Source organism: Fibrobacter sp. UWP2 (genome assembly GCF_900141705.1).
Taxonomy (GTDB): domain Bacteria; phylum Fibrobacterota; class Fibrobacteria; order Fibrobacterales; family Fibrobacteraceae; genus Fibrobacter.
Genome location: NZ_FQYM01000004.1, coordinates 115,344 through 155,983 on the forward strand (window position 1 = coordinate 115,344; position 40,640 = coordinate 155,983).

At 54.8% G+C, this 40,640-nt stretch carries 32 protein-coding genes and 1 other RNA gene (1 of these 33 only partly in view); 17 read left to right on the plus strand and 16 right to left on the minus strand.

Annotated features, from left to right (window positions below):
* The 4 genes from BUB55_RS03895 to BUB55_RS03910 all read left to right on the plus strand — a co-directional run.
* Positions 1-316 carry the end of a TIGR03915 family putative DNA repair protein gene (locus tag BUB55_RS03895; protein ID WP_073188391.1) on the plus strand. 518 nt of this gene lie to the left of the window's left edge, so the window shows 316 of its 834 coding nt (coding positions 519-834); the start codon falls outside the window, past its left edge; its stop codon occupies positions 314-316.
* Between the two features lie 70 nt (positions 317-386).
* Positions 387-2,111 (plus strand): FISUMP domain-containing protein, encoded by a 1,725-nt coding sequence (locus BUB55_RS03900; RefSeq protein ID WP_083596862.1) that lies wholly within the window; start codon positions 387-389, stop codon positions 2,109-2,111.
* A 298-nt stretch (positions 2,112-2,409) separates the two neighbouring features.
* Positions 2,410-2,769, plus strand: a transfer-messenger RNA (tmRNA) gene (ssrA, locus tag BUB55_RS03905).
* Positions 2,770-3,171: 402 nt separating this feature from the next.
* The gene (locus BUB55_RS03910) at positions 3,172-3,585 is read left to right on the plus strand and encodes a hypothetical protein (RefSeq protein ID WP_073188394.1); all 414 of its coding nucleotides are present in this window, start codon (positions 3,172-3,174) and stop codon (positions 3,583-3,585) included.
* Between the two features lie 248 nt (positions 3,586-3,833).
* Here the strand turns inward: BUB55_RS03910 and ilvN are convergent, their stop codons facing one another.
* Both ilvN and ilvB read right to left on the minus strand, forming a co-directional pair.
* The gene (ilvN, locus tag BUB55_RS03915) at positions 3,834-4,328 is read right to left on the minus strand and encodes an acetolactate synthase small subunit (RefSeq protein ID WP_072812598.1); all 495 of its coding nucleotides are present in this window, start codon (positions 4,326-4,328) and stop codon (positions 3,834-3,836) included.
* A 15-nt stretch (positions 4,329-4,343) separates the two neighbouring features.
* A complete protein-coding gene (gene ilvB / locus BUB55_RS03920) occupies positions 4,344-6,062 on the minus strand; it encodes a biosynthetic-type acetolactate synthase large subunit (protein WP_073188396.1) in 1,719 nt (572 codons plus the stop codon).
* Between the two features lie 322 nt (positions 6,063-6,384).
* Between ilvB and radC the strand changes: the two genes are divergently transcribed.
* From radC to BUB55_RS03955, 7 genes are all read left to right on the plus strand, one after another.
* Positions 6,385-7,065, plus strand: a complete 681-nt coding sequence (radC, locus tag BUB55_RS03925) for a RadC family protein (protein ID WP_073188398.1) — start codon at positions 6,385-6,387, stop codon at positions 7,063-7,065.
* Between the two features lie 184 nt (positions 7,066-7,249).
* Positions 7,250-10,051, plus strand: a complete 2,802-nt coding sequence (locus BUB55_RS03930) for an OmpA family protein (protein ID WP_083596863.1) — start codon at positions 7,250-7,252, stop codon at positions 10,049-10,051.
* 80 nt (positions 10,052-10,131) lie between these two features.
* Positions 10,132-10,389, plus strand: a complete 258-nt coding sequence (locus tag BUB55_RS03935; protein ID WP_073188402.1) for a hypothetical protein — start codon at positions 10,132-10,134, stop codon at positions 10,387-10,389.
* A gap of 37 nt (positions 10,390-10,426) precedes the next feature.
* Positions 10,427-11,239: a thymidylate synthase gene (locus BUB55_RS03940; protein ID WP_073188404.1), complete on the plus strand. Its 813-nt coding sequence runs from the start codon at positions 10,427-10,429 to the stop codon at positions 11,237-11,239.
* Between the two features lie 119 nt (positions 11,240-11,358).
* Positions 11,359-11,847 carry a dihydrofolate reductase gene (locus BUB55_RS03945; protein ID WP_073188405.1) on the plus strand — a complete coding sequence of 163 codons (489 nt, stop codon included), beginning with the start codon at positions 11,359-11,361 and terminating at the stop codon, positions 11,845-11,847.
* A 17-nt stretch (positions 11,848-11,864) separates the two neighbouring features.
* Positions 11,865-13,151 (plus strand): MgtC/SapB family protein, encoded by a 1,287-nt coding sequence (locus BUB55_RS03950; RefSeq protein WP_073188407.1) that lies wholly within the window; start codon positions 11,865-11,867, stop codon positions 13,149-13,151.
* Positions 13,152-13,895 (plus strand): bifunctional hydroxymethylpyrimidine kinase/phosphomethylpyrimidine kinase, encoded by a 744-nt coding sequence (locus BUB55_RS03955; RefSeq protein WP_073188409.1) that lies wholly within the window; start codon positions 13,152-13,154, stop codon positions 13,893-13,895. It abuts the gene before it with no gap.
* Between the two features lie 3 nt (positions 13,896-13,898).
* Here the strand turns inward: BUB55_RS03955 and BUB55_RS03960 are convergent, their stop codons facing one another.
* The 3 genes from BUB55_RS03960 to BUB55_RS03970 are packed head-to-tail and all read right to left on the minus strand — an operon-like array spanning position 13,899 to position 18,819.
* Complete coding sequence (locus tag BUB55_RS03960) at positions 13,899-14,792, minus strand: S26 family signal peptidase (RefSeq protein ID WP_073188410.1); 894 nt, start codon at positions 14,790-14,792, stop codon at positions 13,899-13,901.
* A 14-nt stretch (positions 14,793-14,806) separates the two neighbouring features.
* Positions 14,807-16,627, minus strand: a complete 1,821-nt coding sequence (gene lepA, locus BUB55_RS03965; protein ID WP_073188412.1) for a translation elongation factor 4 — start codon at positions 16,625-16,627, stop codon at positions 14,807-14,809.
* Between the two features lie 59 nt (positions 16,628-16,686).
* Positions 16,687-18,819, minus strand: a complete 2,133-nt coding sequence (locus tag BUB55_RS03970; protein ID WP_083596864.1) for an HD-GYP domain-containing protein — start codon at positions 18,817-18,819, stop codon at positions 16,687-16,689.
* Positions 18,820-18,978: 159 nt separating this feature from the next.
* Between BUB55_RS03970 and BUB55_RS03975 the strand changes: the two genes are divergently transcribed.
* Positions 18,979-19,512, plus strand: coding sequence for a peptidylprolyl isomerase (locus tag BUB55_RS03975; protein WP_083596865.1), 534 nt, complete (start codon positions 18,979-18,981; stop codon positions 19,510-19,512).
* A gap of 3 nt (positions 19,513-19,515) precedes the next feature.
* The gene (locus BUB55_RS14450) at positions 19,516-20,718 is read left to right on the plus strand and encodes a hypothetical protein (RefSeq protein ID WP_073188416.1); all 1,203 of its coding nucleotides are present in this window, start codon (positions 19,516-19,518) and stop codon (positions 20,716-20,718) included.
* Positions 20,719-20,820: 102 nt separating this feature from the next.
* Here BUB55_RS14450 and lexA read toward each other — a convergent pair whose 3' ends face one another.
* The 4 genes from lexA to BUB55_RS03995 all read right to left on the minus strand — a co-directional run bounded on the left by lexA (position 20,821) and on the right by BUB55_RS03995 (position 23,608).
* On the minus strand, positions 20,821-21,474 hold the full coding sequence (gene lexA / locus BUB55_RS03985; protein WP_073188418.1) for a transcriptional repressor LexA: 654 nt from the start codon (positions 21,472-21,474) through the stop codon (positions 20,821-20,823).
* A gap of 311 nt (positions 21,475-21,785) precedes the next feature.
* Positions 21,786-22,292, minus strand: a complete 507-nt coding sequence (locus tag BUB55_RS03990; RefSeq protein WP_073188419.1) for an FISUMP domain-containing protein — start codon at positions 22,290-22,292, stop codon at positions 21,786-21,788.
* Positions 22,237-22,368, minus strand: coding sequence for a hypothetical protein (locus BUB55_RS14655; RefSeq protein ID WP_255369487.1), 132 nt, complete (start codon positions 22,366-22,368; stop codon positions 22,237-22,239). The genes BUB55_RS03990 and BUB55_RS14655 overlap by 56 nt, the downstream gene beginning before the upstream one ends.
* Before the next feature lie 16 nt (positions 22,369-22,384).
* Complete coding sequence (locus BUB55_RS03995) at positions 22,385-23,608, minus strand: FISUMP domain-containing protein (protein ID WP_073188421.1); 1,224 nt, start codon at positions 23,606-23,608, stop codon at positions 22,385-22,387.
* Positions 23,609-24,080: 472 nt separating this feature from the next.
* Here BUB55_RS03995 and BUB55_RS04000 point away from each other — a divergent pair, with 472 nt between their 5' ends.
* Genes BUB55_RS04000 through BUB55_RS04015 form a run of 4 tightly spaced genes read left to right on the plus strand, consistent with a single transcriptional unit; the run spans position 24,081 to position 33,078 of the window.
* A complete protein-coding gene (locus BUB55_RS04000) occupies positions 24,081-27,431 on the plus strand; it encodes a hypothetical protein (protein WP_073188423.1) in 3,351 nt (1,116 codons plus the stop codon).
* A 29-nt stretch (positions 27,432-27,460) separates the two neighbouring features.
* Positions 27,461-29,515, plus strand: coding sequence for a CotH kinase family protein (locus BUB55_RS04005; protein ID WP_073188449.1), 2,055 nt, complete (start codon positions 27,461-27,463; stop codon positions 29,513-29,515).
* Between the two features lie 41 nt (positions 29,516-29,556).
* A complete protein-coding gene (locus BUB55_RS04010) occupies positions 29,557-32,496 on the plus strand; it encodes a TIGR02171 family lipoprotein (protein ID WP_073188425.1) in 2,940 nt (979 codons plus the stop codon).
* Between the two features lie 9 nt (positions 32,497-32,505).
* Positions 32,506-33,078, plus strand: coding sequence for an FISUMP domain-containing protein (locus BUB55_RS04015; protein ID WP_159431925.1), 573 nt, complete (start codon positions 32,506-32,508; stop codon positions 33,076-33,078).
* A gap of 13 nt (positions 33,079-33,091) precedes the next feature.
* On the opposite strand, the gene BUB55_RS04020 is transcribed toward BUB55_RS04015, so the two are convergent.
* The 7 genes from BUB55_RS04020 to BUB55_RS14660 all read right to left on the minus strand — a co-directional run bounded on the left by BUB55_RS04020 (position 33,092) and on the right by BUB55_RS14660 (position 40,545).
* Positions 33,092-33,808, minus strand: coding sequence for an N-formylglutamate amidohydrolase (locus tag BUB55_RS04020; protein ID WP_073188429.1), 717 nt, complete (start codon positions 33,806-33,808; stop codon positions 33,092-33,094).
* Positions 33,801-35,081 carry a carboxylate-amine ligase gene (locus tag BUB55_RS04025; protein ID WP_073188431.1) on the minus strand — a complete coding sequence of 427 codons (1,281 nt, stop codon included), beginning with the start codon at positions 35,079-35,081 and terminating at the stop codon, positions 33,801-33,803. Before BUB55_RS04025 ends, BUB55_RS04020 begins: the two co-directional genes overlap by 8 nt.
* Before the next feature lie 45 nt (positions 35,082-35,126).
* Positions 35,127-36,629 carry a RimK family protein gene (locus tag BUB55_RS04030; RefSeq protein ID WP_073188433.1) on the minus strand — a complete coding sequence of 501 codons (1,503 nt, stop codon included), beginning with the start codon at positions 36,627-36,629 and terminating at the stop codon, positions 35,127-35,129.
* A 9-nt stretch (positions 36,630-36,638) separates the two neighbouring features.
* Positions 36,639-37,340 (minus strand): cysteine peptidase family C39 domain-containing protein, encoded by a 702-nt coding sequence (locus BUB55_RS04035; RefSeq protein WP_073188435.1) that lies wholly within the window; start codon positions 37,338-37,340, stop codon positions 36,639-36,641.
* Positions 37,341-37,473: 133 nt separating this feature from the next.
* A complete protein-coding gene (locus BUB55_RS04040) occupies positions 37,474-39,672 on the minus strand; it encodes a CotH kinase family protein (RefSeq protein ID WP_083596868.1) in 2,199 nt (732 codons plus the stop codon).
* 209 nt (positions 39,673-39,881) lie between these two features.
* Positions 39,882-40,403 carry a phosphatidylglycerophosphatase A family protein gene (locus BUB55_RS04045; RefSeq protein WP_073188437.1) on the minus strand — a complete coding sequence of 174 codons (522 nt, stop codon included), beginning with the start codon at positions 40,401-40,403 and terminating at the stop codon, positions 39,882-39,884.
* Between the two features lie 16 nt (positions 40,404-40,419).
* Entirely contained in the window at positions 40,420-40,545 is a 126-nt protein-coding gene (locus tag BUB55_RS14660) for a hypothetical protein (RefSeq protein ID WP_255369486.1), read from the minus strand.
* Between the last annotated feature and the right edge of the window lie 95 nt (positions 40,546-40,640).

Below are 40,640 nucleotides of genomic sequence, written 5' to 3' on the forward strand. Positions count from 1 at the left end.
GACGGGCCGCTGGGCCATCGTCGATGTGCTACGCTGTTATGGCGTGTTCTACAATGGCCAGCATACGGAATACCTGGAATTCACCGATTCCGATACGATTTCCCGCACCATCGCGCAGAATGCACCTCCCGACGAGTTCACGCGCATGTGGAAGTCTTATTACGATACGATGGCCATCAAGGAGCGCCTGAACCCGCGACTCCTCAGGCGTTGCTTGCCCGTACGTTACTGGAAGCACCTGCCGGAACGCCAGCAGAACCTGGCTAGTCCGGTGAGCCGCCCCATGAGCAATCCGGCGAGTCGTCCCACGGTTTGAGGGATTTTCGCTTTTATCATTAGGCGCTGCGTTTCGTTTTAATATATATTTCGGGAGAGAGGAACTCCCTATGCGTAAAATCTTGACCGGTTGTATCTTGACTGCCTTGCTTGCCTCTTGCTCAGGCGAGGATGACTCCATTACACTCAAAGACCCGCTGTCCAAGGAAGTCAATACCATTTACGACTTGGGCAAATGTACCGATTCGCGTAAGGGCGAGTTTGTCTATGTCGTGGAAGATGAGGTGGACTATTTCTGTTATTCCGGGAAATGGATCCGCGAAGACGAACTGGGGAAGGAATCGTCTTCTTCGGAGAAAGTGTCGTCGGACTCCGATGACGATGAATCTTCTTCGAGCAAGGAATCGTCGAGTTCCGCAGACGACGAATCTTCTTCAAGCAAGGAATCGTCGAGTTTCGCAGACGACGAATCTTCTTCGAGCAAGGTGTCGTCGAGTTCCGCAGACGACGAATCTTCTTCGAGCAAGGAATCGTCGAGTTCCGCAGACGACAAGTCTTCTTCGAGCAAGGAATCGTCGAGTTCCGCAGGCGACAAGTCTTCTTCAAGCAAAGAATCGTCGAGTTCCGCAGACGACAAATCTTCTTCGTCGGCGAAATCGTCCAGCAGTTCCAAGACGCACGATAGCAAGACTTTCGTGGATTCGCGTGACGGCAAAACGTACCGCATGGTGACTATCGGTTCGCAGACCTGGTTCGCAGAAAATCTTAACTACTATGGCGATGACGTGACCGGCTTCTGCCATTCCGGCAAGCCCGAGAATTGCGAGAAGTACGGGATGCTCTACGATTGGGACGATGCCAAGAGGGCTTGCCCGACCGGGACTCATCTGCCGACAATCGAAGAATTGCGGGAATTGATTGACTTTGTCGGGGAAGACAGCTCTGCGGTGGTGCTCATGGCCGATACCGGCTGGACAAGGGACGACGGCTTCCTGGGTACGGATGAATACGGGTTTGCGATGCTCCCAGGCAGCTACAAGGCGGGGAGGAGTTACGGTTCATCGTTGGGATGGTGCTCTAATATGTGGACCGCATCGGATAGCGCCGGCCTAGTATACGCGGCGTATCTAGGATGGAACCTGTCGAATGTCTCCATCGGGTTGTACAATCTGACTGATGGGTGGGGAATGTCTATCCGCTGCGTCGAGGGTGAACCAAAATCGTCGAGCTCCAGCAGCACTCCGGCTTCTTCCTCGTCAAGCTCTAGTGAAAAGAGCTCATGGAAATTCCTGAACCCGGCATTTTCGTACGGACAGATGACCGACAGCCGTGATGGGCAGGTTTACAAGACGATCGTTGTCGATACGCTCACATGGATGGCCGAAAACCTGAACTATGAAACCGTCAACAGCTATTGTTTCAATGATACGGCTAAATATTGCGCTACATATGGACGCATGTATACATGGCCGGCTGCATTGAACGCTTGTCCCGAAGGTTGGCATTTGCCGACTTATAGCGAATTGAGCTACCTTGTTAAAGGGAAAGGTGGTGACAATCTTAGATCCAAGGCGGGGTGGATTATAGTGAACGATGAAGATAGACCTGGTCTCGATGCGTATGGATTTTCGGCGAGTCCCGGTGGGAGACGGATATCAGCAGGGCGATATTTTGCTTTAGGTACGGAGGTAGGTTATTGGTCTGCTACCGAACATGAAGAGCACGACGACCGCGCTTGGAGTGTGGAATTTCATCAGAATGACCCGTACAGTATGTTAACGACAGAATTTAAGGATTGGGCCTATTCTGTTCGCTGTGTGAAAGGCGCGAAGTAGGCTCGATTGCTTGCATAAAAAATGACATTTTGTTATATTTTAATCAACTTCTAATAACATCGGGGGTGCTTTCTGTTCTTCGAACAGAATCACCCGCGGTTCGGTCATGCCGACAAGCAAGCTTGCCGGCGCGACACTCACCTGGGGGTGCTCTGGTTTGCCTCGCCTAACGCTATTCGCGTTACGCTCGCCCTTTGGGCCTTTCGCTCACTTCGTGAGCTCAAGGGCCTAAATGCTCGCTAGCTCGCATTTAGTCGACAGGCCTGTCTCAACCAGATCATCGCTGGAAAATAACATTGGGGGTGATCTGGTTTCGACAGGGTCGCTGAAGTGTTAGTTGCAAGCCGAGGTCTCAGACGGGGGCACTCGTTAAAAAGTCTGAAAAAAAATAAGTGCTGACGAAAACTACGCACTCGCTGCCTAATTAACGGCAACGCCGGGCCTCATTCCGCTCCCATCGGGGTGTACGTCCGGACGCAATATGGGATAGGATTCTTGCATGCCTGGGGCTAGCGTCTGAAATTCACTAGGCTGGCTGAAATCTGCGCCGACCTTCTTGGGCGTGGGCGAGGCGAGACCTTAAATTCGAAGGGAAAGCTTGTAGGAACGTGCATGGACGTGATTTTGGACAGGGGTTCGACTCCCCTCACCTCCACGAAGGGGTAGACACGCGGTGTCTACCCCTTCGTGTTTTTACGAGACGGGCTCACCAAGTTCGCCCCGCCCCCGGCATCCTTTTAGCAAGGATGCCGTTTGCTCCTATCTCATATTCGCAAGCCCTTGGCTTGCTCATATATACCGCGGTAACACGCGGTGTCTACCCCTTCGTGTTTTTACGAGACGGGCTCACCAAGTTCGCCCCGCCCCCGGCATCCTTTTAACAAGGATGCCGTTTGCTCCTATCTCATATTCGCAAGCCCTTGGCTTGCTCATATCTGCCGCGGTAACATGCGGTGTCTACCCCTTCGTGTTTTTACGAGACGGGCTCACCAAGTTCGCTTTTTATTTTGTTTTACGGGGTCGCGCGCTTACCGTAATTTTTTTCTATTATATTTAGAGTATGGAATACAGAATTTTAATGCGTTTTGTGGGGGAGAGGGATGACCTTGCCGAGCTTTGGGATGCTTTTGTGGCGCAGTTCCCGGAGGCGGAACTCCCCAGCGAAGACAGCGGTTACTGGTATTCTGTTGACGAGGTGATGACCGACGAGTACGAATGCCGTTTTGAGGAGCTGCCCGAGGAGGGGCTCCTGGCGATGGACGGCACCCTTGCCGTGGAGGGGGAATTCCCCGAAGATACCCTGAGTGAAATCATGGAACGCTTCGAGCGCGTGTACGGCGTGTTCAAGTGGAGCTCGATGGACGTGGGCGTGGGTTGCGGCGTGAGCGAATCGTGGGGCGAGTTCGTGCTCGACATGGTGGACGACTACTCCGACGAGGCGAACGAAATCTCCGAAGCTGTTCTCGGGTTTTAATATAGCACCGTCAGGTGCCCACGAAAATACTCCGCCCGAGAATCGAACGGAGTATTGAGTGTCGGGAGGGGCTTAGGGAGGGCCGTGCCCTCCCTTGTCGCCCGTGAGCAACAAAGCCCCTGGTATTAACCAGGGGCGGTTGCGACCTTTGGACACTTGCGCTTTAGCGCTTAGTGTACATGGCCACCTTTAGGTGGGAGTGAGCGCCTACCAGAGAAGCAGTTCCCGAGTTTAGCGCGAACGGTCGCTTAAGTCTTATCCTCACCGCGGAGCATGATGACCTTGCCCGTGCGGATATACTCGACGATTTCGAACTTCTGCAAGAGGCTCTTGAGCGTGTCGACCTTCTGGCTGTTGCCCGTAATCTGGATGATCATCGAGGTGGCAGTCATGTCCACGGTATTCGCGTGGAAGTGGTCGCACAGCTGCAGGATTTCCGTACGCTGGTCGGGAGTGCAACGCACCTTGATGAGCGCGAGTTCCTTCTCGACGGCGTCCGTGCCGGTATGGTCCTTCGCCTGTACCACGTCCACGAGTTTCTCGAGCTGCTTGATGATCTGCATCAAGATTTCGGGATTGCCATGGGCGATGATGTTCATGCGGCTGAAGTTCGGGTCGAGCGTGGGGGAGACAACGAGGGAGTCGATGTTGTAGCCACGGCGGGAGAACACGAGGGCGATACGCACGAGTACGCCCGGGCGGTTCGCAACCAACAAACTAATAGAATGTGCAATGTCTTTCATTTTTAAAACCTCCTGTTACGTCGATCCCGTGGGCTTTTCGAGTTTTGCCTTGGGTGCTTCCGTAAGCATGGCGGTAAGCGGTGCGCCTGCCGGAATCATCGGGAACACGTTGTCTTCCTTTTCGCATTCGCAGTGGATGAGAATCGGGCCGTCGTTGTAGCTGAGCGCCTTCTGGATAACGCGTTCGGCATCGGCGGGGCGCTTGATGCGGAGCCCAGGAATGCCGTAGGCTTCGGCGAGCTTCACGAAGTCGGGGTTGCCCTGCATGTCCACGCTGGAGTAGCGGTGGTCATAGAAGAGTTCCTGCCACTGGCGCACCATGCCCAGGTACTTGTTGTCCATCACGAAGATCTTGATGGGGAGCTTGTGGATGGCGGCGGTCGCGAGTTCCGCTTCCGTCATCTGGAAACCGCCGTCACCGCTGAAGCTGAGCACCGGCCAGCCGGTCTCGTTGCCGAATGCGGCACCGATAGCGGCGGGGAAGCCGAAGCCCATCGTGCCTGCGCCACCGCTGGAGTGCAACTGGCGCGGATAGTTTATATGGAAGAACTGTGCAACCCACATCTGGTGCTGGCCCACGTCGGTCGTGACGATGGCCTTGCCGCCGGTGAGTTCGCTGGCAGTCGCAATCACGTGCTGCATGCGGAGGCCGCCCTGCTTCGCGTAGGTGAGCGGGAAGCGCTTCTTCCAGGTCTGGCAGGTCTTGATCCATTCGGCAGTATCGAGCTTGTTCACCATCGGGAGCAACTGCTCGAGCACGAGCTTCGCGTCGCCGCACATGAACACGTCGGGCTGCAGAACCTTGCCTTCTTCGGCAGGGTCGATATCGATATGCATTTTCACCGCGTTCTTGCAGAATTCATCGAGCTTGCCGGTAATGCGGTCATCCCAGCGGCTACCGATGGAGAGGATCAGGTCGCAGTCGAGCACGGCCTTGTTCGCGTACACGGTGCCGTGCATGCCGAGCATGCCGAGCGAAAGCTCGTGATCAACGGGGAAGGCGCCGAGGCCGAGCATGGTGCAGCACACCGGAGCGCCAATCTTTTCGGCGAGTTCGCGCACCTGGCGGCTGGCCCCGCTGATCATGGCACCGTGGCCCACGAGAAGCAACGGCTTCTTGGACTTGCGGAGGAATTCCGCCGCCTTCTCGACGCTTTCTGCGGAGGCGTAGGTCGGAATCTTGTAACCCGGAAGGTCCATCTGGTCGGTGAACGGGGCGGTGCAGGGGCCTGCGGTCACGTCCTTCGGGAGGTCGATGAGCACCGGGCCCGGACGGCCGCTGCGTGCGATGTGGAAAGCTTCCTTCATCACGCGCGGGAGGTCGTTGGAATTCTTCACCAGGTAGGAGTGCTTCACTGCCGCGAACGTCATGCCGCTCGTGTCGCATTCCTGGAAGGCGTCCTTGCCGAGGTTCGGGGTAGTGGTCTGTGCGGCGAGCACCACGATGGGGCTCGAATCCATGAGTGCCGTGTAGATGCCGGTGAACGTGTTTGTTGCACCCGGACCGCTTGTGACGAGGGCGACGCCGACCTTGCCGGTCTGGCGTGCATAGCCGTCGGCCATGTGGGTCGCGCCCTGCTCGTGGCGGGAAAGCACTACTTTAATATTGGAATCAAGGATCGCGTCGAACATCGGGATGGCGGATCCACCGGGGTAGCCGAAAATCGTGTCGATGCCTTCGCGTTTGAGGCATTCGATGATCACTTCGGCGCCGCTTAATGTTTTATTTGCCATAATTTTCCTTTTTTAAGGATGGATTGATTGAATCTTTTTGCAAAAAATAGTCTTTTTTTACAGAAATGGGAAGATGTTCTTTCGATTTTTCTTTAAAAAATTGCGATTTTTATTTGAAGTTTTCCTTTGAATGACTTCTTTCGGCTTGAAAATTACCTGTTTTTATGATAAGTCTGGTTTGTTGAGAGATTTGTTTGTTGCAAGTTTTCTGTTTCGGAGGGAGGTTTTTGAAAGAACCCTATGAAAAAAAAACTAAAAAAGGAACAAATCGGGCAAAAAATCCGTTTATAGGTTAGAAACTCACCCTTTTTTAGGAAAACCTATGGAAAATACAGAAAAACTGCTCCCGCGCGAAAAACTCCTGCGCCTTGGCGTGCACTCCCTGGACAATGTGGAGCTGCTCGCCCTCATATTGGGTTCCGGGACCAAGGGCAAGAGCGTGTTCGAAGTCTCTAGGGAGATTGTCGCCCAGCTCTCGCACAAAGGCAGCCTCCCCACGCTGAAGGAACTCTTGAGGATCGGCGGGCTGGGGAAGGTGAAGGCGATGCAGGTCCTGGCCTGCCTGGAGCTCTCGTCCCGCTACATGCTGGGCGATGAGTCCGTTACGGTGAACGACCCGAGGTCGCTCGTGGCGCGCCTATCGTTCCTCAAGTTCGCGATGCAGGAGTATTTTGTGCTGGTTTCGCTGGATTCGGCAAACGCCATCATCAACGTCCACGAGATAACGGTGGGGCTGGTGAACCAGACGCCCGTCCACCCCCGCGAGGCGTTCGCTCCCGCCATCGCCGACCATGCCGTTGCGGCTATTTTTGTCCACAACCATCCGTCGGGTTGCTGCGAGCCCAGCCCGGAGGACTATGCCATTACCCGTGTGCTGTGCGCCGTGGGGAAGGTGGTGCAGATTCCCGTGTTGGACCACATCATTGTTGGTAAAAGGGGGTATTTCAGCATTTGCCGCGCCCATCCGGAAGTGTTCGAGTCGAATTTACCTCAAACGGTGTAAAAAAGTCCACAAACCGCCTTGAAAGTCCCCAAACGATGTAAAAAATTGTACACAAACGCGTTTTGAAGCCGCAAAAGTGTGTTCTACATCTCATTTTGGCTTTTTTTTGCCAAAAAAGAAGAATGGAAAAACTATATTTATGCCGTAAGGTTTTAGGGAAAACCCTATAATTTAAGGAGACTCTATGAAACGAGTAGTAACGGGGTTAGCATTGGCGCTTGCAGTAGGCGCGTTTGCTAGCCACCCACAGACCATTAACAAGTATGGTTTTGTCGGTGTCAACAAGACACAGTCCGCCCAGTCCCTGGGACATTCCAAATTGGTGTTTGTTTTGCTTGGCGATGCCACATTCGGCAACGACATGTTCCCGCAGTATCCGGGCTTGTTCGGTGAGAATAATGAGGTCCTCGCCCCTGGCGGATATTCGTTGAGGGACAACTCGCATAGAGCGACCGTCAACGACTATACCGGTGCCAGCGCCTATACGGGTTTTGCCATCGGCATTTTCAACTACTTTGATATTGGCGCCACGCTCCCGATTTACTACGACCAGTTCACCGGTGAAACGGCGTGTTCTGCGGAAGAAGTGCAGGCCGGTCAGTGTGACCCCTCGGCGTTGCCTTCGACCAAGGTTGGCTACATAGGCAACCTCCGCGGCGACATCAAGATTCGTTTCCCGCTCCCTGAAGACCAGCCCATGGATGTGGCTGTGTTCGGCCAGGTGGCTGCCGGTACGGCGAATGCCGAAAAGCAGGGTATTTGGATTCGTGAGCCGGAATACATCAACAAGGTCAATCGAATCGCCCGTCCGTTCGGTACCAAGAACACGACCATCACTGGCGGTTTGGCTGTGACGGCGGACTTCGACAAGATTGACGCCATCCCGCTCCTCATCCACTTGAACGGCGGCTACCGCTACACCACGAACGGCGACTACCTTTCGCTCCCGTTCATGAGCGCCGCTGCCGACATTTACTTTACCGACTTCCTCTCCTTGTTCGTGGAATACTACTGGGACATCGAGTTGGATGACTTTAGCATGTGCACCGGCTACGATGCGGCTGGCAACTGCAACCAGACTTATGACGAGAGCCTCGACATGAAACAGCTCACCGGTGCGCTGGTGTTCCACCTGCCCATTGGTCTCGACATCCATGTTGGTGCTTCTTACTACTTGGGCAAGGACAACTTCATTACGGGTACTAGTGTGCTCGAGAATTCCGAACGTCCTGCTGGCGTGGCTGTTTACCAGACCCGCGTGAACCCGGAATACGCCGTGTACGGCGGTCTTACCTGGAGTGGCTTCCTGCTTCCGCAGGACCGCGATGGCGACGGTGTTACGGATGACGAAGACGATTGCCCCGATGACGTTGGTCACCGCTTGAACAAGGGTTGCCCGCTTGGCAATCCTGATGCCGACGAAGACGGCGTTTGCGATGGCTGGGTTGCCGAGAAGGGCTTCGAGGATGAATTTGCTGACGTTTGCGAAGGCGTTGACGAATGCCCGAACGAATCTGGCGAAGGCGAAGACGGTTGCCCGCTCGACGAGCCGGATATGGACAAGGACGGCGTTTGCGATCCTTGGGTGAGCCAGAAGAAGATGACGAAGAAGTTCAAGGATATTTGTGAAGGCATCGACGAATGCCCGAGCCAGCCTGGTACCGTTGCGTTCGCCGGCTGCCCGACCAAGGCTCCGGACCCGGATAACGACGGCATGTGCTCTCCGTGGGTGACCGACGAAGGCGTGCTCGGTGACTTTGCCGACCAGTGCAAGGGCTACGACATGTGTCCGGGTGAATCCGGTCCTAAGGCAAACAAGGGTTGTCCGTGGGATGACCCGGATGCCGACGGTGACGGACTCTGCGACGCCTGGGTGACCGAGAAGAAGATGGGTTACTACTTTGAGAAGGCCGCCGAAGACGACAAGATCAAGAACGAATGGTTCATTGAAAAGACCTGTAAGGGTATCGACAAGTGCCCGTCTGAATTCGGTCCTGCCAGCAACGAAGGCTGCCCGCTCGGCAACCCGGATACTGACGAAGACGGAATCTGCGATGCTTGGGTGACCGAGAAGGGCTTGCTCGACCAGTACGACGGAATTTGCTCCGGCATCGACAAGTGCCCGACCGAAAAGGGTGAAGCGTTTGCCCAGGGTTGCCCGATGGACAATCCGGATGCCGACGGCGACAGCCTCTGCGCTTCTTGGGTCTCCGAGAAGGGCATGACGAAGGACTTCAAGGATATGTGCCACGGCGTCGACAAGTGCCCCGCCGAAGCCGGTCCTGAATGGAACAAGGGTTGCCCGGCCGAGAATCCGGACCCGGATGGCGACTCCCTCTGCTCTCCGTGGGTGACCAAGCAGAAGATGCTTGACCAGTTCAAGGATATTTGTACCGGTTACGACCGTTGCGAAGACGAAGCCGGTCCGTCTTGGAACAAGGGTTGCCCGATGGAAGACGACCCGGATGCCGATAAGGATGGCGTCTGCTCTGAATGGGTCTCTAACAAGAAGCTCCAGAAGGAATTCGAAGGCACCTGCACCGGCATTGACCGCTGCCCGGATGTCCCGGGTGACGATGGCCACGGCTGCCCGAAGAAGGCTGTCGAAAAGCTTGACGGTGTGACCTTCAAGAGCGGCAAGGCCACTCTCGAATCCAACGCTAAGATGATCTTGAAGAACGTTGCCAAGAAGCTCAATACCGACGAGTATAAGGACCTGAACATCGTGATCCAGGGCCATACCGACAACGTTGGTAAGGAAAAGACCAACGAGAAGCTCTCGAAGCAGCGCGCTGAATCCGTGATGAAGGAACTTGCCAAGGCCGGCGTGAACAAGAAGCGCATCAAGGCCATTGGCCTCGGTTCCAGCTGCCCGGTGGACGACAACAGCACCGCCGACGGCCGCGAGATGAACCGCCGTATCGAAATGCACTTCGTAACGCCGGATAACGACGGTACCAAGTGCGAAAGCAACTATGTTCCGTAGTCGCTTTTGATCGGTAAATTTTAAAAGTCCCGGGTTAACCCCCGGGATTTTTTTTACACCATAAATTCTACATTTGCAGCATGACGAAACTCGATGAAATTTTGACAGCGAACAACCTTGCGAACCACGCCCTGGTCGAGGTGCTGCCCGCCAATTTAAACCACAAGATGGTCCAGAAGGCGCGTTTGGGCAAAAAGCCCGTGCCCAAGCACACGCAGGACCTCATTACGCAGGCACTGAACATGGTGCTCCGTCAGGTGGCTGCAGACGGCGACGGCACCGCGAAGCAGTACAAGCGTGTGGAACTTTTCGGGGAGAGCAGTTCGATTGATAATTGATGATTGATGATGGATGATTTTTTATTAAATTAAAACTATGCAGCAATACCTAGACTTACTTCGTGACATTCTTGAAAATGGCGTGGACCGTTCCGACCGCACCGGAACCGGCACCCGCAGCGTTTTTGGTCGCCAGGTGCGTTACGACCTCACCAAGGGCTTCCCGTGCCTCACCACCAAAAAGCTCCACTTGCGTTCCATCATTCACGAACTCTTGTGGTTCTTGAAGGGCGACACCAACATCAAGTATTTGCACGACAACAAGGTGACTATCTGGGACGAGTGGGCCGACGAGAACGGCGACCTTGGACCGGTGTACGGTCACCAGTGGCGCAGCTGGCCGACTCCGGACGGAGGCCACATCGACCAGATTGCGCGTCTTGTAGACAGTTTGAAGAACAATCCCGATTCCCGCAGGCACCTGGTGTGCGCGTGGAACGTGGCCGAGGTCGACAAGATGGCTCTGCCGCCTTGCCATTGCCTGTTCCAGTTCTACGTGGGCGGGGTAGGCGCGAGCGGCAAACGCAAGCTGAGCTGCCAGCTTTACCAGCGCAGCGCCGACATGTTCCTGGGAGTCCCGTTCAACATCGCTTCGTATGCGCTCCTCACCATGATGCTCGCGCAGGTGTGCGGCTACGAGGCGGGCGAGTTCGTACACACGTTTGGTGACTTGCACTTGTACAACAACCACTTTGACCAGGCGCACGAGCAGCTTTCCCGCACGCCGCGCAAACTCCCGACCATGAAGATGAATCCCGACATCAAGGATCTCTTTGAATTCAAGTTCGAGGATTTTGAGCTCGTGGATTATGACCCGTGGCCGACGATCAAAGCGCCGATTGCAGTTTAATTTATTGTGTCATCCTGAGCGAAGGCGCAAAGCACGAAGTCACTTTGGACACTTGGGCTTCAGCCCTTAGTGATCCATGGTCCCCCTTGCGGGGAGAAGGTTCTATAGAATGGTTTAATATGCTTATTTCTGCAATTGTCGCAATTTCAAAGAACAACGTCATCGGTCGTGATGGGCACTTGCCGTGGCACCTCTCCGCCGACCTCAAGCGCTTCAAGGCTGTCACTACGGGTCATTCCATTGTTTTGGGCCGCAAGAACTACGACGACATTGGCCGCCCGCTCCCGAACCGCACGAATTACGTGTTGACGCGGAACACCGCGTTCGAGGCTCCGGGCTGCGTGGTGTGCAGTAGCCTCGAACAGGCTTTGGACAAAGCCCGTGCCGCCGGCGAGACGGAATGCTTTATTATTGGCGGCGCCGCGGTGTACCGCGAGGCCATGCCCCTCGTTAAAAAGCTGTATGTGACCCGCGTGCTTGCCGATGTGGAAGGCGATGTGCGGTTCCCCGAGTGGGGCGAGGGCTGGCGTAAGGAGAGCGAGGAGACTTTCCCTGCCGACGAGAAGAACGATTACCCGACGCTCTACCAGGTGTGGGTGCGGGATTAACGAGGGGTGAATCTACGATGCTCGAGTTCAACGTTTTTTACAAGCTTTTGGCTGCCCTGGGTATTGGCTTTGTGATTGGTCTCCAGCGTGAGGCGTCTTACGATCGCAACCACGAGCACCATCCCGCGGGCTTGCGCACGTTTACCATTGTGAGCCTGTGCGGCGCGGTCGCGAGTTACCTCGCCGAGCTCATGGGTTCTACGGCGCCTTTTATTGCGGGCTTTGTACTGATTGGCCTCTTGGTGTTGACGACCCATATTGCCTACGGGTTGCGGCATGCCGACGACAAGCTTGCGCTTGCGGGGATTACGACCAGCGTCGCCCTTTTCCTCATATACTTTTTGGGAGCCCTTTGCTGGTTCAACAAGCTGCTCGAGGCGTGCATCCTCATGGTGGTGTTGCTGTGGCTGCTCACGTTCAAGTGGCAATTGCACAACGTCGCCGAAAAGATCTCGACCGAGGATATTGCCGCCACAGTGAAGTTTGCAGTCATCTCCCTCATGGTGCTCCCTTTTTTGCCCAACCAGGCTTACGGCCCGTCGGGTCTCGAGGTATTGAACCCGCACACCATCTGGCTTTTTGTGGTGTTCATCAGCGGTATCGGTTTTGTGAGCTACGTGCTCATCAAGATTATTGGCCCGGGCAAGGGCATTTGGCTTACGGGGCTCTTTGGCGGGCTCGCGAGCAGCACCGCGCTTACGCTCAACATGGTTGGCCGCAGCCGCGAGAACTCGAGCTACGCCAATGACTTCGCCCAGAGCATTGTGCTCAGCTGGTCGGTGATGTATGTGCGCCTTTACCTCATCTGCATTTTCTTGATGCCCCACATGGCGGGCGCCTTGGCGCTCCCTTTGCTGGTCCCGGCAATTCCTAGTTTTATATACGCGTTCTACCTCAAGTTCAGGGATGGTAAGGAACATACCGAGAAGTCCTCTGACTTTAGCAACCCCTTCAGGCTTTTGCCTGCCATCAAGTTCGGCCTTGTTTTTACTGCGGTGATGTTCGTCGCGAACGCCGCCCGCGTGTACCTGGGTCACGGCGCCTTGATCGCCTGCAGCTTTTTGGGTGGCGCCGCCGAGATGGACGCCGTCGCGTTCTCGCTTATCGACATGAGCATGAAGGCGGCCATTGCCCACAGCGATCTTATTCTTTCGCTTCTTTTTGCAGGGCTTGCCAACACGATTACCAAGGGCTGCCTGGTGTTTTTCCTTGGGGACCGCGGACTGTGCAAGCCCATTCTCCCGGGCGTCGTGCTGATTTGCATTGCGACGGTCGCTCTCATTTTGTTCTACGCTGGGCTTTAGATGATTCACGCATTGTCCATTGCCGGTTTTGACGGCAGCGCCGGCGCAGGCATTTTGGCCGACGTCAAGACCATGGCCTACTTTGGTGTGTACGGGCAGGCGGTTTGCACGGCGCTCACCGAGCAGAACGAAGATGAATTCGTCGCCCCCAACTGGGTCGCTTGGGACCGCATTGAGGCGCAACTTGGGATGCTCTTTAAAAAACACGCCTTCGGGTTCGTGAAAATCGGTTTAGTCGAAAATGTGTCCGTGCTCAAGAAGATTGTGGGGTCCGTGCGGGCGAAGTCCCCGGACGCCTTCGTTGTTTGGGACCCCATTGTGAGCGCGACTTCGGGCTACTGCTTTTTGAACCCCGGCGAGAAGGATGAATTTGTTTCGCTTTTGAAGTTTGTGGATCTTGTGACGCCCAACATGGACGAGTTCCGCTTCCTCGGTTTAAAGGAACTTTGCGACGAAGGCAAATTTGAGATGGGGAGGGATTGCGCCGTACTTTTGAAGGGCGGTCATACCGACGACGCCGATGCGGTCGACACCCTTTGGACTCGTGACGGCGTCTCGCATTGTTTTGCGTCGCCCCGCGTTGCTGGCGCGGGCAAGCACGGTACGGGCTGCAACCTGAGCAGCGCCATCTTGGCGAACGTCGCTCTGGGCAAAACGCTGCCCGAAGCGTGCCGCACGGCAAAGGCCTACATGGACCGATTTATTGTGAGCGGCGATGGACGTCTTGGGTTTGTTGTCAAGTAAGCTCTATTTGCTGGTCAGCCAAGTTTTGGCTTTCTTTTGGATAAATGCTTTTACTTTGTCTGGGAATTCCACGTAGCGGCCCAGCAGGCGTTTCTTGGTAAAGTAGCCCGTCTCGCGGGAGTCTACGCAGTGGTTGCCGCGGAGGCATGCCAAAAAGTAGCAGTCGTCCTCGACAACGATTTCGTTGATGAGGCTAGAGTCGGCTTCGTGGAGCAATTCGCGGCGGAGCTTGATGGGGGAGTTCCCCGGTTCGCTTTGGCGGATCTGCATTTCTATGAGCCTGCGGTCTTGCCACGGGAGCACGTTGATTTCTTGAAGGCTCACTTGGCGGTTGCTCAGCTTGGTGGAACCCACGCGGTCGATGTTGATTTCGCGCTCGCCCTGCCACAGGGTCGTTTTGATATGGAAGTTGACGCCTTGCTCGTGCAGGAGCGTGATGGCGTTGTCTTGCTCCACGTCGTTCAGGGCGTCAAAGTGGAGCGTGTCGCCTTTTTTGGGGACGTAGATGTCGCGACTCTCGATAAAGGCGTTCTCGCCCCGCCACAGGGTGCGGAACTTGCCCGACTTGATGAACCCTTTGTCAGAAATGTGGAGTGTGTCGCCCGGCATGGCGATCACGCGGCGCACCAGCGTCTCGTGGTTGCGGAGTTCAGCCCAAACGGTCTCGTTTTTTTTGACCTGGTCAATGCACTGCGGGAGCTTGCAGACCCACAAAAAGGAATTCTCCTTGTGGCGCGGGTACATAGAGTTGTTGGTCATTTTGAGCGGCTCGAACACATAGTGACGGGCGAGGAGCGCCACGGCGAACGCCAAAACCAGCACGAACACGAGGAAGAACACGTGGGATTGCGAGTTCATCCTCTGGAGTTTTTTTACGGTGTGCTTGAGCGAACGCATGGGATTCCTTGGGCTTAGTCACCATTGTTGCTGGAATCGTCGCTGAGCGAGAGCACGGCGAGGAACGCCTTCTGCGGCACTTCCACGGAGCCGATGCTCTTCATGCGCTTCTTGCCCTCTTTCTGCTTTTCGAGGAGCTTGCGCTTGCGGGTGATGTCGCCGCCGTAGCACTTGGCGAGCACGTCCTTGCGCACCGCCTTCACAGTGGAGCGGCTGATGATTTTCCCGCCGATGGCGCCCTGGATGGCGACGTCGAACTGCTGGCGCGGAATGAGGTCCTTGAGCTTGACGCAGATGGCGTTTGCGTAGGTGGTCGCCTTGTCACGGTGGATGATCACCGAGAACGCGTCCACCGGGTCGCCATTCAAGAGGATGTCGAGCTTCACCAGGTTGTTCTGGCGGTATTCGCTGGGGGCGTAGTCCAAGCCCGCGTAGCCGCGGCTCACCGACTTTAGGCGGTCGTAAAAGTCGAACATGATTTCGGCGAGTGGCAGGTTGTACTTCAAAATCACCTTCGTCTCGTCGATGTATTCCATGGTCTCGAATTCGCCGCGCTTTTCGTCGCAGAGCGTCATCATGGCTCCCACGAATTCCTTGGGCGTAAAGATTTGCGCCTTCACGTAGGGCTCTTCGATGTGGTCGTAGCGGCTCGCATCAGGGAGTTTACTCGGACTCTCGATTTTCACCATGCTTCCGTCGCTCATGTACACGTGGTATTCCACGTTCGGCACGGTGGTGATGATGTCCACGTTGAATTCGCGGTCCAGGCGTTCTTGCACGATTTCCATGTGCAACAGCCCGAGGAAGCCCGTGCGGAAGCCGAAGCCGAGCGCCTCGGAGGTTTCGGGTTCCCATGTGAGGGCGGAATCGTTCAAGCGGAGTTTCTCAAGCGCCTCGCGTAAGTTCTTGTAGTCCTCGGGGTCGATGGGGTAGATGCCGGAATAGATCATCGGCAAAATATCCTTGTAGCCCGGGAGCGGTTCCGTTGCCGGGTTCGCCACGTCGGTCAGCGTGTCTCCGATTTTCACGTCGCTGATGGTTTTCACGTTCGCGAGTACGTAGCCCACCATGCCTTCGGAGAGTTCGTCGCGCGGGTCGCGACGCATGCTGAAGGTTCCCACCTCAGTCACAACGTACTCGCCGCCGGTCTTCATCATGCGGATTTTCATGCCCGCCTTGATGGTGCCCTCTACAATGCGGATGTAGTTGATCACGCCGCGGTAGGAGTCGTACACCGAGTCAAAAATCAATGCCTTGAGGGGCTTGCCCGTGTCGCCCGGAGGGGCGGGGATTTCGTCCACGATTTTGTCGAGCACCTGTTCCACGTTGAGGCCGGTCTTTGCCGAAATGCGCGGGATCTTGTCGGGGTCGTAACCGAGCAAGTCGCCCACCAGTTCGGCATAGTGGTCGGGTTGTGCTCCCGGCAAGTCCACCTTGTTGAGTACCGGGATGACCGTGAGGTCGTTTTCGATGGCGAGGTAGAGGTTACTGAGCGTTTGCGCCTCGATACCCTGGCTGGCGTCCACCACGAGGATGGCGCCTTCGCAGGCGGCAAGCGAACGGCTCACCTCGTAGGTGAAGTCCACGTGCCCCGGCGTGTCGATCATATTTAAAATGTACTCTTTGCCGTCTTTCTCGTACACCATGCGGATGGCGTGCGCCTTGATGGTGATGCCGCGTTCGCGTTCCAGGTCCATGTCGTCCAAGAGCTGGTTCATCATCTCGTTCTTGGAGACGGTCTTGGTGAGTTCGATCATGCGGTCGGCAAGGGTCGATTTGCCGTGGTCGATGTGCGCAATGATGCTAAAGTTTCGAATATTGTCGTTATGAGCCATACAAATATGTGTGGTTACGGAACAGATTTTTGACGCAAAATATAGAAAAGTTGCGCACGCTAAGTTTCTTGACCCGCCTTTTGCTTGGCTTCACGCTCGGCCCTGCGGGATTCCTTGAGCTGGCGCTCTTCGTACAGGTCCTTGATGATGTGCAAGAACGACTCCATGATGACGGGGTCGAAGTGCTTGCCAATGCCCTCGGTCATGATCTGCAGTGTCTTTTCGTAGCTGAAGGGTTCCTTGTACGAGCGCCTCATGATGAGGGCGTCAAACACGTCGGCGACCGCCATGATGCGCGCCGAGAGCGGGATGTCGGTGCCGGCGAGGTGCTCGGGGTAACCCGTACCATCCCACTTTTCGTGATGGTAGTGCGCCATGTCGATGGCCTCTTCGAGGTAGTCGATCTTGATGGAGGTCGACATGGTCTTGGTGATGTTTCTCAAAATCTTGGCGCCCTCTTCGGAATGGCTCTTCATGATGGCGAATTCCTCGTCGGTGAGCTTGCCCGGTTTGTTGAGCACGGCATCCGAAATCTGGATTTTGCCGAGGTCGTGCAACGGTGCGGCGTGGCAGACTTTTTCGAAGAACTCGTCGTTAATCTGGTCGGGGTACTTGCCTTCTTGCTGCATTTGGTCCACGATTCTAAGCACGTAGTACGAGGTATTCTTGAGGTGGTCTCCGGTGCACTTGTCGCGGGCTTCCACGAGTTCGGCGACCTTGTAAATCAGCTTCTCCTGCATCTCGGTGAGCTGGTCAATATAGGTGGTGGACTCCGATGCCATTTGCACCAGCGCCTTGTACAGGTTCTCGATTTCGTCGAAGGTGTGGATGTTCAGGGAATTCAGGTAGTTGAGCCCGTTGCGGCGGTCGGCGGTGGACTTGTTCGTAAAGCGGAGCGTGCCCCTTGCCATGGCGTTCACGGGGTACACGACGCCGCGTTTAACCGCCTCGAGTACAAAGGCCATGATGATGATGGAGAGCCCGAAGAATAGCGAGAGCGTCTTGATGAAGAATACGATGTTGTCGATCTTGATGTCCATCATGGAGACGTCGGCGGCGATGTAGGCGACCGCCTTGCCGTCCTTGTTCCTCAGCGCCCTGTAGACGGTCATGAGCCAGCCGTATTCGTCGTTGGTCACAACGGGGGCGACGTCCTTGCCGGCAATAAAGTCGGGGACGAGCGCGGCGAAGGATTCCTCGACGGGGATGATCTCGCCGACTTCGTCGGCTTCAACGCCCTCGGCGTCAAAGTCGAACAGCACGTGGCACCCGGCCTGGTCAAAGGCGTAGGCGTAGTAGAACTTGACTTGCGGGAAGCTGTTCTTGATGCCAAAGAGTTGCTTTTCGAGTTCGTTGTAACCCTCGGCGGAGCGTCCCTGGGCAAGGTAGGTGGCCACCATGTCGGGGTCGATGAGGCTTGCGGCGGCGTCGGTCGCGCTCTTGCCGATGTTCTCGTAGTTGCGGGTGGCCACGTTCTTGTTGAGGTAGTAGCCGATGGTGCAGGCGAGGGCGCCCAGCAGGAGTTCGGAGATGACAACGACGATAATGACCTTGCGGAGGAGCGAGAGGCGCGTCTCGAACTGCATTGGCGTCTTGATTTCGTGGAGACGGAAGGGGGCCGCGCAGAGGTTCTTGATGCGGAGCGGGATGAACCGGAAAATCCAGAGCGAGAGCACCACCACGCAGGTTTTGTCGAGGATGTCGGCGATGAAGCCTCCGCCCAGTTGCGCCGAGAACCGGTTGCTGATGCCGGAGTCAAGGAGCCTCTGCACAAACGGGGCCGAAGCATTTGTGGTGAAATCGAAGCCGAACAGGAACCAGCTGAAGACAGACCCCAGAACGCCGTTGAGGAGCGCCAGGGCGACTATGGCGAGGATGGTCTTGCGCACCGACTTGAAGTAGTGCTTTTTGTAGAAGTAGACGGTGCAGACGGCGATGAGGATGTAGATGATGCCGTAGTAGACGGCGAGGGGCTCAAAAAAGCTGAAGAAGATGGTAGAGAAGAAACCGACCATGATCCCGGGGAATGCTCCCCCCAGCATGGCAACGAGGACCGTGCCGATGGTGTTCAGGTACAGGGGCATACTGAGCTTGTACACAAGAACAGACAGGGCGAAGTTGACGGCGATTCCGGCGAGAATCATCCCTATTACGGTGATGACCGTGGATTTTTTTGTGTGCAACAGATCCATACATCGCCTCTACTTGTATTTTTTTTCAATAATAAGAAAAAAATATCAATGCGACTAGGGAATGGGGGGCTTTTTGTGGTGTGTGTGACAGATGTCAAAAAAAATAATTGTATATTTTGCTTGTCAAATTGTATTTGGTTCGTTTTATTGATGGAGCCTATGAAAATCTTTAAAAAAATAGCTATCGCTGCTGTTTTGAGCGGCGCCGTTTCGTTGTGCTTTGCCGAGGGCAAGCTCTTCAATAGGGACTATACCGGCATCAAGTCCATCGAGGCGACCATTACGACTCACGAGGGCACCATTGTGCTGGATTTGGACTTTAAGGAAGCCCCGAACACCGTGGCGAACTTTGTGGAGCTGGCGACCAAGGGCTTTTACGACGGATTGCGCTTCCATCGCGTGATTCCCGGCTTTATGATTCAGGGCGGGGACCCCGAAGGCAACGGTACGGGCGGTCCTGGCTACACCATCGACAACGAGAACAACAATCTCAAGCACGAGACGGGGGTGATCTCGATGGCGAACCGCGGTCCCAACACGGGAGGATCCCAGTTCTTTATTACGCAGATGCCGCAACCGCACTTGGACGGCAAGCACACGGTATTCGGCCGCGTTGTCTCGGGTCAGGATGTGGTTTGCCGCATCGAGCCGAACGATCCCATTATCAACATCAAAATCGTGGAAAAGAAGTAGTCTATGAGTACAAAAAAAGCAACTCCTGCTAAAAAATCTGCAGCCAAGGCCCCTGCCAAGAAGGCTGCTCCGGTCAAGGCGGCCAAACCCGCCAAAAAGGCCGCCGCTCCTGCCCAAAAAGCTGCTCCTGCAAAGTCCGCGAAGCCCGCTGCAAAACCTGCGAAGCCCGCAGCAAAGCCGGCGAAGAAGGCCGCCCCGGCCAAGGCGAAGCCGGCCGCAAAGCCTGCGAAGTCCGCTGCAAAGCCGGCAAAGAAGGCCGCCCCGGCCAAGGCGAAACCGGCCGCAAAGCCTGCGAAGTCCGCTGCAAAGCCTGTAAAGAAGGCCGCCCCGGCCAAGGCGAAACCGGCCGCAAAACCTGCGAAGCCCGCCGCAAAACCTGCGAAAGCCGCTGCAAAGCCGGCAAAGAAGGCCGCCCCGGCCAAGGCGAAACCGGCAAAGGGCGCTGCCAAGTTAGACAAGAAGGCCCTCGCTGCCAAGAAGGAGGCCGAGAAGAAAGCTCTCGCCGCCAAGAAGGAAGCCGAGAGAAAGGCCGCCGAAAAGAAGGCGCTCGCCGAGAAGAAGGCTGCTGAGAAAAAGGCCGCCGCCGAGGCGAAGAAAGCCGCCGCCGAAGCCAAGGCTGCCGAAAGAGCCGCCGCCAAGGAAGCTGCCGAAGCCGCCAAGAAGGCCGCCAAGGAAGCCGCCGAGAAGGCAAAGAACCAGCCCATCGCGTCGGTTCTTCTGGTCGAGGGAAAAAAGCCCATCAAGACCATCATGTTCATCGAGGTGAAGGAAGACGAAGAGAAGACCAACCAAAAGAAGGTCTCCTCCGAACTCAAGCAGCTCGAGAAGAAGCCGACCGCTTCCATCCGCCACAAGGTCTCTCTGGCCGAAGAAACCCAGGAAGAACTCACGGAACGCATTTTGAAGGAACTCGAGGAACAGAACCTCGCGTTTACCCGCGAAGCTGCGACACAGATGTGCACGCGCTGCAACCGCAACCTCGTGTCTCCCGAATTCTGGGTCGACAAGCATCTGGGCTACTGCGAAGAATGCGCCGCCATCCTCAAACTTGGGCAGTCCAAGGAAGCCCGCAAGGTCGAGTACCAGCTGGGCGCCATGGGCGGTGACTCCCTGGACGAGGCCGATGAAGACGGCGAATTTATGGACGGCCCGAACGCGGCCGACCTGAAGGAAGCCGAAGAGGAACTCGCCGACCTCGACGATTAATTTGTACGGGATGAAAAAAAGCCTGCACCATGAGTGCGGGCTTTTTTTGTAGATTCTGTTTTGCGGTCGTCGCGCGGTAATTTATAGCCGCGCGGTCGTGGCCTAGTTCACCTTGCGCATCACGCCGATGACTCGTCCGGCAATGGAGAAGTCCTTGTTGCTCTTGACGACGATGGGGCGGTACTTGGGGTTCGCCGGGCGAAGTTCGATGTGGTCGGAGAGCGGCTGGTAGTACTTGACCGTCGCCTCGTTGTCGATTTGCGCCACGATAATCTCGCCACGGTCGGCTGTCTTTTGCTGGCGGGCGAAAATGAGGTCCCCGTCAAAGATTCCGGCGTTGATCATGGAATCGCCCTTGACGCGGAGTGCGAAGACGTCGGTACGGCAGGCGAGGAAGTCGCGGTCGATGGTGACGGTGCCTTCGAGGTTCTGCACGGCGAGAATCGGGGTGCCTGCGGCGACTCGGCCCACGATGGGGATTTCGATGGTGTTGCTGACTGCCTCTTCCATGTGTTCGGCGCCGTTCGTGTTCAGGATTTCGATGCCGCGGCTCAGACGCGGGGAGCGGTTGATGTAGCCTTTTTTGATGAGGGCTGCCAAAATGGAGCGGACCCCGTTCGTCGACGAAATGTCGAAGTGGTTGCCGATTTCGCGGACAGTGGGCGGCATGCGGTTCTCCTTGGAGTACTTGCAAATGAAATCGTAGATTTCGGCCTGGCGGTCCGTCAGTTCTTTGCGCTTGCTGTTGTCTTCCATCTTATACCTCGTAAAAAAGGGAATGGTTGCAATTTACAGATATAAATATAATGTACAAATGGGCAAATGTCAATAGGTTCACTGCACAAAAATGCATTTTTTTTTCTGGCTCTGTCAAGCCTTTTTATATAGCTGCGTGGTTATTTCCGAAAAACTGCGGTTCTGCTGCGGTTTTGACCTCGGCTCTGTCACACCAGACTGTATGGTTGCAAGAACGCTGCGGAAACCAAAAATGCCCAAAATAGCCTAAATTCTGCAATTCCGTAGTGAATAAACAGCTTCGGAGGGGCTTACGAAACCGACTTTTTTTGCTATGACAATAGAACCGTATAAAATGACTTGACAGAGCCAAAGCCACCGTAATATTCAGTAGACCAGAATCGTGCAACACCTGGGCCAAAGATTACCCCGTCAGGAAGCCGGGTCATCACCGAAAGTGCCGTAAAGCCGTAGGCATCTTCGCCATTGGCGGCATTACCATCGTAATCGGTCCAACCGGTCGTGGACTTGAGTTTTTTGCCGGCGACTTCTTGCCCTCCGACATTATCCACGAGGATTGCGAATTCCGTAGAGTCCGGGATATGCCAGCCCTCGGGGCATACGCCACGGGCCGGTTTTTTGATCGAACAAACGTCATCTTCGTCTTCGGTAAAGCCGCAACCCTTGCTGTTCGTGCTGTATGTGCCCGCGCTGTCCATGGCGGCACCCCATGTGTACATGCGACCATATTTGGTGCAGGAGTCTACGTTGCAGAAGCTATTTTCAACCTTGTGCCTCTTCTTTTGCCTCTTTTTCGGGTTCGTCGGCTTTGGTCGCACTGGAGGCGTCGTCACCGCAGGCGGAAAGGAGAAGTACTGCTGTGGCCGTCAGGCCGAAAAGAATCTTGTTAGGCATGATGTTTTTCCTTTAGTTAATCCTTGAGGCAACGGATGGAATAATAGGCAATCATCGACGACGAGGTAGAGAAAGAGACAGAATAGCTATCGATATATCCGATAAGAAGGACGTTATATGAGGAATTTCCGGTGTTATTGATCCAGAAGGCGGATGCACTTCCTCGTATCCGAGAGATCCATTTTTCTGTGTTAGCATTATATATGATGTCACCGGAAGGAATGATTGAAAACCCATAATCGTCCGTTCCATTACAACTATTGCCGGAAGACTGGGAAACCCATCCGTTGGTAGATTTCAGTTTCATTCCAGCAACGTCTTTGCCGCCAACATAAGATATAAGGTTTTCGAACTCCTCCGAATTAGGTAGATGCCACCCAACTGGACAAACATTATTTGCGATATCCTTAGAATAATAACGGCCAGTGATTTCGCAATTGGCGGGATCGTCGTCATAACAAAAACTCTCGGCACTTGCGTAATTCAGGTTTTCTGCCATCCAGATTTGAGAACCGATAGGTACAACCCTGTAACGTTGGCTGTCACGAGAATCTTTTACGTATAAAATTCCGTTGTCGCAATAAGCTGGGGCCATTTTCTCGGGATCGTACGGGGTAGCTCCACATACCGCTTTATAAAATTCTACTGTCCGGCTATTCTTTCCGTCATTGCAGACTATTGTCAAGGTGCCTTCGCCATTATCAAAAACATTGCAACTGGAGCCTTTGGTGCCGGTTTCTCCTTGTTCTCCCTTTTCACCTTTCTCGCCATTCAAAATCACGCCTACGGAATCGCCGCTGCAGATAACTTTGTATCCGCTACTGTCGGCTAACTGTTCTACAGTACAAGAAGAACCGGTATCGCCCTTATCCCCTTTTTCTCCTTGGTCGCCTTTTTCACCGGTGTCGCCTTTGGCTCCCTGTTCACCTTGGTCGCCTTTCTCTCCGGTATCACCTTTGACGCCCTGTTCGCCTTGGTCACCCTTATCGCCCTTTTCGCCGTCTTTGCCGTTCAGCGAGTTCCATTTTTTGTCGACGCAGACGTAGGCTGCAGCCGAATCAAGCGCGTAAACCATGGAGCCTTCGCTGTCCGTGTTGCACTTGGGCAAGGCTTCACCCTTTTCCAGTACTTGCATTCCGGTGGTTTCATTGACTTCGGTCACCTCGGTAACTTCGTCGCCACAGGCAGAGAGGAGTAGTATTGCACTGGCCGATAGGCCGAAAAGAATCTTGGTGGACATTTTTCTCTCCTTTAGTTAGTCCTTTATACAGCGTACGGAGAAATTGTTTTCCATGGGGTCTTCCATCCATGCGCTGCCGTCGTCTTCTGTCAGGTACAGGTAATATGCACTAAAGCCACGGCTCTGTCAAGCCTTTTTATATAGCTGCGTGGTTATTTCCGAAAAACTGCGGTTCTGCTGCGGTTTTGACCTCGGCTCTGTCACACCAGACTGTATGGTTGCAAGAACGCTGCGGAAACCAAAAATGGCCAAAATAGCCTAAATTCTGCAATTCCGTAGTGAATAAACAGCTTCGGAGGGGCTTACGAAACCGACTTTTTTTGCTATGACAATAGAACCGTATAAAATGACTTGACAGAGCCTTTTTTTCTCTGCCGGGCCGGTCAAGGCCTAGCGTGCCGCATCATTGGCGAAAAAGAAATGTAAAAAAAATTATATTTTCGCAAAATTTGTTTAATAATGGAGGCTGCCCTTGAAAAGGCGAAATCTTTCGACCCCCGTAGCGTTCCTTTGTGCGGCGTTCCTTTCCATTTCCCTGATTGCTTGTGGCGAGGACGATGCGAGCTTTACCACAAAAGAAATTCTCCTCGATGCGAAAAAGTACAGTTCCCTCGAGGAACTCCCTGCCTGTTCTGAGGAGTTGCGCGGTCAGGTGGCCGATGTCGCCGGGGTGTATTACGCCTGTGTTCCCGATTCGTGGACGATGCTTGGAGAAATTGTTGGCGGTGTCTGCAATATTCGTGCCTGCGATGCGGCGTTGGAAGGTTCGAACGTCTTTACGGTTACGCGTAGGCAAGTGTATACCTGCCGTTCTGGTTCCTGGGTCGATTTCCGTGGGGAGGCTTTCTCGGACGAGGATTATGTGGAATGCTTTATCGCTGTGATGATCCAGGATACGGTTGCTTCCGCCGATTCCCTGAAGGGTTGCAACATCGCAAGGGAAGGCTCCCTCTCTGTGGTCATGGGTGGCGACCTCATGGCCTGCGCCTCCCAAAAATGGGTGGAAGTCTCGGATACGGTTATCTCTGAAAACGACTTGCCCACATGCTCCAAGAATGGAATGTTTGCCTACGTCTTGAGCAAGGTGCAGGCTTATGAATGCAAGGATGGCGTTTGGTACAAGGGCGGGGAGCCGGTCAGTTCTTCCTCGAAAACGCCAGGCAGTTCCTCTTCTAAGGGCATGGACAGTTCCTCTTCTAAGGGCATGGACAGTTCCTCCTCGAAAACGCAGGATAGTTCTTCTTCGCTCTCGTCCTCCTCGGAGGCCGTGAGTTCTTCTTCGAAGCCCGTAGATGACGGAATCACGGTTCGCGGTATCTGTAAGGCGTCGGTCACTGAGGCTCAAAAGGGTGACAAGGTGACTTATTCCTTCTACAACATGGGTGGAACGCCGCAGACCTTCAACTGGATTTTCGGCGATGCGGCGGATCCTTCACAAAGCAGTGAGGTCTCTCCCGAAGTTTCCTTTAACCGCGGCGGCTGGCACAAGGCAATGCTGATCGTGAACGAGGGCATGAAATCCCAAAGCGATACGGTTGTTTGTACGGGTTTGACTGTGAGAGGGACGCCGATATCGGGTTGTGAATGTACGACGGATGCGACGGTTATTGCGCTAAACTCTCCCGATTATTTGAAGGCGGAATGGACCGTGACGGGCTGTACCGGTTCAGAGCCGTTTACGTACGAATGGTCCGAGGGAGGTGTCGGGGACGATTCAGTTGGAGTCGGGTCCACCACCTGGACTGGAGAATATGCTCCTTACGTGTCGGTTACCAACAGCGATGGGGAATACATGACTCCCTCATGCAAAAAAGTGGGCGTCGTTAGGGAAATGGAGTTTGATTGTTCCCTTGGCAAAGAAAAAATCGATGTATTTTACAGGAATGGCGCCAATGCCTACCTACCTTCGGTGGATTTGTCGATTGTTTCGGGAGATTCTTTCTCGACGAAAATAACGATGAACGCGTCGGACAAGTATGATTACTACGGTTCCGATGGTTCGTACATGTATTCGCGTTATGTATGGTATTCCAATTTGACTCAGGCGACTTATACCTTGGACGATTCGCTCTCTCCGTTGCGGACCTATGCGGTTCTTTTTGCCGGTGACACCGTGTGCACGGTGAGTGCGGTGACTTGCGGCCCGACAGACGAGTCAAATGTTGTCATCAAGGGTGACGAAGCGTCTTGGTCTCTCTTTGTCGATGGTAAACCGTATACTGCAAGTTCCTATGAATGGAAAATAACGGATCAAAACGGTGTTACCGAGAGCGGCCTAGAGAACCCGACGTATACCTATTCCAATGAGGGAACGGTATCTGCAGTACTGACCGTGAATAAGGGTGAGGATACGGAAACGACACTCGCCTGTGCCGACTTGATGGTAGCCCCCGCTGTGACGGGCTGTACTTGTGGTGCGCCGACTTTTTCTGGGGGTTATCCCAATATCGGGGATGGGCAGGTTGATCATGTGACATTTGTATGGAATGTGACCGGTTGTGAGAACGAAGACGATTTGAATTATGAATGGGAATTGAACGGATTGTCGCCGGATAGCAGCGCCATGGAAAATCTGGAATTTGGTTTTAGCTCTTTCAAAACGGTAGCCAATAAAACAGCGTATTATCCGGGTACCTATATGGCGAATGTGACGGTAAGTAACGATTACGGATCGAAACAGGAACTCTCCTGTGGACCGGCTGTTGTGTATGGGGTTGACTGCCAGGCTTCTGCGGATTATGTGAACAAGGGGGGGAATATCACTTGGACACTTTCGAATGCGGGTAATTATGAACCGGAGACCTATTTGTGGACTGTTAAGGATAAAAATGGCGAGGTGCTCGCTACGGGTACAGACGCATCGATGGTGACTCAGCTTCTGGTTACGGGCGATGTTCAAGCTTCTGTTGTTTTGAATAAGGATCTTGACACGGAAATTGCAGTGTCTTGCCCGAGTGTTTACGTGGCAAAGGAACCCTTGCAAAATTGTTCGTGCAAAGGCCCGACATTGCTATCTTCTGTGAATAATATTGCCGAGGGGAACGTCGTTTACCAGTGGCAGATAAAGGGTTGCATAAGCCCCTATTCGCTTCCTCTGACATATGATTGGTCTTCTGGATTTACGGTGGATCCGACGGACAATTCTATTGTTACCAAGACGTTCACCGAGGCCGGGTGGGCCACTCCGACAGCCGTGGTAGAAAATACGGACGGATCTAGTGATAGATTGCGCTGCGAGGAAGCGACTGCCTACAACGTCACGTGCGCCCCGAAAAAATCGGAAATTACGCTTGGTGAAACCGTTGAATGGTCGTTTATGGTAACCTATTTGCCCACTGATACTTATGAATGGACGTTTACGGAAGGTGAAAATGAACCCGAAGTGATGTCGATGGTCCTTAATCCTCAAATAACTCCTGCAGCAACAGGTGTGGTTAACGCCTCTGTAACTTTTAATGAGGGGGATGAATACGAAATGGTTGTCAATTGTGCTCCGCTGACGGTGAAGGAAGCCCCGCCGGGACCTCCAGCCATTACGGGGTGCTCTTGCGGTGATCCGGATCCTGTTCCAAGACAAAGTGCAGAAGATGTGTTCATGTTCCGGTGGAGTGTTGTCGGTTGCACGAGCGAGGGCGCCACGCCATTGGAATATACTTGGAGTGACGATGTGACGCCGGATCCTGATGATGCGACCGTGGCGATACAGGTTCCTGAAGGGGCGGGGACTTATGGCCCGACGGTAACGGTGGAGAATACGGCAGGAGTAAGTGTGGAAGTGGCTTGTCGTCAGGTGACTTACTCTAATAATTATTCCGAAGAATGATTCGGGGAAAAACGATGTTTAAAGTTATTTTGAAAAAATTTCTGCTCGGTTCTGTTGTATTGGCGCTTGTGGCGTCGTGCAGTGACGATGAATCGGATGGCTGGGGCGATGAAATCGTTTCTGCCCCTGCGGCCATGCTGAATCTCGATAGCATCGAACTTACGGATTCGCTCTATTCCTGGTATCTCGAAAAGAGAGCCTGTTGTGGCGATTCTTCTAGCAGCTCCAGGGGGACATCTTCGACGTCTGCGGTAAGTTCCGCGAATGTTTCGAGCGACTCGGGTTCCTCTAGCAGCATTGGAATCTCCTGCAGCTCTGGAATTTCCAGCAGCTCTGGAATTTCCAGCAGCTCTGCCGCAAATTCTGCGGCGAAGGACCCCGACGATGAAGGCTCCAGTGAAGAAGCTTCCAAGGTCCGCCTCCTGCCTCCGGCGGGTTTTTATGACGAATTGACGATTCCTGTGCCTGCGCCTGAATATGGCGGTAAAATCCGCTGTACCTTCAATGGTTCCGAGCCGACCTCCGTTGCGGAGGAATTTGTGGAGCCCTATGTGGTGAATCGCAATACGGTAGTACGCTGTGCGGAATTCGTCGGTGATTCTGTTGCGCGCAAGTCAAGCCATACGTTTTTTATAAACGAGAAGGTCTCCATGCCGGTTGTGGCTATTAGCGTGGACCCGTACAAGATGTTTGATTCCAAGAACGGCTACTACAGCCAGGGCGTTTCGTACTGCGCGGAACCATGCCGTGAGGCGAATTACTGGTGGGACCTGGAACTCCCCGTCCATGTGGAGTTCTTCGAAAACGGCAGTGCTTCGACAAAGAGGGACTGGCAGATTGATGCGGGTCTTTCCATTATTGGCCAGTGGAGCCGTTACAGGGCCAAGAAGTCTGTGGCCATCAAGATGAAGAGCGAATATCAGGACGGCCGTATCAAGTTCCCGTTGTTCAAGACCAGGCCCGAAGCCAACAAGTTCAAGGCTTTCAACTTGAGGAATAACGGTAACCGCTTTGTGAGTGACTACATTGAAGACCCGGTGCTCACGAGCCTTATGGAAGGGAGCGGGGTAGATTACCAGAGGAGTCGCCAAGTGGTTGTGTTTTACAATGGCGCCTACTACGGGATTTTCGACATGCGCGAACGCCTGAACGAACATTTTGTCGAGACGAACTACGGTATCGATTCCAAGCAGGTGAACATGGTGAAGCACATAGAGACTACCGTGACGGCAAGCGGCGGCTCGGCGGATTCTTACCTTGAAATGCTTGATTTTATCGACAAGAGTGATTTTGGGACGGATGCTGCTGCCTATGAGAAACTCCAGACCATGATGGATGTCGGTAACTATGCGGATTACATGGCTGCTGAAATTTACATCCACAACGGTGACTGGCCCGACAACAACGTGCGCGCCTGGAATACGGCGGATCAGCCTTTCAAGTTCATGATTTTTGACGTCGACCACGGTTTCGGCTGGGACTGGGCCGTGAGCGGGTTCAATTATACGAGCCACAACATGTTCAGCTGGATAAAGCAGGGTGGGACGAACATGTGTTTCACTTCACATTGCTTTGCCCAGATTTACATCAAGCTGATCGAGAATCCCGATTTTAGGCGTCTCTTTATCAACCATTCCGCGGTCATGCTCGACTATTACCTCTCTTATGAAAGGGTTGTGGAGGCGACGGACCGCATGACGGCGACAATACCGTATGCCGAGATGGATCGCGATATGAAGATGTACCCGAGGAACGAACATTCCTTCGACAAGACCGGAGCGACACTCAAGTCTTATGCGAGCACCAGGACCGCTGCCGTCCGCAGGGAGTACCGCTTGGAATTCGGTTTGGGTGATGATATTTCGGTGACGATCGGCTCCACGGGCAACGGAAACGTCTTGCTCGACGGGATGAAACTCCCGAGTACGAACTATACCGGAACGTTCTTCGCCGGCAACGACATGCTGCTGACGGCGACGCCGACGGGCGGGAGTGTATTCGACGGTTGGTCGGACGGCAACATGGAAAACCCGCGCCTCGTGAGCCCTGTTGACGGCTCCAAGTTTATCGCGAAGTTCAAGTAGGTGAGGCCATAAGCTATTTTTGTAAAGTTGGTTAAACGATTATGAAAAAGCTGGTCCTGAGTGTTTTTTTTGCCCTGCTCGCCATGACTGCTTGCAGCAGCAGTGACTCCGCCGAAGAAGAGGAGGACCTTGTAATCGTTGTTGAGTGCGATACTTCCGTGGTGGACACTCTTTTTACAGACACGCTTTTGACCGACTCTCTCCCGAACGACACCGCGATAGCGGATACCTCTGTATTGGATTCTTCGTTGGTCGACTCCTTGGCAGTCGATTCCACTTTGTTGGATTCCGCGCAGGATCTTTCTCCAAAATCCATGGTCCTTGTCGCCGGGGCGCAATTGACCCTGGGCATGAACGATTCTTTGGTTCCGGCAAACGAACAGCCCTCCATGAGGGTAAAACTGGATTACGACTTCCTCATGGGAGTACACGAGGTGACCTGCGGCGAGTATGCGGAGCTGGTGGAACAGTCGGCATTAAAGAAGTTCGGCGATTGCGAGAATCCGAACCTCCCTCTGGTCAACGTGACATTTTACGACGCGGTGCTGTTCGCGAACGCCATGAGCGTTTCCCATAAAAGGGATACGGTCTACACCTATATCTCGGCGTCGTTCAGCGCCGACAATCATTGCACGAACTTGGATGGGCTGGCGTTTCACCCCGAGGTGGAGGGCTACAGGCTCCCTACCGAGGCGGAGTGGGTCTTGGCGGCGTCTGGCGACTGGGATCCGGAGGCGAGCTGGAATGCGTCCAACTCCAATTACGTTGCGCACGAGGTCTGCACGTCGGGCGATGCCGGCGGCAGGGCGTCCCTCTCCGGCAAAAAAGATTCGGTGCTCTGCGACATGGCGGGAAACGTGATGGAATGGGTGAACGACTGGCTTGGCTACTTCCACGATACGACGGTCACCAACTATGTGGGCGCTCCCGACGGAGGCCAGCATGGCGAGCGGGTCGTCAAGGGAGGGAGCTTCCGTACAGATCCTTTGTCTATCAAGCGTTACCGCAAGGGGGATGTGTACAAGGTGACGTCGTCTGCCAAGGAGGAGTACGTGGGCTTTAGGCTTGCGTACGGGGCTATCCCCGGCGCTGTGTGGATGGCGTCGAACGGATCTGCGAACAAGAGCCAAATGACGATTCTTGCGAACTCCGCGAAGGTCAAGTCCATTACGGGTTCGTACCGTACAAAACTTGCCTTCCGCAATGACCTCACAGGGAATCTCGCGTTTGTGGATTACTCCGCCGTGGCGCTCTCTGTGGTGGAAATCCCCGACACCATGGAGGTCTACCATCCCGAGATTTCGCCGGACGGCAACCGTGTCGCGTTCTCGACCGGGCTGGAAGGCATTTCCGGGAAATCGTCGGTTTACGTGCGTGACCTGAACGCCGAGGGGAGCGGTCTCGTGAAGCTCGAGGTGGAGAACGCGAGCATCCCGCGGTGGCGTGTGACGCCCTCGGGCGATACGGTGATCGTTTATGTGACGAGTTCCGCCAACAACAGGGACGAGGCGGTTTTCAAGGGCGCGTCCACATGGCAGGTAAAGTTTGAAGGGGGGCGTTTTGGAGTGCCCCAAAGGCTTTTTGACGGCGCCTATCATGGTGGCGTGAACTTTAACGGCTCCTTGGGGGGCGTAGACCTTGCCGTGACGGGGGCTCGGCTTTTGCGTGCCCGTATCGCCGATTCCGCCGCGGTGCGCGACACCCTGTGGTATGCGGGGGAACAGGCGTGCAACGTTTCGCTTTCCCGCGATGCTTCGCACCGCACGCTTTTTTTGGATTTTGGCGGCAGGACGGGGCGCAAGTTCGCGGGCAAAAGTTACGGGTCGCACGAGATGCTTTTGGTGGCGGACCGCAATGGGACCCTGGTGCAGGCGGTTCCATCGCCTCGTGGGCGCAGCTTTGACCATACCGAATGGGTCGTGGGTGACTCGGCGAACCTTGTGGTGGCGACGCTCGCGAATATCGATGGCGTCCACGGTAGGGTGGTCTTGGTGGATCTCTCCGACAGCACCGTGATGCCGCTGGTGGACGGTGTAGAGCTGTGGCACCCGAGCTTGTGGGTCAAAGGCTCCAACAAGATGGTTTTGCAAAACGAGTGGAACCTGGACAGCGCGTGCGTGTATTACGTTGACGTGAGCAATCCGCTGCTCTCGTTCAAAATGAACGCCTTTTGGAGCGAGTACGATTCGCTCGAGGTCGTGGCCGTGGGCTCCTCGCGCATGAGCATGGCGTTTGCCCCCAGTGCTTTGTCGTACGGCCGTTCGTATAACATGGCGGCGATCCCCTCCGATATGGACGTTTCGCTTTACGTTTTGGAGAACTATGTGTTCAGGCACGCCAAGAGTCTCAAGGCTGTTATCGTAGGGATTGATCCCGATTTGTGGAATGATGCCGAGAATGTGAAGGTCGCCGAGAACCTGCTCGCGATTCCGGGCTACTTTTACGACAGGGACCACGACTTTTGGGAAGATAAGGATTTGCCTGAACTCAAGAAGATCAGCGAAAGGATCCTCAGCGAGCAGGAAGTTTTTGACGGGAACCATCTTAACAGGGGCTGGGTCAACATCCTCGACCAAAATTCCTGGACCACGGGCGGCTTTAACCAGGTCGACATCTTGGGCGATTCCACCTGGTGCGACAGTACCGATAGAATCGAGCGCGCCCTCGCCGAACTGGAGAAAATCTTGCAAATGGCGAAGGAGAGGAACGTGCTGGTTTTGGGCGTGGTGTTCCCGCAAAGCCCCTATTACGCCACGACGGGTTCGTTTGGCCGCCATGCGATTCGCCGTAGCTGCGCCGAACAGGCTTTGAGCAAGGTGGACTCGATGCAACTGGCGTACGACAATTTTGTCTTTATGGACGAGAACAAGATGGGGGCGCACGATTATGCCGATTCCCTGGCCTACGATTATGACCATCTGAACGGTTTTGGGGCTTTGCGCTTGACTGCAAAGATCGATTCGGTGCTGCTGCATTATTAAATTATGGCTATGAAGACTTTCCATTTTTTGCTTTTGACGCTCTGCCTCGCCATGCTCGCTTGGGCTGCTCCCAAGACAGGCTCCATGCGCGACAGCCGCGACGGTCGTAGCTACCGCACGGTCGTAATCGGCTCCATCACCTGGACGGCAGAGAATATTTCGTATAAAATAAGCGGAAGCGAATGTTACGATGGCAAGGCCGAGAACTGCACCAAGTACGGCAGACTCTACACCTTCGAGGCGGCTACCAAGGCATGCCCCTCGGGTTGGCACCTGCCTGAGAACGATGAATGGAAGCGGTTTCGCACGTTTATCGAGGACAGCGACGGCAAGGAAGCCGCCTGGGTGAGCCTCAAGTCCCGCGACAAGTGGGACGGCAGCGACCGCTACGGCTTTGACGTGGTGCCCGCGGGCAGGGCGACCGACGAATTCTTGGACTTGGGCGTGTCGGCGCACTTTTGGAGCGCCACCAGCGAGGATGGCGACGCGTACGGCTGGCACTTGGCTCCGCCGGGCGACTTCACCATGGATTTTGACGTGTCGAGCAACATGTACTCGGTGCGCTGCGTCAAGGATTACTAGGGCGCCAATTCCGTTATTTGAAAAGTTTTTGGTTGATCTCGACTTCGATGCCGAGGTATTTTTCGCCGAACTCTTTGCGTAGGCTAGTCGTGAGGCCGTCGGAGTAGCCCGTGTAGGGGTAGTTGAAACGGACTCTTGGTTTTTGGGGGGTGCGGTCTTGGAACGCCCTCAGTATTTGACTTCGCAGGTTTTGTACAAAGGTTCGTTCTGCAGGGCGTTTGGGGTCGTATAGCAGCCCGATTTCGGTATTGCGGGTTTCGCCGTTCAGTATCGGCGTAAAGCTGTGGATGGCGATGTGGATGACGCGGGTTTTTCCCGTTTTTGCTGCGGCGCTTTTGGGGTGCCGTAAAACTTGTGCCACAAATTCTTGTATGGGGTCCCGGTGGCCATGCCAAAGGGCGGCAATCCTCTCCTTGTCGGCGGTGGTGGCGTCGCGTGTGAATTCCGAAAAAAAATTCTTGTTGCCGAGGCTTCGGTTTAGGTCGGCGAGGAGGCGCGTGAATGTGCCTTCGCTGCAAAAGTCCGGATGGAGGTGGCTGACGAGGCGGCGGTAGACGCGCAAGGCGCCGATGTCATAACCGCGGTGGGTTTTGAGGGCGGCCTTGGCGGCGGCGCTTTTGAAGTATTTGCGGAAAGCCGCGGGCACAGCGTTGCTCGCATGCTCGCAGGTAACGACAATAAAGTCTTTGCCTTGGACTGCCGCGGCTTTGTAGGGACGTTGTTTATGCATCTTCTGGCGTGGCGTAGAGGCGGTTGTGGGCGAGGCAGTCGGCCAGCTTCTTGTATTCGTTCACAAAGGCTTCGTGGGTGGGCGTGTCGCCCAGCGTTTTGTGGAGGGCGCTTGCCAGCGTCCCGCGACGGAGCATCTTTTGCATTGTGGCGTGCGAGACCTCGGTGAGGTCGCCCTGCACCACCTCAAAGATGTGCTTCCAAATGTCGCCCGCGGTGACTCCGCTTTTTTTGCCTGCGTCGCCAGCCGGGTCCATGTCGAAAAGCGTCAAAAGTTCAACGTCGTCAATGACAGTGTCCTCCGCGCCCTTGGAGATGGCGGTCAGCATGTTCGAGAGCTTGTCGGTGTCAAAGTTCCGCAATTTTTTGCGGTAATCCTTGATGCCGTAGGCGTTGCAGAACCGCCCGCATGCAATCGCCTTGAGCGTTGCAATTTCCAGTTCGGCGATGGCGATGTCGGCGTTGGGGCATTCCTGGATGTCCACAAGGCGGATCTCGATTGCTCCGCGGTCAAACCGGGCGATGGCGCCGCGGCTGTTCAAAAAGAAGTGGTTCAGCAGATGCTCGGTGTCGTAGGGTGCGATGTCTTTTTTGATGCGGTCAAAAATCACGCGGTTGTAGTCGTCGTAGGTGTAGACCGGCTCCGGGATGACCTTGCCCGCGATGCTTGGAATCTTGTCTTGGTTGTGGCGGTAGGTCTCGATGCGCGCGTCCAAAAAGCCGCTGAACTTGCCGTCCAAATACGGGCTGCTCGCCGCAATGGCTGGGATGAGCGGGAGCATTATGCGGATGGCGGCGTGCAGTTCGCCAAATTCGTCGTCGCCGTCAAAGGAGAGGTTCAAATGTGTGGACTGCAAATTTGCCCATCCGTGGCCGCGGCAATCGAAAATGCGGTCGTAGGTGTCGTAGATTTCCTTGCACTCGTAGGGCCACAGCACTTTCTCTGCCGGGTCCATAAACGGGTGGGCCGCGCTTGGCAACAGCATGGCGTTGATCTTTTCGAGCTTCTTGTTCGCCCTGCGGATTTCGTGCTGAAAATGCTTGCCGAGCCCGTCGAATGTGGAACGCGGGTGGGCGCACTTGAATTCCAGCACGTGGCTCACCAGTTCGTTCGAGAGCCCAATGTCGCCGTATTCCGTATCGGAGAGCTGGTTGCCGTCCTTGTCCTTTCCGAGGGGCACGTCGGCACGGGGGAGCACCTGCAGGGTGTCCCTGTCCACAATCATGTATTCCATTTCGACGCCGAAGCGTTCCCAGATCTTGAAAGTTTCCATAATAAACCTATGAGGATTTCCTCAAAGCGAAGCGCCCCCATGCCGCTAAAATAGCATTTCCCTGTCGTGTTGCAGAATCTTTTGTTGCGCGGCGTTCAAACGGTCTTCGATACGGTGCCGCAACGAGCGCATCACCGCGAGGTAAACCTTCTTTTTGCCCACCTGGTCTTCAATGCCCGCGTCAATACTCGGGTTGTCATTGACCTCGATTACCATCGGCTTGCCGTTCACTTCCTTGAGGTCCACGCCGTAAAGCCCGTTGCCGATCATCGAAGCCACGCGGAGGGCTGTCTTCACAATCCCGTGGGGCACCATCTCGATGGGCAGGCAGTCGTACTTGCCGCAAAGTCCCTTTTCGTCTTTCGCGTCCCAGTTGTAAATCTGCCAGTGGTTCTTGGCCATAAAGTAACGGCAGGCGTAAAGCGGCTTGCCGTCCAAAATTCCGACACGCCAGTCAAAGTCCGTAGGCGTGAACTCCTGCGCAATCAGGAGGTCGCTCCCTTCAAACATCTCGTCCAGCACCTTCTCGAGTTCAGCCTTGTCGTTCACCTTTTTGACGCCCATCGAAAAGCTGGAATCCGGCGCCTTGATGACCATGGGGAAGCCGAGCTCCTTGGCGAGCGTGTGGCGGTTTTCGCTGTGGGCGATAATTGTCCTGGGGGCGGGAATGTGTCCCACCTCCATGAGCTCCTGCAAATACACCTTGTTGGAGCAGCGCAAAATGCTGTCGGGGTCGTCGATCACCGCGATGCCCTCGCTCTGGGCGCGGCGCGCGAACGCGTAGGTGTGGTGATTCACGTTTGTTGTCTCGCGGATAAAGATGGCGTCGAATTCGCCCACGCGGTGATAATCCTTTTTGGTGATGAGCTCCACGCGGAATCCCGTGTCTTGCGCCGCCTCGATAAAGTTGTGGATGGCCTCCTTGTTGCTGGGCGGCTCCTTTTCGTCTGGATTGATGAGGATGCCCAGGTCATAAAGGTATTCGTCGCTCTTTGTCGAGACAAAGCGGGTCTTCTCAAAGTATTCCTGCGCGAACAGGTCCACCATCTCCTTGTGCGTCTCGGGGATTTCGTCGACGCAAATAGGGCGGATGCTCTGGATGAACCACTTTTGCTTGAACACGAACTTGGCGCGCAGTAGCGGCGCCTGGAAAATGCGGTACAGTTCCTGCGAGAGTTCCAGATACTGCGGGCTCACGTTTTGCCCAAAGTAGATGGAGAGCACGAACTCCGTACCCGTCAAGTGCCTAAAGCTCTTTTGGATGAGCTCGTCGATTTCGTCGCTGATGATTTTTACCACCGCGGGCGACTTGAAATCGCGCATGCTTTTGACGTTCGGGATGACCTTGTGGCCGCGGGCCTCTGCCAAAAGCGACACATAGTAGCCCTTGCTCTGGTAGCTGTAATCGCGGCACAGGTTGAACACGCGGAGGTTTTTCTCCTTGGTGTAGGAGCGCTCTGTGAGGTAGTCCTTTGCCGAAACGATTTCGGCTTCGGGGATGTGGAACTTCCAATGCTTGGGGTTGTTGACAACGATTATTTTTTTCATGACTTATGTTTAACTCTTTTTGGGTTCCACGACAAGGATGTTGCTGTCGTAGGTGACGATGCCGAGCAGAATGCTGTGGATCAGCCTGAACTTGTCGACCTTGTAATAAGGGCCTTGCATCATGGGGTTCGTGCAGTCGGGATCCGCCACCAAAAAGTGCTTCTTTTCGTCGAAGCCGTAGAGCACCACAAAGTGCCCCATGGGCTCGCCTTTGATGTCGTCAAAAACAGAATGGTCCGTCTCGTCGGTGTATTCGCGCTTGCTCCTGTAGAGGTACGTGGCCGAGAGTCCCGTGAGCACGGGGATGTCCCGCTTGAAGTAGCTTTCGAACATGGCTGCGCGCAGGTCCGCAAAGTTGATGCGCCCGCCCAGGTCTATAAAGCGGATGTAGGCTTCAATGGCTTTTTTGAGTTTTGGCGCGTGTTTTGCCTTGTGGAGTAAAACCAACTTTTCCCTGAGTGCCTTCATGGAGAGCCCGACCCACGTGGGGTCGAAAATTTTCAGGTTGTAGCTGTAGATGGTGGCGTCAAAGCCGCGCTTTAGGGCGTCAATGCCCAAAAACACGCCCAGCGTGCCGCCTTCTTCCAGGAATTCGATTTCTGAGATGAGTTGCTTTAGTGGAATTTTGTAGCCAAAATGGGTGTACACCGCGTGCAGGCTCGTGGGCCCGCAGGTGACATCGTCCGGTTGGGCTAATATTTTTAAGTCCATCGTAATACCTCGTTAAACGTGGCGGTGGGTGGCCGATGTTTTCGGCACTCCCGTCGATGGCTTTCTGTGCGCAAATATAGCAAAAAAGAGGCCGCTTGGGCGACCTCTTGGTGTTTTCCAACCTTATTTGAAATTACTTGAAGTTCGCGGTGTAGGTGACGCCGTTGGTGGGGCTCACAATGCGCGGGTTCTCGGTGCTGCCGTCGTCCCAGCCTGCAAACACGGAACCGTTGGTCGCTACGGCGGTGAGCTTCATTTGCACGCCGTTAAAGAACTTGGCGCTGTAGTTTTTGCTCGGGAGTCTCAGGTCCTCGAGCAGCACTTCGCCGTTGCCGCTCGCGGCAATCGTCACCTGGACTTCGCCGCTCACGCCAAATTGCTGTTCCACCTCCTGGCGCACGGTCTGCGTGCGGTTGGCGGCGTACTGGACAAGCGTATTGCCGGTGGGGTCCCAAGTGAAACGGCTTTGGTTTCTGGGAAATCGCTGCTGGTCGCGCTGCTGTTCGGCCTGCGGGATGGTCGCCATCATCGCCTTCACCGTCGCCTGCACCTTTTCGTAGGTGAGGTAGCTGGTGAGGAGCACCGCGGCGCGGTTCAGGAAGAGCCTCTTGAAGTCTTCGTTTTCGCAGAGCTTTTTGAACATGCCTGCGGGGGACCTCGCGTCCATGGCGTTGTTGTTCATCCATTGGAACATGTTGGTGCTTTGCGGGTCAAAGCCTGAGATGCCCGGGGTGAAGCCAAAACCGTGGTCCACGTCAAAGATGACGAACTTGAACGGGTGGCCGTTGCCGCCCCAAGCGCGCACGTTGTTGTTGGGCCAGTCGCCGTTGTGCATGTAGATTTCTGCGAGGATGTACTCGGCAAAGCTGCCCACGTCGAACTTGGTCTTGAGCTGTTCGTACTGCTGGTTGTTGGCGCCTGCAAAGTTATTTGACTGGAAAAGGTTCAGCACTTGCTGGTACTCGTCGGTGCGGCCGTCTTCGCCGCTCGCCTCGAGGCTAGAGCCCTTGATTTTGACCATGTTGATTTCGGACGATTCAATGCCATAGTTGGTCTCCACAAAGTGGCGGTTCAGGCGTTCGCGCATGTCGTGGATGCCAAAGTACTCGCCGTTGTAGAACACCACCACCTGGCGGCTGCGCTGGTAGTCAACGCTGGTGCCTTCCATGAGGCTCGTCATCATGGCGTCGCCCACGTAGTCGGTCCAAAAACGGTTGCCGTTGTTGCGCAGGTTAAACGACTTGAACTTCTTGGCGTCGGGACGGGTGTCAAAGAGCTGGTATTTGAGGCGGCCGTCCTGGTATTGCGAGCTCATCTTGATGGCGACGGACTTTTTGGGCTTGTAGCGGCTCCAGTTGCCAATGATGGAGATGCCCGCGTCAATTTCCCAGGTCTTGGTCTTGGTGGAGCTGCCGTTCTCGAAGTATTCCACGTGTACGGGGAGCTCGGTATCGCGCCAGAAGTTTGCCTGTTCGCAGGGCTCGGTGCACTTGGGGTTGTTGTCGTCGTTGACGTTGCCGAAACCGCCAAAGTCAAAGCCGCCGCCCATGCCGCCGCCCATACCGCCGCCCCAGGGACCGCCGGGGTTGTTCATGCCGCCGGGATTGCTGTTCACTTCGCCGGTGGCGTAGAGGCCGTTGGTCGAGTCGAACATGTCGTAATGGTTCACCGTGAGGGCGACCACCGGCATTTGGACGTTCTCGTTAATAAAATAGGTCTGCGTGGAGGTGCGAACCGCCTGCCCGTTCACGAACTCGGCGCAGCGTACCACAGAGTTTTGGGTGATTTGCTTTGCCGCAGTGAACTGCTCGGAGTTCTGCGTGGGCACGGAGCCGTCAAACGAGCAACGCACCTCGCCGCCCATGGTGGCGGTCGGCGGGTTCACCGTGAGGCTTGTGTAGAAACCTGCGGGCGGCAAAAGGCTGTCGTCGTTAGTAGAAGCTTTTTTGCTGGAGGAGGACTTAGCAGTGCTTGAACTAGAGACAGGATTTGGGCCCGCAATACTCGATAGCGCGGGGGTGATGTCTTGCGAAGAGCTGGACTTGTTCTGCTTTGGGTTTTCTGGCGGGTACGTCGTGCTGAACGAACTCGTGACCGGGGGGAGGGTCTCGCCGCTGGTCGGCACAAAAGCCGCGCTGGAACCGGGATTAACTGCGGAACTCTGGTCGGTGGGGATGCCGGGATCAATGGAGGCGCTCGAGAGATCAAGACCAATGACGTCGCCGCTCATGTCGGGTGCGATGCCGTTGTTTGCGTCTTCTGATTCAGAGGAGCAGCCAACCTGGATAAGGCCCGCTGCAACCAGTGCAATAGCATATAATTTCTTGTTCATGTTGAATCCTTGATTCTTTTGACTCCCCAAACACGAACATAGATCCAAACATTACATGCACCGTGGTTTAATTTAGGTTATTTTTGCCTTTTTTTTGATTTTTTCGCCAAAAAATATGGATAAAAAAAAGAAATGTGAAGCATGTCACAGGGGTTTGGGAGTAAAAGTCCCGTAATTTGTCGCTTTGTCCGGCGGGGCGGAATTGCGGGTTATAAAACCGCGGCGAGCGCCGCCATCAAAATGCCCGCGTAGAGGCCGCCCAGCAGGTCGTCGGCCATCACGCCCCATCCCTGCGGGAACTTCTCGAAACGGTGGATGCCCAGCGGTTTTAGGATGTCGAACAGGCGGAACAGCGCAAACGCGACGACGAGCAGCCACGGACGTTCTACAATCAACGCCGGTGGTACAAACGCGAGGGCCGCCCACTGACCGCAAACCTCGTCAATCACGATCCAGCCCGGGTCCTCGGTCTTGGTGTCGCGCATGGCGCGGTTCACAAAGGGGATGGCTCCAAAAAAGATGATGAGCGCGGCAGGCAAGAACCAAATGGTACAGAGGGCCATAGGGTAGGCAAGCGCGGCCGCGGCCAGGCTTCCCCAGGTGCCGGGCATCTTGGGGAGCATCCCAGCCCCAAAGAACGTGCTCACGAGTCTCGAAGGGAGGCTCGCCCCTCGCCATTCGTGGGGGACTTTGGGCTTTCTGTACTTTTCTTGGAGTTCCTGCTTGTTCATCGGCCTAAATTTAGAATTAAAATTCTTTTAGTAGCGAGTCCAGCCTCGTGCTGAGTTTGATGGCGCCCTCGTAATTCAGGTGGTCGTAGTCGTGCGCCATGTAGGTGGTGTAGTCGTGGTCGCCCATCTTGTTCTCGTCCATGAATTTGTCCCTTTTTTAGTTGAAAATCCAGGTCTCCAACTGGTGTAAATCTAGGCTATTAGCGCTTCATTGTCAAGTAGTTTCATGCTCTTTTC

What these genes read in the sequence shown, in the direction of transcription:
- lepA (WP_073188412.1), bottom strand. Translation starts at nt 16,627, where the DNA reads ATGGCTCATAACGACAATATTCGAAACTTTAGCATCATTGCGCACATC.
- BUB55_RS14655 (WP_255369487.1), bottom strand. Translation starts at nt 22,368, where the DNA reads ATGCCTAACAAGATTCTTTTCGGCCTGACGGCCACAGCAGTACTTCTC.
- BUB55_RS04015 (WP_159431925.1), top strand. Translation starts at nt 32,506, where the DNA reads ATGAAGACTTTCCATTTTTTGCTTTTGACGCTCTGCCTCGCCATGCTC.
- ilvN (WP_072812598.1), bottom strand. Translation starts at nt 4,328, where the DNA reads ATGAAAGACATTGCACATTCTATTAGTTTGTTGGTTGCGAACCGCCCG.
- BUB55_RS03910 (WP_073188394.1), top strand. Translation starts at nt 3,172, where the DNA reads ATGGAATACAGAATTTTAATGCGTTTTGTGGGGGAGAGGGATGACCTT.
- BUB55_RS04035 (WP_073188435.1), bottom strand. Translation starts at nt 37,340, where the DNA reads ATGGACTTAAAAATATTAGCCCAACCGGACGATGTCACCTGCGGGCCC.
- BUB55_RS04045 (WP_073188437.1), bottom strand. Translation starts at nt 40,403, where the DNA reads ATGAACAAGCAGGAACTCCAAGAAAAGTACAGAAAGCCCAAAGTCCCC.
- lexA (WP_073188418.1), bottom strand. Translation starts at nt 21,474, where the DNA reads ATGGAAGACAACAGCAAGCGCAAAGAACTGACGGACCGCCAGGCCGAA.
- BUB55_RS04040 (WP_083596868.1), bottom strand. Translation starts at nt 39,672, where the DNA reads ATGAACAAGAAATTATATGCTATTGCACTGGTTGCAGCGGGCCTTATC.
- BUB55_RS14450 (WP_073188416.1), top strand. Translation starts at nt 19,516, where the DNA reads ATGAGTACAAAAAAAGCAACTCCTGCTAAAAAATCTGCAGCCAAGGCC.
- BUB55_RS03940 (WP_073188404.1), top strand. Translation starts at nt 10,427, where the DNA reads ATGCAGCAATACCTAGACTTACTTCGTGACATTCTTGAAAATGGCGTG.
- ilvB (WP_073188396.1), bottom strand. Translation starts at nt 6,062, where the DNA reads ATGGCAAATAAAACATTAAGCGGCGCCGAAGTGATCATCGAATGCCTC.
- BUB55_RS03935 (WP_073188402.1), top strand. Translation starts at nt 10,132, where the DNA reads ATGACGAAACTCGATGAAATTTTGACAGCGAACAACCTTGCGAACCAC.
- BUB55_RS04025 (WP_073188431.1), bottom strand. Translation starts at nt 35,081, where the DNA reads ATGGAAACTTTCAAGATCTGGGAACGCTTCGGCGTCGAAATGGAATAC.
- BUB55_RS03950 (WP_073188407.1), top strand. Translation starts at nt 11,865, where the DNA reads ATGCTCGAGTTCAACGTTTTTTACAAGCTTTTGGCTGCCCTGGGTATT.
- BUB55_RS03975 (WP_083596865.1), top strand. Translation starts at nt 18,979, where the DNA reads ATGAAAATCTTTAAAAAAATAGCTATCGCTGCTGTTTTGAGCGGCGCC.
- BUB55_RS04010 (WP_073188425.1), top strand. Translation starts at nt 29,557, where the DNA reads ATGAAAAAGCTGGTCCTGAGTGTTTTTTTTGCCCTGCTCGCCATGACT.
- BUB55_RS03960 (WP_073188410.1), bottom strand. Translation starts at nt 14,792, where the DNA reads ATGCGTTCGCTCAAGCACACCGTAAAAAAACTCCAGAGGATGAACTCG.
- BUB55_RS03970 (WP_083596864.1), bottom strand. Translation starts at nt 18,819, where the DNA reads ATGGATCTGTTGCACACAAAAAAATCCACGGTCATCACCGTAATAGGG.
- BUB55_RS03930 (WP_083596863.1), top strand. Translation starts at nt 7,250, where the DNA reads ATGAAACGAGTAGTAACGGGGTTAGCATTGGCGCTTGCAGTAGGCGCG.
- BUB55_RS04030 (WP_073188433.1), bottom strand. Translation starts at nt 36,629, where the DNA reads ATGAAAAAAATAATCGTTGTCAACAACCCCAAGCATTGGAAGTTCCAC.
- BUB55_RS03955 (WP_073188409.1), top strand. Translation starts at nt 13,152, where the DNA reads ATGATTCACGCATTGTCCATTGCCGGTTTTGACGGCAGCGCCGGCGCA.
- BUB55_RS04020 (WP_073188429.1), bottom strand. Translation starts at nt 33,808, where the DNA reads ATGCATAAACAACGTCCCTACAAAGCCGCGGCAGTCCAAGGCAAAGAC.
- BUB55_RS03900 (WP_083596862.1), top strand. Translation starts at nt 387, where the DNA reads ATGCGTAAAATCTTGACCGGTTGTATCTTGACTGCCTTGCTTGCCTCT.
- BUB55_RS03945 (WP_073188405.1), top strand. Translation starts at nt 11,359, where the DNA reads ATGCTTATTTCTGCAATTGTCGCAATTTCAAAGAACAACGTCATCGGT.
- radC (WP_073188398.1), top strand. Translation starts at nt 6,385, where the DNA reads ATGGAAAATACAGAAAAACTGCTCCCGCGCGAAAAACTCCTGCGCCTT.
- BUB55_RS03995 (WP_073188421.1), bottom strand. Translation starts at nt 23,608, where the DNA reads ATGTCCACCAAGATTCTTTTCGGCCTATCGGCCAGTGCAATACTACTC.
- BUB55_RS14660 (WP_255369486.1), bottom strand. Translation starts at nt 40,545, where the DNA reads ATGGACGAGAACAAGATGGGCGACCACGACTACACCACCTACATGGCG.